The sequence below is a fragment of the Luteimonas aquatica genome (genome assembly GCF_022662575.1).
Classification (GTDB): Bacteria; Pseudomonadota; Gammaproteobacteria; order Xanthomonadales; family Xanthomonadaceae; genus Luteimonas; species Luteimonas aquatica.
The window spans coordinates 950218-995714 of the sequence record NZ_JALBFU010000001.1 but is presented as its reverse complement, the minus strand read 5'-3'; the positions used below and the strand labels follow the sequence as shown (position 1 = coordinate 995714).

At 71.3% G+C, this 45497-nt stretch carries 44 protein-coding genes (1 of these 44 running past the window's edge); 37 read left to right on the top strand and 7 right to left on the bottom strand.

The annotated features are described in order from the left end of the window. The 3 genes from MD221_RS04590 to MD221_RS04580 all read right to left on the bottom strand — a co-directional run. Positions 1-657, bottom strand: a 657-nt coding sequence (locus MD221_RS04590; protein WP_242108147.1) for a TgpA N-terminal domain-containing protein, incomplete at its 3' end; no start/stop codon positions are given. Beyond that, positions 641-1663, bottom strand: a complete 1023-nt coding sequence (locus MD221_RS04585; RefSeq protein ID WP_242108146.1) for a DUF58 domain-containing protein — start codon at positions 1661-1663, stop codon at positions 641-643. The genes MD221_RS04585 and MD221_RS04590, both read right to left, overlap by 17 nt. A gap of 31 nt (positions 1664-1694) precedes the next feature. Next, the gene (locus tag MD221_RS04580) at positions 1695-2648 is read right to left on the bottom strand and encodes an AAA family ATPase (RefSeq protein WP_425602200.1); all 954 of its coding nucleotides are present in this window, start codon (positions 2646-2648) and stop codon (positions 1695-1697) included. 66 nt (positions 2649-2714) lie between these two features. Here MD221_RS04580 and MD221_RS04575 point away from each other — a divergent pair, with 66 nt between their 5' ends. Then, positions 2715-4616 (top strand): glycosyltransferase family 39 protein, encoded by a 1902-nt coding sequence (locus tag MD221_RS04575; RefSeq protein WP_425602199.1) that lies wholly within the window; start codon positions 2715-2717, stop codon positions 4614-4616. A 52-nt stretch (positions 4617-4668) separates the two neighbouring features. Here MD221_RS04575 and MD221_RS04570 read toward each other — a convergent pair whose 3' ends face one another. Continuing rightward, the gene (locus MD221_RS04570; RefSeq protein WP_242108142.1) at positions 4669-5241 is read right to left on the bottom strand and encodes a Maf family protein; all 573 of its coding nucleotides are present in this window, start codon (positions 5239-5241) and stop codon (positions 4669-4671) included. A gap of 35 nt (positions 5242-5276) precedes the next feature. Further along, positions 5277-5636, bottom strand: a complete 360-nt coding sequence (locus MD221_RS04565) for an LPXTG cell wall anchor domain-containing protein (protein WP_242108140.1) — start codon at positions 5634-5636, stop codon at positions 5277-5279. A 135-nt stretch (positions 5637-5771) separates the two neighbouring features. Between MD221_RS04565 and MD221_RS04560 the strand changes: the two genes are divergently transcribed. From MD221_RS04560 to MD221_RS04480, 17 genes are all read left to right on the top strand, one after another. Continuing rightward, complete coding sequence (locus MD221_RS04560; RefSeq protein ID WP_242108137.1) at positions 5772-6293, top strand: YceD family protein; 522 nt, start codon at positions 5772-5774, stop codon at positions 6291-6293. A gap of 62 nt (positions 6294-6355) precedes the next feature. After that, a complete protein-coding gene (gene rpmF, locus MD221_RS04555; protein ID WP_242108135.1) occupies positions 6356-6550 on the top strand; it encodes a 50S ribosomal protein L32 in 195 nt (64 codons plus the stop codon). Between the two features lie 171 nt (positions 6551-6721). Continuing rightward, complete coding sequence (locus MD221_RS04550) at positions 6722-7717, top strand: beta-ketoacyl-ACP synthase III (RefSeq protein ID WP_242108133.1); 996 nt, start codon at positions 6722-6724, stop codon at positions 7715-7717. A 53-nt stretch (positions 7718-7770) separates the two neighbouring features. After that, on the top strand, positions 7771-8490 hold the full coding sequence (locus MD221_RS04545; RefSeq protein ID WP_242108131.1) for a BUD32 family EKC/KEOPS complex subunit: 720 nt from the start codon (positions 7771-7773) through the stop codon (positions 8488-8490). A gap of 143 nt (positions 8491-8633) precedes the next feature. After that, positions 8634-9581 (top strand): ACP S-malonyltransferase, encoded by a 948-nt coding sequence (fabD, locus tag MD221_RS04540; protein ID WP_242108130.1) that lies wholly within the window; start codon positions 8634-8636, stop codon positions 9579-9581. Further along, positions 9578-10342, top strand: coding sequence for a 3-oxoacyl-ACP reductase FabG (gene fabG / locus MD221_RS04535; protein ID WP_242108128.1), 765 nt, complete (start codon positions 9578-9580; stop codon positions 10340-10342). The genes fabD and fabG overlap by 4 nt, the downstream gene beginning before the upstream one ends. A 251-nt stretch (positions 10343-10593) precedes the next feature. Then, positions 10594-10833: an acyl carrier protein gene (gene acpP / locus MD221_RS04530; RefSeq protein ID WP_242108127.1), complete on the top strand. Its 240-nt coding sequence runs from the start codon at positions 10594-10596 to the stop codon at positions 10831-10833. A 229-nt stretch (positions 10834-11062) separates the two neighbouring features. Next, positions 11063-12298: a beta-ketoacyl-ACP synthase II gene (gene fabF, locus MD221_RS04525; RefSeq protein WP_242108126.1), complete on the top strand. Its 1236-nt coding sequence runs from the start codon at positions 11063-11065 to the stop codon at positions 12296-12298. A 44-nt stretch (positions 12299-12342) separates the two neighbouring features. After that, a complete protein-coding gene (locus MD221_RS04520) occupies positions 12343-13752 on the top strand; it encodes an aminodeoxychorismate synthase component I (protein ID WP_242108125.1) in 1410 nt (469 codons plus the stop codon). After that, positions 13749-14798, top strand: a complete 1050-nt coding sequence (gene mltG, locus MD221_RS04515; RefSeq protein ID WP_242108124.1) for an endolytic transglycosylase MltG — start codon at positions 13749-13751, stop codon at positions 14796-14798. The genes MD221_RS04520 and mltG overlap by 4 nt, the downstream gene beginning before the upstream one ends. Continuing rightward, positions 14795-15466, top strand: a complete 672-nt coding sequence (gene tmk, locus MD221_RS04510; RefSeq protein WP_242108123.1) for a dTMP kinase — start codon at positions 14795-14797, stop codon at positions 15464-15466. Before mltG ends, tmk begins: the two co-directional genes overlap by 4 nt. A gap of 5 nt (positions 15467-15471) precedes the next feature. Next, a complete protein-coding gene (locus MD221_RS04505) occupies positions 15472-16398 on the top strand; it encodes a DNA polymerase III subunit delta' (protein ID WP_242108588.1) in 927 nt (308 codons plus the stop codon). 63 nt (positions 16399-16461) lie between these two features. Beyond that, complete coding sequence (locus MD221_RS04500) at positions 16462-16821, top strand: PilZ domain-containing protein (protein WP_242108122.1); 360 nt, start codon at positions 16462-16464, stop codon at positions 16819-16821. A gap of 230 nt (positions 16822-17051) precedes the next feature. Further along, positions 17052-18077 carry a glucokinase gene (locus tag MD221_RS04495; RefSeq protein ID WP_242108121.1) on the top strand — a complete coding sequence of 342 codons (1026 nt, stop codon included), beginning with the start codon at positions 17052-17054 and terminating at the stop codon, positions 18075-18077. Positions 18078-18138: 61 nt separating this feature from the next. Beyond that, positions 18139-19164 carry a glycosylasparaginase gene (locus MD221_RS04490; protein WP_242108120.1) on the top strand — a complete coding sequence of 342 codons (1026 nt, stop codon included), beginning with the start codon at positions 18139-18141 and terminating at the stop codon, positions 19162-19164. Then, complete coding sequence (locus MD221_RS04485) at positions 19161-19898, top strand: copper homeostasis protein CutC (RefSeq protein WP_242108119.1); 738 nt, start codon at positions 19161-19163, stop codon at positions 19896-19898. Before MD221_RS04490 ends, MD221_RS04485 begins: the two co-directional genes overlap by 4 nt. A 299-nt stretch (positions 19899-20197) precedes the next feature. Further along, a complete protein-coding gene (locus MD221_RS04480; RefSeq protein ID WP_242108118.1) occupies positions 20198-23212 on the top strand; it encodes a TonB-dependent receptor plug domain-containing protein in 3015 nt (1004 codons plus the stop codon). A gap of 82 nt (positions 23213-23294) precedes the next feature. Here the strand turns inward: MD221_RS04480 and MD221_RS04475 are convergent, their stop codons facing one another. Continuing rightward, positions 23295-25379: a 3-hydroxyacyl-CoA dehydrogenase NAD-binding domain-containing protein gene (locus MD221_RS04475; protein ID WP_242108117.1), complete on the bottom strand. Its 2085-nt coding sequence runs from the start codon at positions 25377-25379 to the stop codon at positions 23295-23297. Positions 25380-25703: 324 nt separating this feature from the next. Here MD221_RS04475 and rpoE point away from each other — a divergent pair, with 324 nt between their 5' ends. The 10 genes from rpoE to recO all read left to right on the top strand — a co-directional run bounded on the left by rpoE (position 25704) and on the right by recO (position 35974). Then, on the top strand, positions 25704-26345 hold the full coding sequence (gene rpoE / locus MD221_RS04470; protein WP_242108116.1) for an RNA polymerase sigma factor RpoE: 642 nt from the start codon (positions 25704-25706) through the stop codon (positions 26343-26345). Positions 26346-26398: 53 nt separating this feature from the next. Next, positions 26399-27358, top strand: a complete 960-nt coding sequence (locus MD221_RS04465; protein ID WP_242108115.1) for a sigma-E factor negative regulatory protein — start codon at positions 26399-26401, stop codon at positions 27356-27358. A 79-nt stretch (positions 27359-27437) separates the two neighbouring features. Then, complete coding sequence (locus MD221_RS04460; RefSeq protein WP_339328409.1) at positions 27438-28988, top strand: DegQ family serine endoprotease; 1551 nt, start codon at positions 27438-27440, stop codon at positions 28986-28988. Positions 28989-29149: 161 nt separating this feature from the next. Further along, positions 29150-30946: a translation elongation factor 4 gene (gene lepA / locus MD221_RS04455; RefSeq protein ID WP_242108587.1), complete on the top strand. Its 1797-nt coding sequence runs from the start codon at positions 29150-29152 to the stop codon at positions 30944-30946. 121 nt (positions 30947-31067) lie between these two features. Continuing rightward, positions 31068-31877, top strand: coding sequence for a signal peptidase I (lepB, locus tag MD221_RS04450; protein ID WP_242108114.1), 810 nt, complete (start codon positions 31068-31070; stop codon positions 31875-31877). Positions 31878-31920: 43 nt separating this feature from the next. Continuing rightward, a complete protein-coding gene (locus tag MD221_RS04445; protein WP_242108112.1) occupies positions 31921-32298 on the top strand; it encodes a DUF4845 domain-containing protein in 378 nt (125 codons plus the stop codon). Next, positions 32288-32962, top strand: a complete 675-nt coding sequence (rnc, locus tag MD221_RS04440) for a ribonuclease III (protein WP_242108110.1) — start codon at positions 32288-32290, stop codon at positions 32960-32962. Before MD221_RS04445 ends, rnc begins: the two co-directional genes overlap by 11 nt. A gap of 158 nt (positions 32963-33120) precedes the next feature. Then, complete coding sequence (era, locus tag MD221_RS04435) at positions 33121-34044, top strand: GTPase Era (protein ID WP_242108108.1); 924 nt, start codon at positions 33121-33123, stop codon at positions 34042-34044. Continuing rightward, positions 34044-35204, top strand: a complete 1161-nt coding sequence (locus tag MD221_RS04430) for a hypothetical protein (protein WP_242108106.1) — start codon at positions 34044-34046, stop codon at positions 35202-35204. The genes era and MD221_RS04430 overlap by 1 nt, the downstream gene beginning before the upstream one ends. A gap of 11 nt (positions 35205-35215) precedes the next feature. Beyond that, the gene (recO, locus tag MD221_RS04425; RefSeq protein WP_242108104.1) at positions 35216-35974 is read left to right on the top strand and encodes a DNA repair protein RecO; all 759 of its coding nucleotides are present in this window, start codon (positions 35216-35218) and stop codon (positions 35972-35974) included. Here the strand turns inward: recO and MD221_RS04420 are convergent. Next, positions 35950-36636 (bottom strand): response regulator, encoded by a 687-nt coding sequence (locus tag MD221_RS04420; protein ID WP_242108102.1) that lies wholly within the window; start codon positions 36634-36636, stop codon positions 35950-35952. The two genes, recO and MD221_RS04420, sit on opposite strands and share 25 nt — an antisense overlap. A 48-nt stretch (positions 36637-36684) precedes the next feature. Between MD221_RS04420 and MD221_RS04415 the strand changes: the two genes are divergently transcribed. The 9 genes from MD221_RS04415 to MD221_RS04375 all read left to right on the top strand — a co-directional run. Continuing rightward, positions 36685-38733, top strand: coding sequence for a translocation/assembly module TamB domain-containing protein (locus tag MD221_RS04415; RefSeq protein WP_242108100.1), 2049 nt, complete (start codon positions 36685-36687; stop codon positions 38731-38733). 99 nt (positions 38734-38832) lie between these two features. Then, on the top strand, positions 38833-39462 hold the full coding sequence (locus tag MD221_RS04410) for a DUF1318 domain-containing protein (RefSeq protein WP_242108586.1): 630 nt from the start codon (positions 38833-38835) through the stop codon (positions 39460-39462). Between the two features lie 150 nt (positions 39463-39612). Further along, entirely contained in the window at positions 39613-40980 is a 1368-nt protein-coding gene (gene rlmD, locus MD221_RS04405) for a 23S rRNA (uracil(1939)-C(5))-methyltransferase RlmD (protein ID WP_242108098.1), read from the top strand. A gap of 2 nt (positions 40981-40982) precedes the next feature. Then, complete coding sequence (locus MD221_RS04400) at positions 40983-41489, top strand: CYTH domain-containing protein (protein WP_242108097.1); 507 nt, start codon at positions 40983-40985, stop codon at positions 41487-41489. 85 nt (positions 41490-41574) lie between these two features. Next, entirely contained in the window at positions 41575-42594 is a 1020-nt protein-coding gene (nagZ, locus tag MD221_RS04395) for a beta-N-acetylhexosaminidase (RefSeq protein ID WP_242108096.1), read from the top strand. Then, positions 42591-43157, top strand: coding sequence for a hypoxanthine-guanine phosphoribosyltransferase (locus tag MD221_RS04390; RefSeq protein WP_242108095.1), 567 nt, complete (start codon positions 42591-42593; stop codon positions 43155-43157). The genes nagZ and MD221_RS04390 overlap by 4 nt, the downstream gene beginning before the upstream one ends. Positions 43158-43162: 5 nt before the next feature. Further along, positions 43163-43924 (top strand): S-methyl-5'-thioinosine phosphorylase, encoded by a 762-nt coding sequence (locus tag MD221_RS04385; RefSeq protein WP_242108094.1) that lies wholly within the window; start codon positions 43163-43165, stop codon positions 43922-43924. 100 nt (positions 43925-44024) lie between these two features. After that, positions 44025-44231 carry a cold-shock protein gene (locus tag MD221_RS04380; protein WP_242108093.1) on the top strand — a complete coding sequence of 69 codons (207 nt, stop codon included), beginning with the start codon at positions 44025-44027 and terminating at the stop codon, positions 44229-44231. Positions 44232-44367: 136 nt separating this feature from the next. Beyond that, a protein-coding gene (locus MD221_RS04375) for an FAD-dependent oxidoreductase (protein ID WP_425602217.1) crosses the window boundary here: on the top strand, positions 44368-45497 show its 5' portion. The gene runs 94 nt beyond the window's last position; the window shows 1130 of its 1224 coding nt (coding positions 1-1130); its start codon is at positions 44368-44370; its stop codon lies off the right edge, out of view.

The window sequence follows — 45497 nt, the reverse complement described above, 5'->3', positions numbered from 1 at the left end:
CGCCCCCCCCCCCACGCCCCACAGCGGCGCGCTGACGCGCGGGAACAGCCAGAACGCCGCCAGCGCCAGCGGCAGCCCGATCGCGATCAGGCGCAGCACCGTGCCCAGGCGCCGCGCCTGCGCCAGCGGACGCTCGTTGCCGGGCACGGATTCGCCCGACTCCAGATCGGCGAGCTGCAGCAGCGCCGCCAGCGCCAGCAGCGCGCCGAGCAGCGCCAGCAGCAGCGACAGCGGTCCCTGGTCGAGCAGGAAAGTGGCGAAGGGCGCGAACAGCGCGAAGCCGACCAGGCTGCGCGTGTCGCGCAGGCCGTGCAGTTCGGCGGGCTTGATCGCGAGCATGGCCGCGAGCAGCGCGCAGCCGGTGTCGCGGCCGAAGGAGAAGCGCATCGCCATCAGCACGTAGCCCACCAGGGCGAGGGCCAGCAATGCGCGCAGCCAGGCCGGCAGCACGTGCCGCCGCGACATCGCCACCGTCGCGCAGGCCAGGGCGATGGCGGCGATGGGCAGGGCGAGGCCTTGCAGCTGCAGCAGCAGCGGCAGCAGGCAGGCGGCGGTGGCGACCAGCGTCCACAGCCGGCTGCGCGCATCGAGCGCCGGGTGCCCGCGCTCGCGCGCGGCGACGGCGATCCGCGGCGGGGATTCAGCGCGCGCCGACATCGTCGCGGGCCTCCGGATGTTGCGCGTGCGGCATCAGCGCCAGCGCGCGCAGGCAGGCGTGGCGATGGTCGGGGCCGCGCGCCGGCCCCAGTGCGGGCTGCGCGGGCAGCAGCAGGCGGTAGCGGCGCCCCTCGCGCTCGGCCTCGTCGACCCAGCGCGCCAGCCGGCGGATGCGGTCCTCGTAGGCCAGCGCGGACAAGGCGCGCCAGTCCAGTTCGATGTCCGCGCTCTGCGGCTGTTCGTACTCGCGCACCAGCAGCGCGTCGCGTCGCGCCGAGGGCTTCCAGGCGATGGCGCGACGCGCGTCGCCGCGCCGGTAGGCGCGCAGGTGATGCATGTCCTCGCCCGCCGGGTGCAGGCGCGCGCGCGCGTTCTCGCCGCGCCCTTGCGGCAGCGGCGGCCCGTGCGCTTCGGGAGCGGGATAGACCAGCAGCGGCGTGTCGGGCCAGACATAGGTCCAGGCGCGCGCCAGCCCCAGCGGGCGCCGGGTGGACACGCGCAGGCGGCCGAGCTCGAGCCAGCCGCGCCGCGCGGTGGCGATGCTCAGCACCGTCTCGCCCGCGCCGTCGGAGAGCGAGAGCGGCGCGTCGTCGCCGGCGCGGTCCACGCGCAGGCCGCGGCGCACGCGCCCGCGCGCGGCCTGCGCGTGCACGCGCAGCGCCAGCGGCATGCCCGCGGGCACCGGCTGCGCGTCGACGGCGACGATGCGCAGCCCGCTCAGCTGCAGGTGCGCCGCGAACAGGCTGGTGTTGGCCGCGCCGGCGAGCAGCAGCCCGAGCAGCAGCGCCGGGTTGTTGTTGTAGTTGAGCGCGCCGATGCCCATCGCCAGCAGCAGCGCGGCGAAGAACCAGCCGAAGCCGGTCGGCAGGATGTAGATGCGGTGGCGGTCGAAGGCCACCGGCAGGCGCTCCGGCCGCCGCGGCCGCGTGAGGCTCAGCAGGCGGCTCGCGAGCGGGGAAAGCCCGAGCCTGGAAGCGATCGCGCGCCGGCTTCCGCCCTTGCTCATGAACTGGTCCCCTTGCGCCCGCGTCCGCCGTTCAATCCACCGGCACGCTGTGCAGGATCGCCTTCGCCAGCGCGCGGTCCTCGCCGGCATCGGCGTCGGCGACCAGGCGGTGCGCGGCGACCGGCGCGAACAGCGCCTGCACGTCGTCCGGCAGCACGTGGTTGCGCCCGAGCAGCAGCGCGTAGGCGCGCGCGGCGCGCAACAGCGCGATGCCGGCGCGCGGCGACAGGCCCACGCGCACGCCGGGGTGATGGCGGCTGCGCGCGAGCAGGGCCTGCACGTAGCGCACCAGCGCCTCGCTGGCATGCACCTGCGCGACCGCCGCGCGCAGCTGCAGGACGTCGTCGGCGCCGAGCATCGGCTGCGTCTGCGCGATCAGGTCGCGACGGTCGCCGCCGGCCAGCAGCGCGCGTTCGGCGTCCTCGTCGGGATAGCCGAGGTTGAGCCGCAGCAGGAAGCGGTCGAGCTGGGAGTCGGGCAGCGGATAGGTGCCGGCCAGGTCGACCGGGTTCTGCGTGGCGATCACCAGGAAGGGTTCGGGCAGCGCGTGGGTGAGGCCGTCGACGGTGACCTGGTGCTCGGCCATCGCCTCGAGCAGCGCGCTCTGCGTGCGCGGCGGCGCGCGGTTGATCTCGTCGGCCAGCAGCACCTGGGCGAACACCGGGCCTGAATGGAACTCGAAGCGCCGCGTCTGGGCATCGAACACCGAGACCCCGATGATGTCGGAAGGAAGCAGGTCGGAGGTGAACTGCACGCGCTGGAAGGCCAGCCCGAGCGTGGCCGCCAGCGCGTGCGCGAGCGTGGTCTTGCCCAGCCCGGGCAGGTCCTCGATCAGCATGTGCCCGTCCGAGAGCAGGGCGACGAAGGCCAGCCGCACCTCGTGCGGCTTGCCGAGCACCAGCGCATTGACCTGCGCTTGCGCGCGCTTCACGGATTCCCGCAGGTCGTCGGTTAGCATGGCGAGGGACGCGGGGGATGCGGACATGCGCGGGTCGCTGTTGCTGAGGGCCGTTCGAGTGTAGCGAGGTTGTGGAGCCAAATGCGGGACCGGATGCGGCGCGGAATCGACATGCGAGTGGTCTTCATCACACTCTGGGCAGCGGTGTCGCTGCTCAAGGTGTCGATGGCCGCGCGCCTGCCGCTGTTCGTGGACGAGGCGTTCTACTGGCAGGAGAGCCGGCACCTGGCCTGGGCCTATTCCGACCTGCCGGGCATGACCGCCTGGCTGATCCGCCTGGGCGAGCTGGTGTTCGGCAAGAGCCTGCTGGCGCTGCGCCTGCCGTTCCTGATGATCGCCGCGTGCGTGCCGTGGCTCGTCGTGCGCATCGCCGCGCACGTGTACGAACGCCGCGACGGCACGCCCGTCGACCGCGTGCGCGCCGACCGCTGGCCCTGGCTGGCGGGCATCGCCGCGCTGCTGCTGCCGCTGGCCGGGACGCTCGGCCTGCTGGCGCTGCCGGATGCGCCGATGGCGCTGGCCACCCTGCTGTGCCTGGACGCGGGCATGCGCCTGCTGCGCGGGGTCAGCTACGAGACCGCGCTGCAGCTGGCGCTCGGACTGGCCATCGGCGCGCTCAGCCACTACCGCTTCATCGCCGTGATCGGCGTGGGCTTCGTGGCGCTGCTGGCGCTGCCGCGCGGGCGCGAGGCACTGCTCGATCCGCGCGTGTGGATCGCCATCGCCTTCGGCGCGGCCGCGTGGACGCCGCTGATGGCCTGGAACTTCGACAACGCCGAGGCCGGGCTGCGCTTCCAGCTGGTCGATCGCCACCCCTGGGCGTTCCACGCCGACGGCCTGTCCTTCCTGGTCGTGCAGGGCCTGTTGGTGACGCCGCCGCTGTTCGTGGCGCTGATGTGGGCGGCCTGGCGGGAGCGGCGCAGCGCATCGGAGCCGGCGCGCTACCTGGCCTGGTCGGGCGGGCTGGTGGTGCTCGGCTTTTTCGCGCTCGGCTTCTTCGCCGACACGCAGCGGGTGAGCTTCCACTGGCCGCTGCCGGGCTACCTGGCGCTGCTGCCGCTGCTGCCGCAGGCGCTGTCGGCCTGGGCGCCATGGCTGCGGCGCCTGGTCTGGAGCGTGGTCGCCTTCGGGCTGGCGGCCGCGCTGGGCTACTACGCCCTGGTGTCCTCGCCCTCGGTGCGCGAGGACAGCGCGGCGCTGAAGTGGTATCCCTCCAATTTCGCCGGCTGGGACAGCCTCGCCGCGCTGGTGCGCAACGAGCACGCGCGCATGCCGCCGGGCACGCGCATCGTCGTCGACAACTTCAAGCTCGGCGCCGAGCTAGGCTTCGCGCTCGACAACCCGCGCATCCGCGTGCTCGATCATCCGCTCAATCGCGAACACGGCCGCGCGCCGCAGCTGCAGCTGTGGGGATTGCAAAGCGCCGGGCGCGAGGACTGGGGCGATGCGCCGGTGCTGCTGGTGGTGGGCGCGGGGGACGTGGAGTACCGCAACCTGCTGCAGCGCTATCACTGGCTGTGCGCCCGGGTCGGACCGCTGCCGCGGCCGAAGGTGTTCAACGTCGACCACGGCCGCCAGCGCTACCTGCTGTTCGCCTTCGATGGCCGCGGCAAGGACGGCAAGGCCGACGCGAACGAGGCGCCCGCGCCATGCACGACGCCGGCGATGGCCTGGATCGATGCGCCGGCGATCGACGCCCGCGTCGCCGATCGCTTCGAAGTCTCGGGATGGGCGTTCAAGGACGGCGTCGGGCTGGCGCGCGTGGACGTGCTGATGGACGGACGCGTGGTCGCCAAGGCCGAGTACGGCCTGCCGAGCCCCGGCACCGCGGCGTACTGGCGGATCTCCACCGACCCGCTGCATCCCAACGTCGGCTACCGGGCGCGCGTGGACGTCGGCGACGCGACGCCGGGACGGCACTGGCTGGGCCTGCGGCTGTACGGGCGCGACGGCAGCGTCGAGGACTGGAGCGAACAGCCGGTGACCGTCGAATAGCGGTCCCGCCGGCGGCCGGACGGCCGCGACCCGCCACTTCGTGCGCGGCGCGCTAGGGCAGGCGGTAGCCGGCCTCGCGCAGCAGGCGCGCGGTCTCGATCAGCGGCAGGCCGATCAGGGCGGTGGGGTCGCGCGATTCGATGGCGGCGAAGAGCGCGATGCCCAGGCCTTCGGACTTGAAGCTGCCGGCGCAGTCCAGGGGGCGCTCGGCGTCGACGTAGCGCGCGATCTCCCCGGGCGCGAGCTCGCGGAAATGCACCAGGGTGGTATCCCGCGCGGCGAGCACCGGGCCGTCGTGGCGGGCGATGGCCACCGCGGTGTGGAAGGCGACGGTGCGCCCGGACATGGCTTCGAGCTGGGCGATGGCGCGCTCGCGGTCGCCGGGCTTGCCGAGCGGGTCGCCGTCGAGCTCGGCCGTCTGGTCGGAGCCGATCACCCAGGCGTCGAGGGCCTGCGCGGCCACGGCGGCGGCTTTCGTCTCCGCCAGGCGCACGACCATTTCCATCGGGGGCTCGCCGGGCAGGGGCGTCTCGTCCGCCTCCGGCCGCGCCGTCTCGAACGGCAACTGCAGGCGCGCCAGCAGCGCCTGGCGATAGGGCGAGGTGGAGGCGAGGATCAGGCGCATGGGCGGCGTCGCGGCGGCGGGGCGGGGCCCGCAGCCTACTGCAGGGACAGGCGGGCGCGCTCGATCCGCAGCAGTTGCCCCTCGATGCGCTGGCGGGCGAGGTCGATCGAGTCCCGCACCGAGCCCAGCTGCGCCAGCGAGGCCCGCGTGCCGTGCTGCTGCAGCCACAGCCGGTGGCGCAGCATGTCCCGCATCGCCTGGCGCACCGGCTCGCCGTCGCTGCCGGCCGCCTCGATCTCGGCCCGGGCGGCGCGCAGCCGGGCCTCGAGCCCGTCGGCGGCGTCCAGCAGCCGGCCCAGCGCCTGCCGGCGCGCGCCGTCGCGGCGTCGCCGCCACAGGACGGCCGCGAGGGCCGCCAGGGCCAGGCCGGCGAGCAGGGCGAGGATCTCGGTCAAGGCAGGGAGGGGCGGCGGGCGGAGGGGCAGTCTGGGGCCGGCACGGGCGGCGGGCAAATTCCCCGCCGCGACAAGGGTTTGCGGCCTCGGCCGGGTTTGACAGCGGGCAGGGCTGTCTTTAACATTCCAAGGCTTATGTCCGCAGAAGTGCCCGAGGTGCTCGACGCTTGGCGCATGGTCGCGGCCAGGCGCGGTTTCGAGGGCCGCATCCCGCTGTCCTCGTTGTCGCGTTTGCGCGAAGTCCTGTTCGACGACGCGGGCGAGGCGACGTTCGCGCTCGATTTCGACCGCGACGCGCTGCAGGTCCCGTACGTGGAGTTGCGAATCGAAGCCGCGTTGCCGCTGCAGTGCCAGCGCACGCTGGAGCGGTTCCTGCTTCCCGTGCAGGTGGTGCAGCGGCTGGGCCTGCTGCGTGCCGACCAGGGCGACGAGGTGGAGGAAGCCGCGTTGCCCCCCGGCTACGAGGCCCTGCTGGTCGCCGAGGACGGCATGCTGCGCCCGCTCGAACTGGTCGAGGACGAATTGATCCTCGCCGTCCCGCTGGTGCCGGTGAAGCCGGGCTCGGAGACGGTCGAGCGCGACTGGCCCGTGCAGGCGGACGAAGAGGTGCGTGCCAATCCGTTCTCGGCCTTGGCGGCGCTGAAGAAAGAGCATTGAGACACCTGGCAACCCGACGCATTGCGTCATCCCCGATTTGATTTGAAAGCTGGAGCAATCCCATGGCTGTGCAGAAATCCCGCGTGACCCCCTCCCGCCGTGGCCAGCGCCGTTCGCACGACGCGCTGACCGCCAAGCAGCTGTCGACCGACCCGACCTCGGGCGAGACCCACCTGCGCCACCACGTGACCGCCGACGGCTATTACCGCGGCAAGCAGGTCATCCAGCCGAAGACCAAGGTCGTCGAAGAAGACTGAGTCCGGCATGTCCCGCGCGCCCCGGGCGCGCGGGCGGCACGATCCGCATATTTCGAAAGGCGCTGTTCGAAAGGCCCTGCGCCGCCCCGTTTCCTGCCGCTCGCGCGGCGGAGCGGTCCGGTCGGCGCGAAGCGGCTTTCGGGGCATCCCGGCGACGGGAGCGGCCTTGCGATGAACGAATCCCTCACCAGCCGCCGTCTCTACGCGCGCATCGCCGGCACCGGCAGCTACCTGCCGGAGCGGGTGCTGCGCAACGAAGACCTGGCGAAGATGGTCGATACCAGCGACGAGTGGATCCTCGCGCGGACCGGCATCAGCGAACGCCACATCGCCGCCGAAGGCGAAACCACCAGCGACCTGGCCCGCCACGCCGCGCTGCGCGCGATGCAGGCGGCAGGCGTGAGGGCGGACGAGCTCGACCTGATCGTGGTCGGCACCACGACGCCCGACCTGATCTTTCCCTCCACCGCCTGCCTGCTCCAGGACCGCATCGGCGCCTGGGGCATTCCCGCCTTCGACGTCAACGCCGCCTGTTCCGGTTTCGTCTACGCCCTGGCGATCGCCGACAAGTTCATCCGTTCCGGCGCCGCGCGCACGGCGCTGGTGGTGGGCGCGGAAACGCTCAGCCGCATGGTCGACTGGCGCGAGCGCAGCTCCTGCGTGCTGTTCGGCGACGGCGCCGGCGCGGTGGTGCTCCGCGCGGACGAGGACACCGGCATCCTCAGCACGCATCTGCACGCCGACGGCAGCAAGAAAGACCTGCTGCGCAATCCGGTCGGCGTGTCGGCCGGTTTCCGCGAGCACGAGAGGAACGCCGGATCGCGCATCAGCATGGCCGGCAACGACGTGTTCAAGTACGCGGTGAAGGCGCTGGACGCGGTGGTCGACGAGACGCTGGAGGCCAATGCGCTGGGCCGCGGCGACATCGACTGGCTGATTCCGCACCAGGCCAACCTGCGCATCATCGCCGCGACCGCCAAGCGCCTGGAACTGCCGATGGAGCGCGTCGTGGTCACCGTCGACAGGCACGGCAATACCTCGTCCGCCTCGGTGCCGCTGGCGCTGGACGAGGGCGTGCGCCGCGGTGGAATCCGGCGCGGCCAGTTGCTGCTGCTGGAAGCCTTCGGCGGCGGCTTCACCTGGGGCTCGGCGCTGTTGCGCTATTGAGCCGATGTCCGGCCCCGCCCGCGCGGGAAGCCGGGACGAGACGTATTTCCGACATGCCCGTTCGTGCCACCGTCATCGAAGGCCGCCGCGTCTGGATCAAGTCGTATCCCGACGGCGGCGGCCGCCGCTTCAGCCTCGCGCTGCTCGACGGCATCGCGCGCAGGCTCGGGCTCGGCGCGCTGCGCCCGCCCCCGCATCGCGGCGGCGGCCAGGCCAAGCGCATCGAGGCGCGGCGCCTGCGCGAGCTGCAGGCGCAGGGCGTGCCGGTGCCGGCGCTGCTGGACGAGGACGCCGCCACGCTGCGCCTGGGCGATCTCGGCCCTTCGCTGGCGAGCAGGCTGCGCGAGGCCGGCGGCGATCCCGCGCGCCAGGACGCGCTGGTGCGTGCGGCCATCGCCGCGATCGGCGCGGCGCATCGGCGCGGCGCGTACTTCGGGCAGCCGGTGCCGCGCAACATCGCCGTGGCCGACGACGGTCGCGTGGGCTTCCTCGACTTCGAGGAGGATCCGCTGGAGGTGATGACGCTGGAGCAGGCGCAGGCCCGCGACTGGGTGCTTTTTACCTTCGGCATCGCGCCTTACTACGACGAGCGTCCGGACACCCTGGTCGCCCTGCTCGACGGCGCCTTCCGCGACGAGCCGGCCGACGTGGGCGCGCATGCGCACGTCGTGGGCGAGCGCCTGGGCTGGCTGGTGCAGCCGTTGCGGCGCCTGGGGCGCTCGGCGCGGGCGTTGGCGCATTCGATCTTCGCCATCCGCATCGCCTCCATGTAACGCGTGCCGCGCTTCGCGCACGGCCGCTCGGCGCGCACGCCCGAACGCCCGGCAGGCATACGCCCCGGTACAGACAGCGGCGTCGGTTCGCACGTATCATCGCAGCCCTCTCGTCCGCCGCCGGACGCACCAGGAACCGCCGCTTGACCGCCTCCACGCTCGCCTTCGTGTTCCCCGGCCAGGGATCGCAGTCGCTCGCGATGCTGGCCGAACTGTCGGAGCTGCACCCGGCGATCCGCGACAGCTTCGCGGAGGCTTCCGACGGCGCCGGCGTCGATCTCTGGACGCTGTCGCAGGGCGGTCCCGAGGAGCAGCTCAACCGCACCGAATACACGCAGCCGGCGCTGCTGGCCGCCGGCGTCGCCGTGTGGCGCGCCTGGCAGGCGCAGGGCGGCGCGCAACCGTCGCTGCTGGCCGGCCACAGCCTCGGCGAGTACACCGCGCTGGTCGTCGCCGATGCGATCTCGCTGCGCGATGCCGCGCACCTGGTGCGCATCCGCGGACAACTGATGCAGGACGCCGCGCCCGCCGGGACCGGCGCGATGGCGGCGGTGCTCGGCGCCGAGGACGCGGTGGTGCGGGAGGTGTGCGCCGAGGCTTCCGGCAGCGAGGTCGTGGTGCCCGCCAACTACAACTCGCCCGGCCAGATCGTGATCGGCGGCCACGCCGCGGCGGTCGACCGCGCGCTCGAGCTGCTCGCGTCCAGGGGCGTGCGCAAGGCGGTCAAGCTTGCCGTGAGCGTGCCTTCGCACACGCCGCTGATGCGCGAGGCCGCCAACCGCCTGTCCGAGACCATGGGCGGCCTGCAATGGCGCGAGCCGCGCCTGCCGGTGGTGCAGAACGTCGACGGCGAGGTGCACGAGGGCGTGCAGTCGATCCGCGACGCGCTGGTGCGCCAGCTCTACCTGCCGGTGCGCTGGACCGACTGCGTGCAGGCGCTGGCCGCCCGCGGCGCGACGCGCGTGGCCGAGTGCGGCCCGGGCAAGGTGCTGACCGGCCTGATCAAGCGCATCGACAAGGGCCTCGATGCGCGTCCGCTCGGCACGCCGGGCGAATTCGAGGCCGCCCTCGAGGAGTGGGCGCAGGCATGAGTGGACAGACAACCGCAGTGCAGGGCGCCCTGACGGGCGACATCGCCCTGGTCACCGGCGCCAGCCGCGGCATCGGCGCGGCGATCGCCGACGAGCTCGCGGCGCAGGGCGCCACCGTCATCGGCACCGCGACCAGCGAAAGCGGCGCCCAGGCGATCGGTGCGCGCCTGCAGGCCTCGGGCGGGCAGGGACGCGTGCTCGACGTCACCGAGGCCGACGCCGTCGACGCCCTGATCGAGGCCGTCGCCAAGGAGATCGGGCCGATCTCGATTCTGGTCAACAACGCCGGCATCACCCGCGACAACCTGCTGATGCGGATGAAGGACGAGGACTGGCAGGCGATCATCGACACCAACCTGACCAGCGTCTACCGCACGTCCAAGGCGGTGATGCGCGGCATGATGAAGGCGCGCAAGGGCCGCATCGTCAACATCGCCTCGGTGGTCGGTGTGACCGGCAACGCCGGGCAGGCCAACTACGCCGCGGCCAAGGCCGGCATCATCGCGTTCTCCAAATCGCTGGCGAAGGAGATCGGTTCGCGCGGCGTCACCGTGAACGTGGTCGCCCCGGGGTTCATCGCCACCGACATGACCAAGGACCTTCCCGAATCGGCGAAGGACGCCTTGCTCGGCCAGATCGCGCTGGGACGCCTGGGCGAACCGGCGGACATCGCGCGCGCGGTGGCGTTCCTCGCCGGCCCCGGCGGGGCGTACATCACCGGCGAGACCTTGCACGTCAACGGCGGCATGTACATGCCGTGATGCGCGGGCGCCGGGCATGTCGCAGGAAGCCTCGCTAAGTTGCCGTTTTTAAAAGCATTGCGGATGGACGCAGATTGAATCTTAACGATGTGGTTGCCGTCCTTGGCGTCGCGTCTTAGGCTTCGGAGCGTCCAGCCCGGCCACCCATGGCCGGGCGTTCGCCCGGGCAGCGCGGCGGTGCCGCGCTAGGCGCGCCCGGGCTCACCCCCTTACACTAGTCCCTGAAACAGCCCCTCCGGAGCCAACAGCCAATGAGCAGCATCGAAGAACGCGTCAAGAAAATCGTCGTCGAACAACTGGGCGTCAAGGAAGAAGAGGTCACCAGCAGCGCCTCCTTCGTCGACGATCTCGGCGCCGACTCGCTGGATACCGTCGAACTGGTGATGGCGCTCGAAGAAGAGTTCGAGTGCGAGATCCCCGACGAGGAAGCCGAGAAGATCACTTCGGTGCAGCAGGCGATCGACTACATCAAGGCGCACGTCAAGAGCTGAGACCGGTCCTGACGCGGTCCGGCCGCCGCCGCGCCGATGGCGCGGCCCGAAGGCCGGTCCCGCCACGCAAAGCATCTCCATGCGTCGATTCGTGGAACATGCCAACGTGAACAGCCGTACTGCGTCGTAACGACACAAACCCGGGGCCGCGCATGCGGCCTCGGGCATTTTGAACGCTCACCTGCCGCCGCAGGCGGCGAGCGCAGGCAACAGGCCCCAGGAGTCCGCAATGTCCAAACGTCGCGTCGTCATCACCGGCCTCGGCATCCTCTCGCCGCTCGGCAACGACCTCGCATCGAGCTGGGACGGCATCGTCAACAGCCGTTCCGGCATCGGCACGATCACGCACTTCGACGCCTCCGCCTTCCCGGTGCGCATCGCCGGCGAGGTCAAGGGCTTCGATCCTTCCGCGTACATTGCGCCGAAGGACATCAAGAAGATGGACCCGTTCGTGCACTACGGCGTCGCCGCCTCGCTGATGGCGATCAAGGACGCCGGCCTGGACATCGCCGCCGATCCCGAGCGCATCGGCGTGGCCATCGGCGCCGGCATCGGCGGCCTGAACGGCATCGAGGAAACCACCATCAAGTACCACGAGGGCGGCCCGCGCAAGATCTCGCCGTTCTACGTGCCCAGCACCATCATCAACATGATCGCCGGCCAGGTGTCGATCATGACCGGCGCCAAGGGGCCGAACATCGCCGCGGTGACCGCCTGCACCACCGCCACGCACAACATCGGCCTGGCGATGCGCATGATCCAGTACGGCGAGGCCGACGCGATGATCGCCGGCGGCGCCGAGTTCGCGACCACGCCGACCTCGCTGGGCGGCTTCTGCGCGATGAAGGCGCTGTCCACGCGCAACGACGAACCGACCAGGGCCTCGCGCCCCTGGGACGCGGGCCGCGACGGCTTCGTGATGGGCGACGGCGCCGGCATCCTGGTCATCGAGGACTACGAGCGCGCCAAGGCGCGCGGCGCGCGCATCTACGCCGAGCTGATCGGCTTCGGCATGAGCGGCGACGCCTACCACATGACCGCGCCGAGCGAGAGCGGCGAGGGCGGGGCGCGCTGCATGCGCAACGCGGTCAAGGACGCCGGCATCGATCCCGCCCAGATCGGCTACATCAACGCCCATGGCACCTCGACGCCGCAGGGCGACCTGGCCGAGACCATGGGCATCAAGGCCGTGCTCGGCGACGCCGCCGGCAAGGTGATGGTCAGCTCCACCAAGTCGATGACCGGCCACCTGCTGGGCGCGGCCGGCGGCGTGGAGGCGGTGTTCTCGGCGATGGCGCTGCATACCGGCGTGATCCCGCCGACCATCAATCTGGAGAACCCGTCGGAAGGCTGCGATCTCGACTACGTGCCCAACACGGCGCGCGAGGCCAAGGTCGACGTCGCCATGTCGAACTCGTTCGGCTTCGGCGGCACCAACGGCACGCTGATATTCAAGCGCGTCTGATCGCCGTTCCCCGTCTCCCCGCGGAGGCGGGGAGGCGCGGCCCCATGCTGACCACCCGGCCCCTCCCGGCGGAGACCGACCTGCCGGCGCTGCATCGCGTCGATCCGCGGCGCTATCCGCTGCTGCTGCAGTCGGTCGCCGACGGCACCGCGCACGCGCGCTGGGACATGCTGCTGGCGGCCGACGGCCGGTCGCTGCGCGCCGCCGGCGGCCGCGTGCGCGACGGCGAGGGCCGCGATCTGGGCGAAGACTTCCTGGCGACGCTCGATGCCGCCTGGAAGCAGGAGCGGCAACCGCGCGAGGCGCACGAGGACGCGCGGCGGCACTTGCCGTTCCGCGGCGGCTGGGCGCTGTTCCTCGGCTACGAACTCGCCGCGCAGGTCGAACCGGTCCTGCGCCTGCCCGACGCGCCCGGCGCGCTGCCGGGCGCGCTGGCGCTGCGTTGCCCGGCCGCGGTGCTGCGCGATCGCGTCACCGGCGAGTGCATCGCCGTGGCGGAGACCGAGGCGGCCGGCATGCTCGATGCGATCGAGGCCGACCTGCCGCTGGCCGCGGCGCTGCCGGCGCTGCCGGCGTGGCAGCGGCCGGCGCGCATCGCCGAGGACGATCCCGAGGCCTTCGTGCGCGGCGTGGAGCGCATCCTCGACTACCTGGCCGCCGGCGACATCTTCCAGGTCAATCTCTCGCGCGGCTGGCGCGCGCGCTTCGACGGCGCGCTCGATCCCGCGCGCCTGTACGCCCGCCTGTGCCGGGCCAACCCGGCGCCGTTCGCGGGCCTGTTCGCGGGCGAGGGCTGGGCGGTGGTGAGCGCCTCGCCGGAAAGGCTGGTCTCGGTGCGCGGCGACAGGGTCGAGACGCGGCCGATCGCCGGTACCCGTCCGCGCTTCCCGGGCGACGACGACGGCGCGCGCATCCGCGAGCTGGTCGGCCATCCCAAGGAGCGCGCCGAGCACGTCATGCTGGTGGACCTGGAGCGCAACGACCTCGGCCGCGTGTGCGCCGCGGGCAGCGTCGAGGTGGACGAGCTGATGCGCGTGGAAAGCTACGCCCACGTGCACCACATCGTCAGCAACGTGCGCGGGCGCCTGCGCCGGGACGCGACGCCCGGCGCGGTGATCCGCGCGGTGTTTCCCGGCGGCACCATCACCGGCTGCCCCAAGGTGCGCTGCATGCAGATCATCGCCGAGCTCGAGGGCGTCGGGCGCGGCGCCTACACCGGCGCGATGGGCTGGCTCAACCGCGACGGCGACCTCGATCTGAACATCCTCATCCGCAGCGCCGAGGTCGAGGGCGCGGAGCTGCGCTTCCGCACCGGCGCCGGCATCGTCGCCGACTCCGAGCCGCGGCGCGAACTCGACGAGACCCGGGCCAAGGCGCGCGGCATGCTGAAGGCGCTGGACGCCGGTTCCACGGTATCCTCGGCGGCCATGACCGACGGAAATTCCCAGCCATGAGCCGTCTAAAGAAAGGCATCGGCGCCTTGTTCGTGGCGTCGGCGCTGCTGGCCGGCGCGTTCGCGTACTGGGCCTACGACCGCTACACGGCGTTCGCCGGCACGCCGCTGGGCGGCATCGAGGCCGGCGAGAGCCTGGTGGTGGAGCGCGGCGATTCGCTGCCGCGCGTGCTCTCGCGCCTGCGCGCGCTGGGCGTGGGCGCCGGCATGGACGTGGAGTGGCAGCTGCTGGCGCGCCAGCTCAAGGCCGCCGGCCGGATCCAGGTCGGCGAGTACGCGCTGGAACCCGGCGTCACCACGCCGCGCACGCTGCTCGAGCACATGCGCGACGGCAAGGTGCTCAGCTACCGCTTCACCCTGGTGGAAGGCTGGAACATGCGCGAGCTGCGCGCGGCGCTGGCGAAGGCGCGGCCGCTGCGGCAGACCATCGCCGAATTCGACGATGCCGCGCTGATGCAGGCGCTGGGCCGGCCGGGGCTGCATCCGGAAGGACGCTTCCTGCCGGAAACCTACGTCTACACCCGCCAGGACAGCGACCTGGACGTGCTCAGGCGCGCCAACGCCGACCTGGAGAAGGCGCTCGATGCCGCCTGGAAGGCACGCGCGCCCGACCTGCCGATCACGAGCAAGGAGGAGGCGCTGGTCCTGGCCTCCATCGTCGAGAAGGAAACCGGCATCGCCAGCGAGCGGCCGCAGATCGCCGGCGTGTTCGCGCGCCGGCTCAAGCTCGGCATGCGCCTGCAGACCGATCCCACCGTGATCTACGGCATGGGCAGCGCCTACGCCGGCAACATCCGCAAGACCGACCTGCTCGCCGACACGCCGTACAACACCTACACCCGCGACGGCCTGCCGCCCACGCCGATCGCGATGGCCGGCAAGGACGCGCTGGCGGCCGCGACCCGGCCCGCCGCGGGCGATGCGCTGTTCTTCGTCGCCGTGGGCGACGGCAGCGGCCGGCACGTGTTCACGCGCACGCTGGGCGAGCACGAGGCCGCGGTGCGCGCCTACATCCAGCGCTACCGCGCGCAGTACGGGCCGAAATGACCGGGCCGGGCTTCCCGCTCGAAACGCATTCGCGCTTCATCACGCTCGAAGGAGGCGAAGGCGCGGGCAAGACCACGGTGCTCGAGGCGTTGTGCGAGGCGCTGCGCGCGCAGGGTCTGGAGGTGGTGCGCACGCGCGAGCCGGGCGGCACGCCGCTGGCGGAGATGATCCGCAGCCTGCTGCTCGACCCCGCGCACGAACCGCCGGCGCCGGAGACCGAACTGCTGCTGGTGTTCGCCGCGCGCGCCCAGCACGTGCGCGAGACCATTGCGCCGGCGCTGGCGCGCGGCGCCTGGGTGATCAGCGACCGCTTCACCGACTCCAGCTATGCCTACCAGGGCGGCGGGCGCGGCCTCGATGCGGCGTTCATCGGCGAGCTCGAGCGGCGCGCCGTCGGCCTGCGTCCCGGGCTCACGCTGCTGCTCGACATCGACGTCGGACAGGGGCGCGAACGCGCGCGCGGACGCGACCAGGCGCCCGGCGGCGGCGGTCCGGACCGCATCGAGCGCGAGCGCGACGAATTCTTCCAGCGCGTGCGCGCCGCGTACCGCGCGCGCGCGGCCGCCGAGCCGGCGCGCTTCCGCGTCATCGACGCCTCGCAGCCGGCGCAGGCCGTCGCCGACGCAGCCGTCACGCAGCTGCGCGCCTGGCAGGAGCGCGAGGCGTGAGCGCGATGGCGGACGCAACGGTGTTCGCGCCCTGGCAGCAGCGCGCCTACGAGCAGGCCGAGGCGGCGCTCGACGGCGGACGCATGGGCCATGCGCTGCTGATCTGCGGGCCGGCGCGTTTGGGCAAGCGCGCGCTGGCCGAGCGGCTGGCGCGGCACGCGCTCGGCGCCGAGCGCGACGCGCGCGCGGCGCAGCTGCTCGCCGCGGGCACGCATCCGGACTACCACTGCGTCGGCCTGGAGTACAACAAGGAAGGCACGCGGCTGCGCACCGAGATCGTGATCGAGCAGATCCGCGCGCTTTCCGGCAAGTTGGCGCTGACCCCGCAATACGGCGGCGCGCAGGTCGCCATCGTCGATCCGGCCGACGCGATCAACCACGCCGCCTGCAACGCCCTGCTCAAGACGCTGGAGGAGCCGCAGCCCGGCCGCTACCTGTGGCTGATCGCCGCCGAGCCGGCGCGGCTGCCGGCGACGATCCGCAGCCGCTGCCAGCGCCTGGAACTGCGCCTGCCGCCGCGCGCCGAAGCGCTGGCCTGGCTGCAGGCGCAGGGGCATGCCGACAGGCAGGCCGCCGAGGCGCTGGAAGCCGCGCGCGGCCATCCCGGGCTGGCCGACGTCTGGCTGCGCGACGGCGGCATCGCGCTGCGGCGCGACGTGGCCGGGGATCTGGCCAGGCTGGCCAAGGGCGAGCTGGGCGCGCTGGAAGCCGCGCAGCGCTGGACCGCCGACGAAGATGCGGCGCTACGCCTGCGCCATGCCGCCGACCTGGCGCTCGCCGAGGCCGGCGGCTTGACCGACCCTGCGCGAATCCGGAAGCTGGCCGCCTGGTTCGATGCGGCCAACCGCACCCGCGACCTGCTGCGGACCACGGTCCGCGCCGATCTCGCGGTCGCGGAGCTGCTGCTGGGTTGGGGGAAAAACCGCGCCTAAGCCGATGCCGCGCCGGAGCGTCGGCTACGTCGCGGCATGCAACACGATCGGGGGAGATGCGTCATGAACACCACGGCCACGCCTTCGCGCCAAGGCATCCTGTCGCTGGCCTTGAAGGACAAGGCGGCGCTGTACGGCGCCTACATGCCGTACCTGAAGAACGGCGGCATCTTCGTGCCGACGACCAAGCGCTATTTCCTCGGCGACGAGGTCTTCCTGCTGATCACGCTGCCCGAATCGGGCGACCGCCTGCCGGTGGCGGGCAAGGTGGTCTGGGTGACGCCGGCCGGCGCGCAGGGCAACCGCACCGCCGGCGTGGGCGTGCAGTTCGCCGACACCGGCGAGGGCGAAACCGTGCGCGCGAAGATCGAGACCCTGCTGGCGGGCATGCTGAACGCGGACAAGCGCACCCACACCATGTGATCGTCGCGGGCAGGGGCGGGACAACCCGCACCCGCATCGGGACCGGAGCCGGACTCGCGTGGACACCGCGGGTCCGGGTGCGGTCAATACGGCAGCGTCCGCTTGGCCTGGCCGCGTCCGCGGTCCTCGCGTCGGCCGCGGCGCCGATGCGCGGGTTGCCATGCGCGCAAGCGAATTGATTAGACTTGCGCCGCGGCACGCCGATCAGGGACGTGCCGATCTGGAGCGCCATGGCCCATCGCGCCACCGTCATCGCAGCAACCCGCTCGCCGGAAGCCAGGCCGTTCGTGGCGGCCGATGTCGGCGGCACCCATGCCCGCATCGCGCTCATGCGCGCCGGCGAGGCCGGGCAGGCGGCGGCGATGCTCGACTTCCGCCAATACGCCTGCGCCGATTTCCCCGACCTGTCGGACATCGTGGTGCACTTCCTGCGCGAATGCGGCGCGGACGGCGCCGATCGCGCGGTGATCGCCATCGCCGGCATCCTGCGCGGCGACGAGCTGGTCAACACCAACCTGCCGTGGCCGGTCTCGCTCTCGCGCATGCGCGGCGCACTGTCGCTGCGCGATCTGCGCCTGGTCAACGACTTCGAGGCGATGGCCTACGCCACCCCGTACATCGATCCGGCCGAATCCGTGCTGCTGGCCGGCCCGCAGTCGCCGCGCGAAGCCGGCGCGACGCTGGTGATCGGTCCGGGCACCGGCCTCGGCGCGGCCTTGTGGACGCCCTCGGACGGCACGGCGCCGCCGCAGGTGCTCGCCACCGAAGCCGGCCATGCCGCGTTGGCGCCGGGCAACGTCCGCGAGCTCGCGCTGCTCGGCCGTTTCCTGCAGCGCTGGCCGCATGTCGACAACGAGCGCGCGCTTTCCGGCCCGGGCCTGCTGAACCTCTATCGCGGCCTGTGCGAGCTCGACGGCGCGCGCGCGGCGCTGGACAGTCCGGCCGCGGTCGCGCAGGCGGCGCAGCAGGGCGGGGACGCGCAGGCGCTGGAGGCGCTGCACATCTTCTGCGCCATGCTCGGCAGCCTGGTCGGCGACCTGGTGCTGACCTTCGGCGCGCGCGCCGTGTACCTGGCCGGCGGCATGCCGGCGCACATCAAGCCGTTCCTGCTGCATAGCCGATTCGCCGAACGCTACCTCAACAAGGGCGTGCTGCGCAGCGTGCTGGAGCAGGTGTCGGTGTCGGTGATCGACCATGGCCGCTACGGCCTGCTCGGCGCCGCCGCGTGGTACCTCGATCGCGCCGGATCGCGCTGACCGCCGTCCCGCCGGTCGCGCCGTCGACGGCGGGGATTTCCCCATCTTCCCGGACCACGCGATGACGACACGACGCGATTTCCTGCACACCTCCCTGTTCGCCGCCGGTGCGCTGGCCTTGCCGGGCGCCGCCGGGGCGGCCAAGCCCGCCAGGCCGGTCGCCCGCGTCGTCTCGACCTGGGACTTCGGCGTGGGCGCCAATGCCGCGGCGTGGAAAACGCTGGGCGCGGGCGGCTCCGCGCTCGATGCCGTCGAGGCCGGCGCGCGCTGGGCCGAGGCCGACCTGTGCAATCCCACGGTCGGGCACTGCGGCTATCCCGACCGCGACGGCGTGCTCACCCTCGACGCCAGCATCATGGACGGCGACGGCCGCTGCGGCGCGGTGGCGGCGCTGGAGGACATCGCGCATCCGGTCTCGGTGGCGCGCGCGGTGATGGAGAAGACCCCGCACGTGATGCTGGTGGGGCAGGGCGCACAGCAGTTCGCGGTGGCGCAGGGGTTCGAGAAGCGCCCGCTGCTGACCGACGCGGCGCGCAAGGCCTGGCGCGAGTGGCTGAAGACCTCCGAATACAAGCCGGTGATCAACGCCGAGCGCGTGCTGCCGGGCGAGGCGGCGGCGAAGCCCGGCGACCGGCGCAACCACGACACGCTCGGCATCCTCGCCATCGACGGCGCGGGCAGGCTGGCCGGCGCCTGCACCACCAGTGGCATGGCCTGGAAGCTGCGTGGGCGCGTGGGCGACAGCCCGATCGTCGGCGCCGGCCTGTACGTCGACAACGAGGTCGGCGCGGCCACCGCGTCCGGCGTGGGCGAGGAGATGATCCGCAACGCGGCCAGTTTCCTGGTGGTCGAGCTGATGCGCCAGGGCCGCTCGCCCGCCGATGCCTGCCGCGAGGCGATCGAGCGCGTGGTGCGCAAGCGGCCGGAGGCGAGCAAGCGCCTGCAGGTGTGCTTCCTCGCCTTGAACAAGCAGGGCGAGGTCGGCGCGTTCGCGCTGCACCGCGGCTTCGTCTACGCGGTCTGCGATGCCGGCAAGCAGGACGCGCTGCGCGACGCGCGCTCGGTCTACGCGACCGAGCAGACATGAGCGCGCCGTCCCCGCGGCTGGAGATCGCCGCCAATTCGCTCGGTTCCGCGCTGGCGGCGCAGGCCGGCGGCGCCGACCGCATCGAGCTGTGCGAAAACCTGGCCGAAGGCGGATGCACGCCGTCCTACGGCATGCTGGCCGTGGTGCGCGAGCGCCTGCGGATTCCGGTCTACGTGCTGATCCGGCCGCGCGGCGGCGACTTCCTCTACGACCAGGGCGAGCGCGAAGTGATGCTGCGCGACATCGAGGCGTGCGTGCGCCTGGGCTGCGACGGCGTGGTGCTGGGCGCACTGGACGCCGACGGCGCGGTGGACACGGCCCTGTGCCGGACCCTGATCGACGCCGCGCGTCCCCTGGATGTCACTTTCCATCGCGCGTTCGATGCCGCGCGCGACCGCGCGCGCGCGCTCGAGGACATCGTCGCGCTGGGCTGCGGGCGCATCCTCACCTCCGGCGGCGCCGCCGACGCCCTGCAGGGCGCGGACGCGATCGCGGCGTCGCGGCGGCAGGCGCAGGGACGCCTTTCGCTGATGGCCGGGGCGGGGGTGACCGCGGCCAGCCTGCCCGAACTGCTGCGGACGACCGGCGTGCACGAGGTGCATGCCTCCGCGCGCGTGCCGCGCACCTCGGCGATGCGCTACCGCAACGACGCGCTGCCGGGGCTTTCCCCCGACTGGATGCAGACCGAGGCCGACAGCGTGCGGCATCTGGCGGCGGCGTTGCGCGCGGCGTAAGGCGCATTACGTTTAGTTTTCCGCGCCCGGCGGTCAGGGGCGGCGGGCGGCGCTGGACGGCACGGCCGGGGTTTCGGGGCTTCTGCGCGCACCACACGGCGGCGCATGGCGCGCTGCTGCGCTGCGTCATGTCAAAAGGGCGTGAATATGGTTATTTAGATCGATCCAGCTCAGGGGGTGGATCGGTCAAGGGGGATCGATCCGGCTGTTGGTTCGGGAGTTTAGATCGTGACAAAACGGCCGCGCGGAGGGATCGCGTGCGGTTCATCGCCCATGTTTTCCATTCGAGAGCCCAGAAAATGATCCAGGCCAGATTTCGCCGCAAAGCACTCGTCAGCGCGCTCGCATTGACGCTGTCCGCGCCGCTTGTCGTGCACGCGCAGCAGACGCAGACAGATCCGGGAAGCGCGTCCGCCGAAGGGGAGCAGGCGCCCGCCGAGGGCAGCAAGCGCAAGACGACCGAGCTCGAGCAGGTGACGGTCACCGGCTCGCGCATCCGCCGCAGCGAAGTGGAGGGGCCGGCGCCGGTGACGGTGATCACCGGCGAACAGATGAAGAAGGAGGGCTTCGCCACCGTCTACGACGCGCTGCAGACGCTCACCGAGGCGATCGGCAACGTGCAGAACGACTACGACTGGGGCCAGAGCAGCGTCAACGCCTCGCCGCTCAACCTGCGCAACCTGGGCCCGGGCCGCAGCCTGCTGCTGATCAACGGCCACCGCGTGGCCGACTACCCGATGCCCTACCAGGGCAAGAGCAACTTCGCCAACTACAACAACATCCCCACCGGCATCGTCGACCGCATCGAGGTGCTGTCCGGCAGCGCTTCGGCGATCTACGGCTCCGACGCCATGGCCGGCGTGGTCAACGTGATCCTGAAGGAGAACATCGACGGCCACACCGCGCGGGTGAAGTACGGCGAGACCAAGCGCGGCGGCCGCGACACCTTCGACGCCTCGCTGTCCGGCGGCTTCACCGGCGAGCAGTGGAGCCTGGTCTACAACCTGCAGCATTTCGACCGCGGTCCGCTGCTGGCCAAGGACCGCCCGTTCATGGACGAGGAGTCCGACAAGAACTACGCCGTGTGGGGGCCGGGCGAGCGCCACTACGGGTTGCCGACGCTCACGCCCTATCCGGGCCTGTACCTGCAGGACCGCGACCAGTGGGTCAACGTGCCGGGCGGCACCAATACCTACCGGCGCATGGCGCCGCCGCAAGGCGCCTGCGACCAGTACGGCGGCCTGTTCTTCCGCGCCGATCTCCTCGGCTACGACCGCAAGAGCGGCGCCGCGACCAACGCCGGCAGCTATTGCGCGCAGCGCGTGTTCCAGAACTGGGCGCTGCGCACCGGCAGCGAGGACAACTCGGGTTATCTGTACGGCACCTTCGATTTCAGCGAGAGCCTGCAGGGTTGGGCCACGCTCGGCCTGTGGAAATCGACCGGCGAATTCAACAGCTTCCTCGACGGCTTCGACAGCGGCGTCTACTGGGACCCCACCGTCAACAACGGCGCCGGCGGCAGCCGCCGCTTCCTCAAGATCCAGTCGCCGCAGGAAATGGGCGGCGAGGACAATATCCTCACCAAGTCGGATGAAACCGCCATCGATTTCAGCGTCGGCCTGCGCGGGACCATGTTCGACGGCCGTTTCGACTGGGAAGCGATGGTTGGGCGCGCCACCTACAAGGTGCGGGAAACCTTCCCGACCCTCAACCAGGGCGACATGTTCGACTTCTACATGGGGCAGCAGCTGGGCACCCGCACAGGCGTGGTCGATCCCCAGAACGGCAACGTGCGCGACCTGCCGATCTATTCGCCCGACTACAACAAGCTTTGGAATCCGGTGCCTTCCGGCGACGTGGCCGGCTTCAGCGACCGTGGCTACAAGAAGGCGCGGTCGTGGTTGAATCAGGCGCAGTTCGTCGTCTCCGGCAACCTGTTCGACGGCTGGGCCGGCCCGATCGGCTTCGCCGGCGTGCTGGAGGCGGCCAAGCAGGGCTACAAGCTCAACCCCGACCCCAAGATCGTCAACCCGGACGAGGACGGCTGGTACACGCCCTTCGGCAACATCGAACTCGGCGGCGGCGAGCGCAAGCATTACGCCGCGGGCGTCGAGTTCAAAGTGCCGTTGATGGAGAAGCTGCTGCTCAGCGCCGCGGGCCGCTACGACAAGTACGATGCCGTCGCCAGCGATGCGGCGACTACCTACCAGCTCGGCCTGGAATGGCGCCCGGTCAACAGCCTGCTGCTGCGCGGCACGTACGGCACCAGCTTCCGGGCGCCCGACATGCACTTCGTCTATGCCTCGGCGAGTTCGGGGGTTTCGGACTTCACCGACTACCTGGCCTGCGCCGATGGAGGCTGGCCCAATCGCCAGTGTCCGCGAGACAGCTTCAAGGTCGAGGATGCCACGGTCGCGCGTACCGGCACCCCCGACTTGAAGTACGAAGAAGGCAAATCCTATTCCTACGGTTTCGTCTGGGACGCGTTCAAGGGATTTTCGCTGTCGGCGGACTACTGGTACGTCAGCATCGATAACCTGATCGACGATATTTCCGCGGACCAGCTGCTGAAGGATGAAGCCTACTGTCTGCGCAACGGATTCGATCCGGAAGGGCTGGTCCGCCCGGTGGCGCCTTCGGCCGCCTGGTGCGCCGAGGTGGTCAGCCGCGTCCAGCGCACGCCCGGGGTCCCGAGCAGCACGGCGGGCTCGGTCACGATCAACACCAATCCGATCAACCGCGCGGAGACCGTGGTCGACGGCGTCGACCTGAGCGCGCGGTACCAGCTGCCAGATACGCGCACCGGCAATTGGAATTTCAACCTCAATTACACCAACATGCTGACCTACAAGTCGCGCGGCTTCCCGACCGACAAGCTCGAGGACACGCGCAAGACGCAGAATCCGCGCACCAAGGTCACCTTGAGCGCCAACTGGACCTATGACAAGTGGAACGCCACGCTGATGATGTACCAGAAGTCCGGTGGCCGGGACAATCGTTGGGGAGGCTGCCTGCCGCTCTCCGACGGATACGCCGATCATGAGCGCATCGACGACAAGACCTGCAAGGACACGGATCCCACCAGCCCCACGTTCGGGGAAACCTCCAAGCGCGTCTACAACCGCCGTTCGCCGCGCCGCTACTTCAACGGCAGCGTCGGCTACCAGATCACCGACGCGTTCAAGATGAACCTGTACGTGAGCAACATCTTCGACAAGATCTACGGCGACAAGTGGTGCGGCGATTTCGCCTACTGCATCGACGATCCGATCGGCCGCGAGGTGTCGGTGGAGGCGATCTACAAGTTCGATTGACAAGTTCGATTGATCGGCGCCTTCGCCAGGCGCGGGGCCCGGCTTCGGCCGGGCCTTCGCGTTTCGGGAAGGCGCGATCCCGTCAGCGCAGCGCCGGCGAATCCCAGCCCGGCCGCGGCTTGAAGCGATCGCCGTATTTCGCCTGCAGGGCCTGCAGGCGCGCCAGCATGGCGTCGGCGCCGGTGCTGCGGATGTACTGCATCGGGCCGCCGCGGAACGGCGCGAAGCCGCTGCCGAAGATCATGCCGGCGTCGATCAGGTCGGCGTCGGCGACCACGCCCTCGTGCAGCACGGCCACGCCCTCGTTGAGCAGGGGCAGGATGAGGCGATCCTCCAGGTCCTCCGGGACCCGGTAATCCTTCGGCACCTCGGGCTTCTTCGGCCTGCCGTTCTCCCAGGCGTAGATGCCCTGGCCGTCCTTCTTGCCGCGCTTGCCCGGCTCCGGGGCGGTGGCCAGCGCCGGCGGCGCCTGCAGGCCGAGGAAGGGGGCAAGTTCCTGCAGCACGCTGTAGGCGACGTCGTGGCCGACCACGTCGAGCAGTTCCACCGGGCCGAGCGGCATGCCGAACTTGACCGCGGTCCTGTCGATCGCCGCGCCCGGGATGCCTTCCGAGTACGCGGTGGCCGCTTCCAGCAGGTACGGGAACAGCAGGCGGTTGAGCAGGAAGCCGGGCGTGCCGGCCACCGGCAGCGGCAGCTTGCCGATGGCGTTGCAGAAGGCCGCCAGGCGCTGCTGGGTCTGCGGCGCCATGCCGTCGTGGTGGATGATTTCCACAAGCGGCATCAGCGGCACCGGATTGACGAAGTGCAGGCCGGCGAACTGCGCCGGCCGGCGGATGTGCTCGCGCAGCTCGGTCAGCGGGATCGCCGAGGTGTTGGTGGTGAGCAGCGCGTCGGGCTTCAGCCGCGGCTCGACCGCGGCGTACAGGTCGCGCTTGGCCTCGGACTGCTCGATGATTGCCTCGACCACGAGGTCGGCTTCCGGGATGCCGTCGCCGTTGAGGTCGGAGGCCAGGCGCGCGGCCACCTCGGGACGCTTGGTCTCGTCCTTCACCTTCTTGGCGAACAGCTCCTGCGCGCGCGCCATCGCCTTGTCGATGTAGGGCTGCTCGCGGTCCTGCAGCGTGACCTGGAAGCCCTTGTAGGCCGACCAGGCGGCGATGTCGCCGCCCATCACGCCGGCGCCGATCACGTGCACGCGGGCGATGCCGCCCGGCAGCGGCTTGCCGCTGCCGGTCTCCGGCGAGTCCTTCCCCCCGAGCGCCTTCATGCGTTCCTGCAGGAAATAGACGCGCACCAGGTTGCGCGCAGTCGGAGTGCCGGCCAGCTTGACCACCGACTTGCGCTCGGCCGCCAGCAGCGACTGCATGCCCCCGCCGCTGCGGCGCCAGGTCTCGATCAGCGTGAAGGGGGCGGGGTAGTGGTCCTTGCGCGCCTTGCGGGCGACCTGCTTGGCCATGGTCGGCGCGAGCAGCTGGCGCGCCGGCCAGGTGTTGGTGATCCAGGCCAGGAAGCGCTGCTTGAACGGGCGCTGCGCGCCCTTGTGGACCAGCTCGACCGCCGCCTCGAGCAATTGCGCCGGGTCGGCCACCTTGTCCACCAGGCCCACCGCTTTCGCGGCCTGCGCCGAGAAGCTGCGGCCGGTGAGCATCAGGTCGAACGCGGCCGGGGCTCCGATCAGCCGCGGCAGCCGCACGCTGCCGCCCCAGCCGGGATAGATGCCGAGCTTCACTTCCGGCAGCCCGATGCGGGTGGAGGCGTCGTTGCTGGCCACGCGATAGCGGCAGGCCAGGGCGATCTCGGTGCCGCCGCCCATGCAGAAGCCGTGGATCGCGGCCACCGTGGGGCAGCGCAGCTCGGCCAGGCGCTGGAAGGCCAGCTGGCCGCGGCGGATGGAATCGCCGATCACGCCCTTGGCGTCGAGTTCCTGGAATTCGTGGATGTCGGCGCCGGCGATGAAGCCCTTGGCCTTGCCCGAGCGCAGGATCAGGCCCTTGGGCGGATCGATCGACAGCCGCTCGAGCAGCGCATCCAGCTCGAGGACGACGTCCTGCGAGAAGGTGTTCACCGACTCGTCGGCGCGGTCCAAGGTCAGCACGACGATGCCGTCGTCGCGCTGCTCGGCTTGCCAATGGCTGAAGCGCAGTCCGTCGAGCCCTGCAATCATGGGTGCCATCCGTTAAGTTACGAGGAAGGGACTGTAAACGTTATCGCAAAGGCGGCTGAACGACGTCCGGCGGCCGCTGCGGCTAGCGGGGACAGGAGTCCTTATCATCCCGTCGAGGTTCGAGCGACGTCAAATGAGCGTTTGAAAGCGGTTGTAACCGTTTCCCGATCGCTCCGGCGCGCCATCCGGCGCATATGGCTTGCGGCATGGGCGCCGCGGCCCCAGATGAAGCGAAGCTGCCTGCAACCGTAATTGGAACTTTCCCCCGTGTCGAAGGTCATATTGCCCAGCCAGCAGGTTGGGCTCTTGAGGAGCACCGGCCCAATGGCCGAAGTCGTGGATACACAACAAGGTCGGCAGGAGCCCAACCAGGAGCTGGACCAGGAACTGGTCAAGCGGGTGCAGCGCGGCGACAGCGCGGCGTTCGATCTGCTGGTGCGCAAGTACCAGCATCGCATCGCGGCGCTGATCGGGCGCTACATCTCCGATTGGAGCGAATGCCAGGACGTGGCCCAGGAAACCTTCATCCGCGCCTACCGCGCGATCGGGAATTTCCGCGGCGACGCCCAGTTCTACACCTGGCTGCACCGTATCGCCGTGAACACCGCAAAGAACCATCTCGTCGCGCACAACCGCCGTCCTCCCACCGAGGACATCGACATCGGCGACGCCGAGCAGTTCGATTCCGGCGTGCGCCTGCGCGACACCGATACCCCGGAGCGGGAACTGGCGCGCCAGCAGATGGAACAAACCGTGATGCGCGCGGTCGAAGCATTGCCGGAGGAACTGCGGCTGGCCATCACCCTGCGCGAAGTGGAAGGCTTGAGCTACGAAGAGATCGCACAACGCATGGACTGCCCGATTGGCACGGTGCGCTCGCGCATCTTCCGGGCGCGCGAGGCGATCGACGTCGAGCTCAAGCCGCTGATGGACAGCGCCGGCACGCGCCAGCGCGCGGTCCGCTGACCTCCATTCCAGACCCATCGATTGAACGACGTCAGGCAAGACACCCAAGCGATATGACCCAAGTGCAAACCGACAAGTACGAACAGCATTTCAGGCAGCAGCTCTCGGCCATGCTCGATGGCGAGACCGCGCCCGACGAGGCCAGGTTCATGCTGCGCCGCCTCGAGCACGACGGCGAACTGGCCGCGTGCTGGGAGCGCTGGCAACTGTGCGGAGACATCCTGCGCGGACGCCATGACGCGCTGCTGCCGGCCGGGTTCTCGCAGCGCGTGGCGCAGGCCATCGCCGAGCAGGCGATGCCGGAGGCGGCCGCCGCGCAGGCGAGCGGCGGCAGCGGCCGTCCGCGCTGGGGCCGCTGGGGCGGCGGCGCCGCCCTGGCCGCATCGGTGGCGGTGGCGGCGCTGTTCGTGGCGCGCCAGCCGGTCTCCGATGTCTCCGATCCGGTGCAGGCGACGATCCCGGCCGTCGGCTCGCAACTGGCCGGCACCACGCTGTCTCCGCAACCGGCGGCGCCGCTGCGCACGCAGACGCCGTCGATGCCCGCGCCCCAGGCGCCCGATACCGCGACGATGGCGGCCGCCGCCATCGCCGCGGCGGACGTGCCGCGGCGCGCGCTCGAGCGCCGCGCCCGTCCCCAGCGCGCCGCGACCGGCGCCGACGCACGCACCGCGACCGAGCGGCTGGTCGCGGCCTCCACCGCCGCGCCCGCAGCGGCCGCGCCGGCGCCGGTGCTCGATCCGGCCTCGATCCCCGCCAGCCAGTTCGCCGCCGCCGCGCCGCAGGGCGAGGCCGCGGCGTCCCTGGCCGGCGGCCCCTTCGCCGCGCAGCCGATGGCGCCGTCGCGGCCCTGGCCGCGCACGATCCTCGGCGGCTATGCCGGCCAGGGCGCGCTCAATGCCAGCTACGGCAGCGGCGGCGGCAATCCTTTCCTGCCGCGGTTCGATCCGGCGGCGGACCTGCAGCGGACCCCTGCGCCGGCCGAGCGCCACGACGCCTTGAGCGGTCCGCGCTGAACTCCGTGCCCCGGGCCGCACGGCCCGGACGCGCGTCTCCATCCCCTTTCCCGAACCATTTGTCGAGGACGCCTCCCCGATGAGAGCCCCGCTGCAATCCGCCCTCCTGATCGCCCTGACCGCCACCGCCACCACCGCGGTGGTCCTGCCGGTGGCGACCGCGCAGCAGACGTCGCCGTCGACCGCGCCGGCCCCGGCCGTGGTCGGTCTGCCCGACTTCACCCAACTGGTGGCCCAGGTGGGGCCCGGCGTGGTCAATATCGTTGCCGAGGTCGGCGGCAAGCCCGCGCCGCGGCGCGCGCGCGGGCAGCGGCCGCAGATGCCCAACGAGGAGGACATCCCGGAGATCTTCCGCCGCTTCTTCGGCCCGGGCATGCCGTTCCCGGGCATGCCGCAGGATCCGGACAACGGCCCGCGCGGCCGCTCGATGGGCTCGGGCTTCATTATCTCCGCCGACGGCTACGTGCTCACCAACCACCACGTGGTCGACGGCGCCGACACGGTCACGGTCAAGCTGACCGACCGCCGCGAGTTCAAGGCCAAGGTGGTCGGCAGTGACGAGCAGTCCGACATCGCCCTGCTGAAGATCGAGGCCAGCGGCCTGCCGGCGCTGCGCATCGGCGATTCCAACAAGCTCAAGCCGGGGCAATGGGCGGTGGCGATCGGTTCGCCGTTCGGCCTCGACCATTCGGTCACCGCCGGCATCATCAGCGCGGTCGGCCGCAGCAATCCGTACGCGCAGCAGCAGTACGTGCCCTTCATCCAGACCGACGTGGCGATCAACCAGGGCAACTCCGGCGGTCCGCTGCTCAACACCAGCGGCGAGGTGATCGGCATCAACTCGCAGATCTTCTCCAATTCCGGCGGCTACATGGGCGTGAGCTTCGCCATTCCCAGCAACCTGGCGATGAGCACGGTGAAGCAGCTCAAGGCCACCGGCAAGGTCAGCCGCGGCATGATCGGCGTTGCCCTGCAGCCGCTCACCGCCGAAAGCGCCAAGGGTTTCGGGCTGCCCGATACGCGCGGCGCGCTGATCAGCAACGTCACGCCCGGCGGCCCCGGCGACAAGGCCGGCCTGCAGCCCGGCGACGTGATCCGCGCGGTGGACGACACCCCGATCAACCAGTACAGCGACCTGCCGCCGATCATCGGCGCCATGACGCCGGGCACGAGCGTCAAGCTGGACATCCTGCGCGAGGGACGCCCGCGCCAGGTGTCCCTGACCCTCACCCAGCTCGACGAGAGCGTCCTGCCCGGCAGCCGCGGCAGGCAGGGACCCGACCAGGGCGGCGCGCCGGGCGGTCCGTCGGCGAAGTCGTCCAATGCGCTGGGCCTGATCGGCCAGGACCTGGGCGCCGACCAGCGCCGCCAGGCCGGCCTGCAGGCCGGCGAGGGCGTGGGCATCGCCCGCATCGAGGGCATCGCCGCGCGCGAGGCGGGCCTGCAGCCGGGTGACATCGTGCTGCGGGTCGGCAGCACGCCGGTCGGCAGCGCCGCCGCGCTCGACCGGGCCCTGTCCGGCGTCAAGGCCGGGCAGACGGTGATGCTGCTGGTGCGCCGCGACGGCAGTTCGGTCTTCGTGGCGGTGACCCCGCGCGCCGGCGGCGACGCAGGCGACGACGAGCAGTAGGCGCCGGCGCGCCTCGGGCCTGGTGGAGCGGGCCCGAGCCGCCGGCGGCATCGCGGCAGGTCCCGGGACCTCGACCGGCCATCTGCGGCCGGTCGTGCGATAATGCGCCGTTTTATTGCCCCGGCCGCATGACGGCCCACCGCCGCCATATGTCCGACCCGATGCGGAACATCCGCAACTTCTCCATCATTGCCCACGTCGACCACGGCAAGTCGACCCTGGCCGACCGCATCATCCAGTTGTGCGGCGGGCTGGAGGCGCGCGAGATGGAAGCCCAGGTGCTCGACAGCAATCCGATCGAGCGCGAGCGCGGCATCACCATCAAGGCGCAGTCGGTCTCACTGCCGTACAAGGCGCGCGACGGGCAGGTCTACCAGCTCAATTTCATCGATACCCCCGGCCACGTCGACTTCAGCTACGAGGTCAGCCGCTCGCTGGCCGCCTGCGAGGGCGCGCTGCTGGTGGTCGACGCCGCCCAGGGCGTGGAGGCGCAGTCGGTGGCCAACTGCTACACCGCGGTGGAGCAGGGCCTGGAGGTGGTGCCGATCCTCAACAAGATCGACCTGCCCACCGCCGACATCGACCGCGCCAAGTCCGAGATCGAGGCGGTGATCGGCATCGACGCCACCGACGCGGTGGCCATCAGCGCCAAGACCGGCCTGAACGTGGAGGAGGTGCTGGAGGCGATCGTGCATCGCATCCCGCCGCCGCGGCCCAATAGCGACACCGATCGCCTGCAGGCGCTGATCATCGATTCCTGGTTCGACAACTACCTGGGCGTGGTCTCGCTGGTGCGGGTGATGCAGGGCGAGATCGTGCCGGGCACCAAGATCCAGGTGATGTCGAGCGGGCGCACCCACCAGGTCGACCAGGTCGGCGTGTTCACGCCCAAGCGCAAGGTGCTGCCCAGGCTGGGCGCCGGCGAGGTGGGCTGGATCAACGCCAGCATCAAGGACGTGCACGGCGCGCCGGTGGGCGACACCCTCACCCTGGCCTCGCTGCCGGCGCCCACGCCGCTGCCGGGCTTCCAGGAGATGCAGCCGCGCGTGTTCGCCGGCCTGTTCCCGGTCGACGCCGAGGACTACCCGGCGCTGCGCGAGGCGCTGGAGAAGCTGCGCCTGAACGACGCGGCGCTGCGCTTCGAGCCGGAAAGCTCGGAGGCGATGGGCTTCGGCTTCCGCTGCGGCTTCCTCGGCATGCTGCACATGGAGATCGTGCAGGAGCGCCTGGAGCGCGAGTACGACCTCAACCTGATCACCACCGCGCCCACCGTGGTCTACGAGGTGCTCAAGACCGACGGCAGCGTGGTGCCGCTGGACAACCCGGCCAAGCTGCCGCCGGTGAACCAGATCGAGGAGGTGCGCGAGCCGATCATCCGCGCCAACATCCTCACGCCGCCGGACTACGTCGGCAACGTGATCACGCTGTGCGAGGAGAAGCGCGGCGCGCAGATCGGCATCACCTACCTCGGCAGCCAGGTGCAGATCAGCTACGAGCTGCCGATGGCCGAGGTGGTGCTGGACTTCTTCGACAAGCTCAAGTCGGTCTCGCGCGGCTACGCCTCGCTCGACTACCACTTCGTGCGCTTCGACGCCGGCCCGTTCGTGCGCGTGGACACGCTGATCAACGGCGACAAGGTCGACGCGCTCTCGATCATCTGCCACCGCAGCCATGCCGACCGGCGCGGCCGCGAGCTGACCGAGAAGATGCGCGAGCTGATCCCGCGGCAGATGTTCGACGTCGCCATCCAGGCGGCGGTCGGCGCGCAGATCATCGCCCGCAGCACGGTCAAGGCGATGCGCAAGAACGTGCTCGCCAAGTGCTACGGCGGCGACGTCAGCCGCAAGAAGAAGCTGCTGGAGAAGCAGAAGGAAGGCAAGAAGCGCATGAAGCAGGTGGGCCGCGTGGAAATCCCGCAGGAGGCCTTCCTGGCGGTGCTGCAGGTGGACAGCAAGTGACGAAACCGGGCCGGGAGGCGGGAACTTGCAAGCCCGTTCCCTGTCATTCCGGCTTGCGGCGGAAGCGACCGCCGGACGGGGCGCGTCCCCGGGCCCAGACTCCCAGCTTTAAGGAAAACACATGAGATTGTTCGAGATCGGATTGGTGGTGGCGACGCTGGCGTCCGGGTTCATCTGGCTGCTGGACGCGCTGTTCTTCGCCGCCAGGCGCAAGCGCAACGCCGGCCTGCTCGACGACGGCAAGGACCCGGTCGTGGTCGACTACGCCAAGGCGTTCTTCCCGGTGCTGGCGATCGTGCTGATCCTGCGCAGCTTCGTGGCCGAGCCGTTCCGCATTCCGTCCAACTCGATGATGCCGACCCTGCTCACCGGCGACTTCATCCTGGTCAACAAGTTCTCCTACGGCCTGCGCCTGCCGATCAGCAACACCAAGATCTTCGCGGTCGGGGAGCCCAAGCGCGGCGACGTGATCGTGTTCAAGCCGCCGCAGAGCCCGGACCAGGACTGGATCAAGCGCATCATCGGCCTGCCCGGCGACACGGTGGCCTACCGCGGCAACCAGGTCTACGTGAACGGCAAGCCGTTCGAGTACCAGTACGTCGGCGAGTACGTCGGCAAGGGCAGCGGCGCCGAGATGACCGGCGCCAGCCAGCTGACCGAGAAGCTGCCCGGCCGCCCGCACGCGATCCTGGAGCTGGACAAGGCCGCCTTCGACCAGGGCGAGGGCGAGTGGACCGTGCCCCCGGGCCATTATTTCGTGATGGGCGACAACCGCGACCGCAGCGACGACGCCCGGTTCTGGCCCAGCCATTTCCTGCCCGAGCAGAACATCCGCGGCAAGGCCTTCATGATCTGGATGAACTGCGACAGCATCGGCAGTCTGTGCAAAAACAACTTCGACACCTCGCGGATCGGCAGCGGTATCCAGTAACGTAGGCGCCGGGGAAAGCCACCGTCATCAGGGGAGAAAGGCCATGAAACGCACGCAACGCGGGATGTCCTTGCTGGGCTTCGTCATCACCCTCGGGGTGGTGGGGTTCTTCGCCTACGTGGGCATGCAACTGTTCCCGATGTACTACGAGTACTACTCGGTGAAGCAGGCGCTCAAGGGCCTGCAGAAGGAGCCGGGCATCGCCGAGCAGGACGTGGGCAGCATCAAGACCCTGTTCTTCAAGCGGCTGGACATCAGCTACTCCGAGAGCGTTAAGTCGAAGGACGTCAGCTTCGAGCGCGCCGACACCGGCGGCTGGAAGATGATCGTCGACTACGAGGTGCGCAAGCCGCTGCTGGGCAACATCGACATCGTCGGCAAGTTCCACGCCGACGCGAAACTCGGCGGCAATGGCAATTGACGGCGTTCGCCGCTACGCCGGACACGCTTTCACCGATCCCGGTCTGCTGACGCAGGCGCTGACCCACCGCAGCGCCGGGGCGCCGCACAACGAGCGCCTGGAATTCCTCGGCGACGCGATCGTCGGGCTGATCGTCGCCGAGGCGCTCTACCGCCGCTGGCCCAAGGCCGACGAGGGCGCGCTCACGCGCGCGCGCGCCGAGCTGGTGCGCGAATCCTCGCTGGCGGCCATCGCCCGCGGCATGGAGATCGGCGCGGACCTGATCCTGGGACCGGGCGAGATGAAGTCCGGCGGCCACCGCCGCGATTCGATCCTCTCCGACGCGCTGGAGGCGCTGGTCGGCGCGATCTATCTCGATGCCGGATTCGAGGCCTGCCGCCGCGTGGTGCTGCCCTGGTTCGAGGAGGCGGTCAACCAGACGCCGGCGGGCAAGGTCGACAAGGACGCCAAGACCCGGCTGCAGGAATGGCTGCAGGCGCGCCAGCGTCCGCTGCCGGCCTACGAGCTGGTGGCCGAGTCGGGCGACGACCACGCCAAGTCTTTCCGGGTCTCGTGCACGATCGCCGAGCCGCCGCTGTCGGCCGTGGGCGAGGGCGGTTCGCGCCGCGCCGCCGAGCAGGCCGCCGCGGAGGCGGTGCTGGCCCAGCTCGAAGCCGCGGCGTAACCGGCTACGCGGCGCTGCAGCGCCCCGCCGGCGCGCCGGGACGGGAATCGATCCGAAGCCTTGCCCGGCCCGGCCTCCATGGCCGGGCGTTCACGCGCGCGGCGGACGCCCGAAGGCACCCGCTGAGCATGCGTTCGCTCACCCGGTAGAATCCGCGCATGTCTTCCTCCCCGCACCGCGCCGGACAGGTGGCCGTGATCGGCCGCCCCAACGTCGGCAAGTCCACCCTGGTCAACGCCCTGGTCGGCGCCAAGGTCAGCATCGTCTCCAACCGGCCGCAGACCACGCGGCACCGGCTGCTCGGCATCGCCACTTTCTCTGGACAGAATGGTCCGGAGGGCCAGCTGTTGCTGGTCGATACGCCCGGCCTGCATCGCGAGCACGGCAAGCTCGCCGGCTCGGCGATGAACCGCATGTTGAACCGCGCCGCGCGCGGCGCCCTGGAGGGCGTGGACGCGGCGGTGCTGGTGGTGGTGGCCGGGCGCTGGGACGAGGAGGACACGCTCGCCTTCGAGGCCCTGCGCGCGGCCAAGGTGCCGGCGGTGCTGGTGGTGAACCAGATCGACCGGCTGCGCGAGAAGGCGGCCCTGCTGCCGTACCTGCAGCAGGTCACCGAAGGCCGCGAGTTCGCCGGCGTGCATCCGATCTCCGCGCTCAAGCGCAACGGCCTGGAGGCGCTCACCGCCACCCTGCTGTCGCTGATGCCCGAGCAGCCGGCGCTGTACGCCGAGGACGAGATCACCGACAAGAGCCAGCGCTTCCTCGCCGGCGAGATGGTGCGCGAGCAGCTGATGCGCCAGCTCGGCGCGGAACTGCCGTACGCCACCACGGTGGAGATCGAGTCCTTCGCCGTCGACGGCGCCATGCTGCGCATCGGCGCGGTGATCTGGGTCGAGCGCGACGGACAGAAGGCCATCGTCATCGGCAAGGGCGGGGCGCGCCTGCGCGAGATCGGCAGCAAGGCGCGGCAGCAGATGGAGCGGCTGTTCGACGCCAAGGTCTTCCTGCAGACCTGGGTGCGGGTGCGCGAGGGCTGGTCGGACGACGAGGCCGCGCTGCGCTCGCTGGGCTACGGCGACTGATGCCTTCGGCTGCCCGCGCGGCGTTCCTCGCGCTGTGGGCGGCGGTGCCATGGCTCGCGGCGTTCTCCCCGGCGACGCACGCCAACATGGGCAAGCCCTGGTCGGACGGCGATCCGGCCGCCGAGCCGGTCGGCTTCGGGCGCACACGGGTCGATGAGGAGCGCCTGTGGCTCGACTTCACCGGGCTGGACGCGGACAGCGAGGGCAAGGTCGCGATCCAGGCGCTCTACACGCTGCGGCATGACGGACCCGATGCCGTATTGCGGCCGCTGTTCGTCACCGGCGCGCAGGAGGTCGGCGATTTCCGCGCCTACCTCGACGAGCGGCCGCTGCCGGTGCGGCTGAGGCGGGTCGCGGTCGAGACCCTGCCCGCCAGTTGGAGAACCCAGATCGACGGGCAGCCGAGCAGCCCCCTGCAGGGCACGCCGCCCTACGACGTGATCGGGAACGCGGACGGCAAGGTGGCCGTCGCCGAAATCGAGTTGCCGATCGCGCGCGGCACGAGCGCGGTGCGCATCGTCTACCAGGCGCGGCCGATGGTGCGCCTGCACGGCGAGGGGCCGACCCTGGCCTACCAGTTCGAGTACGCGCTGGCCCCCGCGCGCACCTGGGCGGCGTTCGGCCGGCTGATCGCGGAGGTGAAGGTGCCGCATGGCTGGACGGCGCGACTGTCCCCGCCGATGGCGCGGATCGACGCCGACGCGTCGGACGGGGATTCCTCGCGCGGCGAGGTCTATCGGCTGGAATCCGCCGGCCTGCCCGCCGACGCCCTCGCCGTCATCGCGCAGGCGCGGCCGGGAATCCCCTATCGCGTGGCGATGTGGGGATCGTGGCTGGTGTTCCTGGCGGCGATCTGGGCGGGCTGGAAAGCGAGCCGCCTGTGGGCGCGGGCGAGTCTGAGGCGCGTCGGCGCAGGCAAGTCCTCGCGCATCGGCGTCCATGCCGCCTGCGCCGGCCTGGCCTGGGGCCTGGGGCTGGCCTACGCCGGTTTCGTCGCGCACCAGATGCCGCCGATGCTGCTTCCGGAGGGGCAGCGCGCCGTCGTGCGCATGGATCTCGCGCCTTTCCTGATCGCCGTGCTGTCGATCGCCTGCGTTCCGCTGGGGGCATGGCGCGTGTGGCGCGCGTACCGGCGCGGATCGCGCGCGCCGGCGTCCTAGCCTCGGCGGCCATGCGCTACGTCGCCCAGCCCGCCTATGTGCTGCATGTGCGCCCCTGGCGCGAGACCAGCCTGTTGCTGGAAGTGCTCAGCGCCGACTACGGCCGGCTGGGACTGGTGGCGCGCGGCGTGCAGGGGCCGAAGCGGCACGTGCTGCGCGCCGCGCTGCAGCCGCTGCAACACATCCGCTTCGAGGCGATGCAGCGCGGCGAACTGGCATTGCTGACCCAGGCCGAGGCCATCGACGTCGCGCCGCAGCTGCTCGACGACGCCATGCTGGCCGGGTTCTACATCAACGAACTGCTGTTGCGCCTGGCGCCGCGCCAGGATCCGCACACCGAGCTGTACGCGATCTACGGCCAGACCCGCGAGCGCCTGCGCGCGCGCGCGCCGCTGGCCTGGACCCTGCGCCGCTTCGAGCGCGATCTGCTGGAAGCGCTGGGTTTCGGTTTCGACCTGGGCCATGAGGGCGACGGCGCGCCGATCGACCCGGCCGCGCGCTACCACCTCGATCCGGAGCACGGTCCGCGGCGCCTGCTGAGCGAACGGTCCGCGGACGATCGCGCGCGCGCGGCCACCGGCCGCGCCCTGCTGGCGCTGGCCGCCGACGCCGAGGCGCCGCCGCAGGCGGAGGAACTGGCCGGCCTGCGCCGCGCGATGCGCAGGGTGATCGCGCACCATCTGGGCGGGCGCGGCCTGAAGTCCTGGGAGCTGGTGGGCGAGCTCGGCCGCCTGACCGCCGGTCCTCAGCGCGACGACAGTGTGTCCTGAGCCGCGGCGAGGAACTCGGCCAGCGCCTCGGGAGAATCCGGCGCGGCGTGCAGCGCCGCGACCGCCGCGTCCATGCGCATCGCGCCGACGAAGCCGCAACTGGCGCGCAGCCGGTGCAGGGTCGCGCGCATGGCATCGGCATCGCCGGCGCGCGCGGCGGCGGCGACGGCATCGCGCGCGCCCGGCAGTTCCTCGAGGAACAGGCCGCGCAGGGCATCGACGTGCGCGTGCTGTCCGTTGAGCGCGGTCAGGGCCCTGGCGTCGTCCCAGAGCGGCGCCTGCTCTTGCCGCGCGCCGCCGCCTTCCGTGCGTGCGGTCGCCCGGCGGATCGCCGCGCGCAGCGCGGAGGCGGTGAGCGGCTTCACCAGCACGTCGAGGAAGCCGGCCTCGCGCAGGCGCGCGAGGGTGTCCTGCTCGCAGGCGGCGGTATGCGCCAGCGCGGGTGCGTCCCGCCGGCCCGGCTCGCGCAGCAGCGACGCGCCCGGGCCGTCGGGCAGGTTGGCGTCGACGAGCCAGAGGTCGTAGCGGCCGGCACGGATGCGCTCGCGCGCGGCGGCCAGCGTATCGACCGCGTCGACGCGCGCGGGCAGGGCTTCGGCGGCGGCGGCCAGGAACGCCCGGCTCACCGGGTCGTCCTCGACGAGAAGGATATGCGGCGTCATGGAGCCCGTGATGATGCTGTCCGTGTCCTGGTCTGTATGCTGTCGGCCATGCCGCGGGCGATCCTACACCGGTTGCTGTCGACGCTGTGTGCCCTCGCGCTGTGCCTGCCGATGGCCAGCGCCGGGGCGCGCGTGCTGTCGGCGAAGATCGCGCGGGTCAGCACCCCGGTGGCCACTTTGCAGGGCGTGGAGGTGCGCCTGGACTGGCCGGCGCGGGCGGCCGGCGGCGAGCTGCAATTGCGCGCGTCGCGCGTGGAAGCCCCCGACCTCGGCTACCGCTTCCGCGACCTGCGCTGGCGCTGCCCGCTGTCGCGCGATGCGCAAGGCGGATGGCGTTGCGACGGGGTGCTGCAGGCCCCCGGCGCCGCGCCGATGCGGCTGTCGCTGTCGCTGGCCACGGCCAGTACCGACGCGGCGCTCTCGCGCGGCCCGGCGCGCTTCGCCCTGCACCGCAGCGCCGCCACGCCCGACGACACCGAGCTGGTCCTGACCCGCGTGCCGCTGGCCTGGGCGCAGGCGCTGGCTTCGCAGGCGTGGGCGGCGGGCCAGTTCAAGCGCGGCACGCTGGACGGTCGCTTGACCGTACGCGTTCCCGCGAAAGGGCCCTTGCGCGTCGACGGCCGACTGGCGCTGGCCGACGGCGCGCTGGAGACGCCCGATGCCAGCATCGCCGCGGACAAGCTCGACGGCGTCTTCCGCATCGATTACCGCAAGCCCGGCAAGGCCACGCTGCTCAGCGTCGACGGCGAACTGCGCGGCGGCGAGCTGCTGTTCGGCAGCACCTACATCGCACTGGCCGACGCCGCCGGGCGGCAGCCGCCTGCGCGCCTGCGCATCGACGCGCTGCAGCGGCCGGGGGAGGGTTGGCGGCTGCCCGCGTTCGAGTGGCATGACGGCGGCGTGCTGCAGGCCAGCGGGTCGGCGGCGTTGACGCGCGAGGCGACGCTCGACCGGCTCGACCTCGACCTGCGCAGCGACGATCTGGCGCCGCTCGGTGAGCGCTACCTGTCCGGCACGCTGGGCGTGGCCGGCCTCGCCGGCCTGCGGATGCGCGGCGCGCTGGAGGCGAAGCTGGCGATCGCCGGCGGATCGCTGTCGCGGGTCGATGCGCGCCTGCACGAGGTGTCGCTGGAGGAGGCGAACAAGCGCTTCGCCTTCGAGGGGCTGGATGGCGACCTGCGCTATTCCGACGGCGCCGCGGTGGACAGCGCGTTGCGCTGGCGCTCGGCCGCGCTCGACCGGGTCGCGCTCGGTGCGGCGACCTTGCCCTGGCGCAGCGCCGGGGGCGAACTGCGCGCGCGCGAAACGGTGGCCATCCCGGTCCTGGACGGCAGCATGCGCATCGACGGCCTCACCCTGCGCCCGCCGGCGGCCGGGCACGGGATGCAGCTCCAGTTCGGGCTCGAACTCGACGGGCTCGACATCGGCAAGCTGTCGACCTCGCTCGGCGGCCCGGCGTTCCGCGGCACGCTCAGCGGCCGCATTCCGCTCGCCCGCTATGCCGAGGAGCGCATCGATTTCGACGGCGGGCTGTCGATGCAGGCCTTCGGCGGCACGATCGCCGTGTCCGCGCTGTCGATGGAACGCCCCTTCGGCGTCGCGCCGACGCTTTCGGCCGATCTCGGCCTGCAGGGCCTGGACCTGCTGTCGATCACGGAGGTGTTCGATTTCGGCAGCATCAGCGGCCGCCTCGAGGGGCGCGTGGACAATCTGCGCCTGGTCGACTGGACGCCGACCGCCTTCGACGCCGAACTGCACACCGTGGCCCGGCGCGGCGTGCGCCAGCGCCTGAGCCAGCGCGCCGTGCAGAACATCTCCAGCGTGGGCGACGCCTCCATCGTCACCAGCCTGCAGGGCCGGCTGATCGGGCTGTTCGACGACTTCGGCTATCGGCGCATCGGCCTGTCCTGCCGGCTGGAGAACGAAATCTGCCTGATGGGCGGCCTGCATTCAGCGGGCGCCGGATTTACTATCGTGGAAGGCGCCGGCATCCCGCGGCTGAACGTGGTCGGATTCAATCGCAGGGTCGATTGGCCGACCCTGGTCGAGCGGGTCGCGGCGGTCGGCAAGGGCGAGGTGAAACCGGTGTTCGAGTAGCGTGTTTCCGGGTGGCGCCGATCCCCGCGCGACAGCCGGTATCCTGTACGGACTTTCCAATCTGCGGTCGGGAGAATGCTCATGCGTCGTTTGCTAGGAATGCCGGTCGTGGCGGCAATGGCCCTGACCGCCTGCGTCACCATCAACGTCTATTTCCCCGCGGCAGAGGCCAAGGAGGCGGCGAAGGAATTCGTCGACAAGGTGATCGGCACCGACGCCGCGCCGTCGCAGCCCGCGCCGGCCACCAAGCCCGATGGCGGCAACGGCGGCATGGCGAGCATGGACATCCCGGCGCGTCCGGGCGCGGACTCTCCGAAACTGCGCTTCGATCCATTGATGCTGATCGGCATCGCGCCGGCCTACGCCCAGGACCAGCCCAACATCAATATCAAGACGCCGGCGATCCAGGCGATCCAGTCGCGCATGGCCGGCCGCTTCGACGCCAGCCTGCGCAAGCAGTTCGACGCCGGCGCGCTCGGCTTCGCCAACAACGGCGAGGTGACCGTGCGCGACGCCTCGAAGATCGCCCTGTCCGACCGCGTCGGCGTCAACCAGGCCGTGGCCGACCAGAACCGCGACGCCAAGGCCGTGTACCGCGAGATCGCGGTGGCCAACAACCATCCGGAATGGGAGGCGCAGATCCGCGGCGTGTTCTCCCGGCAGTGGGCGGAGAGCGCCAAGGGCGGCTGGTGGTACCAGGACGCCGGCGGCGCCTGGAAGCAGAAATGATCGCGCGCGGGGCCGGGCGCGGATGACGCCCGGCCCCGCATCCGCATCGAAAGCCACGCTGCCTCTTCCAAGGCCGCGATCTCGCGACGATCGGCGGCCGCGGCATATCTGCGACAATACGCGGCCATTTCGCCCGCAGCCTGCCGCCACGTGGCCCGACTCGACCAGACGCCTTTCGCCGCCGACATCCTCGACCTGAGCCACGACGGCCGCGGCGTTGCCCGCCGCGAGGACGGCAAGACGCCCATCGAAGGCGGAAAAGTCACCTTCGTCGCCGGCGCCTTGCCCGGCGAGCGGGTGATGGCGCGGCAGACCGCACGGTCGCGCCATTTCGACGAGGCGGCCACCCTGGAGGTGCTGCAGGCCTCGCCCGACCGCGTCGAGCCGCGCTGCCCGCATTTCGGCACCTGCGGCGGCTGCGTGCTGCAGCACCTGGAGGAGTCGAAGCAGATCCTGGCCAAGGAGCGCGTGCTGCGGGAGAACTTCGAGCGCATCGGCCACGTCGCGCCGGACACGGTGCTGCCGCCGCTGACCGCCGCCAGCTGGGGCTACCGGCGCAAGGGCCGGTTCTCGGTGCGGCGCGTGGAGAAGAAGGACAAGACGCTGGTGGGTTTCCGCGAGCGCGACCCGCGCTTCGTCGCCGAGCTGTCCGTGTGCCACACCGTGATCCCGCACATCGGCGATCGCATCGACGCGCTGGCGGCGCTGGTCGACGGCCTGGAGGCGCGGCGCGACATTCCGCAGATCGAATTCATCGCAGGCGACGCCACGCCCGAGTACGGCGGGGTCGCGCTGGTGTTCCGGCATCTGCAGCCGCTCTCGCAGGCCGACCGCGACAGGCTGGTCGCCTTCGCCCAGGCGCAGGGACTGGCCGTCTTCCTGCAGCCGGGCGGCATCGACTCGGTGCATCCGCTGTGGCCGCTCCACGCCGACGGGAGCGGGGCGCCGCTGTCGTTCCGGCTGCCCGAGTGGGACGTCGAGCTCAAGTTCCGCCCGCTCGATTTCATCCAGGTCAACGCCGGCCTCAACGAGAAGATGATCGCGCACGCGCTGGCCCTGCTGGACGTCGGCCCCGAGGACCGCGTGCTCGACCTGTTCTGCGGGCTGGGCAACTTCACCCTGCCGCTGGCGCGCCTCGTGCGCGAGGCGGTCGGCGTGGAGGGCGAGGCGGGGCTGGTGGCGCGGGCGCGCGAGAACGCCGCGCACAACGGCCTGGCCAATGCGCACTTCCACGCCGCCGACCTCACCCAGGACCAGCGCGGAACGCCGTGGATGCGGCAAGGCTTCGACAAGCTGCTGCTGGACCCGCCGCGCTCGGGCGCGATCGACGTGCTGCGCCAGTTGCCGCTGAAGCAGTTCCGGCGGATCGTGTACGTCAGCTGCCATCCCGGGTCGCTGGCCCGCGACGCCGGCTACCTGGTCAACGAGCAGGGGTGGACGCTGCGCGCGGCGGGCGTGATGGACATGTTCCCGCACACCGCGCACGTGGAATCGATCGCCATGTTCGAGCGGAGATAGGCATGGGCATCGAGATCGAGCGCAAGTTCCTGGTAGTGGGCGAGGGCTGGCGCGCGCAGGCGCACCGCACCGAGGCCATGGCGCAGGGCTATCTCAACGACCAGGCGGCAATGGACAGCGGCGCGCAGCGCGCCTCGATGCGCGTGCGCATCGCCGGCGAGGCCGCGTTCCTGAACATCAAGTCGCGCGAGCTCGGCCACACCCGCCAGGAGTTCGACTATCCGATCCCGCCGCAGGACGCGCGCGCGCTGCTGGCGCTGTGCGTCGGCGGCCTGATCGACAAGCGCCGCCACTACGTGAACCACGCCGGCCACCTGTGGGAAGTGGACGAGTTCCTGGGCGAGAACGCGGGACTGGTAGTGGCCGAGATCGAGCTGGACAGCGCCGAGGAGGCCTTCGAGCGGCCGGACTGGGCCGGACGTGAGGTCACCGAGGCCGCGCGCTATTACAATCTGGCTCTGGCCACGCGTCCTTACTCGCAATGGAGCGACGAGGAGCGGGCGGGTTAGCGCTTTCGTCCCGCCGGGCCGGACGGCGCGGCACGCCGGCGTCTGATCCCGTTGCCAGGTTGTCGGATTTCTCAGGAGTCACCGCATGTTGCTGATTGGCGTCGCCGGCACCGAACTCACCGCGCAGGAGCGCGACTGGCTGCAGCACCCGGCCTGCGCCGGCGTGGTGCTGTTCAAGCGCAATTTCGCCTCGAAGACGCAGGTGACCGAGCTGTCGGCCGCGATCCGCGCGGCGGCGCCGCGCCCGCAGCTGGTCTGCGTGGACCAGGAAGGCGGGCGCGTGCAGCGCTTCCGCGAAGGCTTCAGCGCGCTGCCGCCGCTGGAGGACATCGGCCGGCTGTACGCCGCCGATCCGGTTGCCGCGCTCGAGCTGGCGCAGGAGCACGCCTGGGTGATGGCCAGCGAGGTGCGCGCCAGCGGCGTCGACCTGAGCTTCGCGCCCGTGGCGGACCTTGGCCGCGGCAACCTGGCGATCGGCAACCGCGCCTTCTCCGGCGATCCCGAGGTGGTGGCCGAGTTCACGCGTGCCTACATCCGCGGCATGCACACGGCCGAGATGGCCGCCACGCTCAAGCATTTCCCCGGGCACGGCAGCGTGCGCGAGGACACGCACTTCGACCGGGCGCTCGACCGGCGCACGCTGGAGGAGATCCGCGTCAGCGACCTGGTGCCGTTCGCCGCCGGGATCGACGCCGGCGCCGACGCGGTGATGCTGGCGCACGTGGTCTATCCGCAGGTCGCGCCGGAACCGGCCGGCCATTCGCGCGTCTGGATCGAGGACATCCTGCGCGGGCAGATGGGATTCCGCGGCGTGGTGTTCTCCGACGACATCGGCATGGCCGCCGCCGGCTCGGCGGGCGGCGTGACGGCGCGGATCGGCGCGCACCTGGACGCCGGCTGCGACGTGGTGCTGGTCTGTCATCCCGAACTGGTCGAGGAAGCATTGGCGGCGGTCGCCGGAAGGAAGCTCAACACCATGGCATTGACGGGTTTGATCGGCCGCGGCTTCCGCGGCTGGGACGGGTTGCTGGCCGATGCGCGCTACGGGCAGGCGCAGCGCGCGCTCCTGGGCGATAGCGATGCGGGCCGGGGAGGCGTGGCATGAGCCGGCCGTCCCTGGCGCAGGCGCTGCAGGGCGCCGACCTGATCCACGACGGCGCGGCGCTGGCGACCGCGATCGCGGGCATGGCCGATGCGGTGAGCGCCGACTACCGCGCGGGCGAGGATGCCGAGCCGCCGCTGTTCGTCACCATCATGCACGGCGGCATGCCGTTCGCGGCGATGCTGGCGCTGGCGCTGGGCGAGCGCGGACTGGATCTGGAGTTCGACTACCTGCACGCCACCCGCTATCGCGGCAGCACGTCGGGCTCGGGCCTGGCCTGGCTGCATCGCCCGGCAACGCCGATGCGCGGCCGCCGCGTGCTGCTGGTGGACGACATCCTCGACGAGGGCCACACGCTCTTCGCGGTGCGGCGCTGGTGCGAGGACCAGGGCGCGGCCGAGGTGCGCGTGGCGGTGCTCGCGGTGAAGGAGCATGACCGCTGCGTGGAAGGCATCGAGGCGGACTACGTCGGCGTCGGCGTGCCCGATCGCTACGTGTTCGGCTTCGGCATGGACTACCACGAGCAGGGGCGCAACCTGCCCGGCATCTACGCGCTGGCCGAGTGACCGCCATGAGCACCGACATCGCCCTGGCCGTCATCGGCGGCACCGGTCTCTACAGGCTTGCCGAGCTCCAGGACGTGCAGACGCACGAGCCGGCGACGCGCTTCGGCGCGCCGTCCGGTCCGGTGCGCGTAGGCACGCTGGCGGGCCGGCGCGTGGCGTTCCTGGCGCGGCACGGCGAAGGCCATTCGGTGCCGCCGCACAAGGTGAACTATCGCGCCAACCTCGCCGCGCTGCAGGCGCTGGGGGCCGGGCGCGTGCTCGCGCTCAACACCGTGGGCGGCGTCACCGAGCGGTTCGGTCCGCGCGTGCTGGCCTGTCCCGACCAGCTCATCGATTACACCTGGGGCCGCGTCTCCACGATCTGCGAGGAGGAGGGCAGCGAGGTGCTGCACGTCGACTTCGGCGATCCCTACACGCCGTCGCTGCGCCAGGCGGTGATCGCGGCCGCGCGCGCGGCGAACGTGGCGCTGGTCGAGGGCGGCTGCTACGGCGCCACGCAGGGGCCGCGCCTGGAGACCAAGGCCGAGATCGCGCGCCTGCGCCGCGACGGCTGCGATCTGGTGGGCATGACCGGGATGCCGGAGGCGGGCCTGGCGCGCGAGCTGGGGCTCGACTACGCCTGTCTGGCGATCGTGGCCAACTGGGCGGCGGGAGCCGGACCGGACGTTGACGAGATCATCACGCTCGATGATGTACTGGCGAACGTCGCCGCTGCCTCCGACGGGGTGCCGGCGCTGATCGGGGCGCTGCTGTCCGCGGACGGATGATTGCCAGCCGCGGATTTGCTTTGCATACTCGCGGCCGTGCGCGTTCAGGGGGCAAGTCGGACGCGCACGCACGGTCATACCAGACGAGGTAGGGAGAGTCATGCAATACGGCACAGTGAAATGGTTCAACGACGCCAAGGGGTTCGGATTCATCGCGCCCGAAGACGGCAGCGCGGATGTTTTCGTGCATTTCTCGGCAATCAATTCCAAGGGGTTCCGCAGCCTGCAGGAAGGGCAGCGGGTGAGCTACGAAGTGACGCAGGGGCCGAAGGGCGCCCAGGCGGCGGGCGTCGCGCCGGTCGTCTGAGCTTGGAGGCGTTGCGATCCTTGAGGCCCCGCTTCGGCGGGGCCTTTTCTTTCGTCGGGGCTTGTTTCGCGGCGGCTTCTTTAGCGGCGTCTTGTTTCGCGGCGAAAGCCGGCACGGCGCGGTCCGCATGAAGCCGATGCATGTCGCCATCGCCGGCTACGGCACGGCCGGACAGGCGGCGGCCGTGCTGCTCGCGCGCGACGGCCATCGCGTGGAGGTGTTCGAGCAGACGCCGCAGCCCGGACCCGCCGGCGCCGGCCTGCTGCTGCAGCCGACCGGATTGCAGGTGCTGTGGCGGATGGGCCTGCTGCCGCAGGCGCTGGCCCACGGCGCGCCCGTGCGCAGGCTGTACGGCGAGACGCCGTGCGGGCGCGCGGTGATGGACATGCGCTACGCGGGGCTGGATGCGCGGCTGTTCGGGCTGGGCATGCAGCGCGGGGCCTTGTTCGCCCTGCTCGACCGCGCCTGGGGAGAGGCCGGCGTCCTGCATCGCGGCACGCGCATCGAGGCCGCCGACGAGGACGGCGGCAGGATTCGCGATGCCGAGGGCCGCTGGCACGGCCCTTTCGATCTGGTGATCGCCGCCGACGGCGCGGCCTCGCGGCTGCGCCGGCAGGTGGATCCGGGGGCGCTCGAGCGGCCATACCCCTGGGGCGCGTTGTGGTGCCTGCTCGCGCGCGGCGACTGGCCGTGGGGCGACGAGCTGCGCCAGCGCTACGTCGCCGCCCGCAAGATGATCGGCATGCTGCCGGTGGGGACGCGGCCGGATGACGCCACGCCGCGGCTGAGCTTCTTCTGGAGCCTGCCCGTGGGCGGCTACGAGCAGTGGCGCGCGAACGGACTGGCGCGCTGGCGCGAGGAGGTGGCGGCGATCTGGCCGCAGGCCGAGGCCAGGCTCGCCGAGGTGCAGGATGCGGCGCAGCTCGCGCGCGCCGGCTATCGCGACGCCGTGGTCCGGCGCTGGCATCGCGGCCGCCTGGTGCTGCTCGGCGACGCCGCGCATGCGATGAGCCCGCAGCTGGGGCAGGGCGTGAACATGGCGCTGATGGACGCGCTGGCGCTGCGCGATGCCTTGCGCGAGGAAGCGGACGCGGCAAGGGCGCTGGCGCGCTACGCCGCGCAGCGCCGCCGCCATGTCGCCGTCTACCAGTTCTGGAGCCGCTGGCTGACGCCGCTGTTCCAGTCCGAGCGCGACATGGTCGCCAGGGCGCGCGATCTCGCCTTCCTGCCGCTGGGCCGGATGCCGGGCGGGCGTGGGCACATGCT

Bases quoted from the DNA above. Each gene is read 5' to 3' on its own strand.
- MD221_RS04430 (WP_242108106.1), top strand. From the start codon at position 34,044: ATGCCTTCGGCTGCCCGCGCGGCGTTCCTCGCGCTGTGGGCGGCGGTG.
- rpoE (WP_242108116.1), top strand. From the start codon at position 25,704: ATGGCCGAAGTCGTGGATACACAACAAGGTCGGCAGGAGCCCAACCAG.
- MD221_RS04420 (WP_242108102.1), bottom strand. From the start codon at position 36,636: ATGACGCCGCATATCCTTCTCGTCGAGGACGACCCGGTGAGCCGGGCG.
- MD221_RS04475 (WP_242108117.1), bottom strand. From the start codon at position 25,379: ATGATTGCAGGGCTCGACGGACTGCGCTTCAGCCATTGGCAAGCCGAG.
- lepB (WP_242108114.1), top strand. From the start codon at position 31,068: ATGAGATTGTTCGAGATCGGATTGGTGGTGGCGACGCTGGCGTCCGGG.
- mltG (WP_242108124.1), top strand. From the start codon at position 13,749: ATGAGCCGTCTAAAGAAAGGCATCGGCGCCTTGTTCGTGGCGTCGGCG.
- MD221_RS04545 (WP_242108131.1), top strand. From the start codon at position 7,771: ATGCCCGTTCGTGCCACCGTCATCGAAGGCCGCCGCGTCTGGATCAAG.
- MD221_RS04520 (WP_242108125.1), top strand. From the start codon at position 12,343: ATGCTGACCACCCGGCCCCTCCCGGCGGAGACCGACCTGCCGGCGCTG.
- MD221_RS04460 (WP_339328409.1), top strand. From the start codon at position 27,438: ATGAGAGCCCCGCTGCAATCCGCCCTCCTGATCGCCCTGACCGCCACC.
- MD221_RS04480 (WP_242108118.1), top strand. From the start codon at position 20,198: ATGATCCAGGCCAGATTTCGCCGCAAAGCACTCGTCAGCGCGCTCGCA.
- nagZ (WP_242108096.1), top strand. From the start codon at position 41,575: ATGTTGCTGATTGGCGTCGCCGGCACCGAACTCACCGCGCAGGAGCGC.
- MD221_RS04500 (WP_242108122.1), top strand. From the start codon at position 16,462: ATGAACACCACGGCCACGCCTTCGCGCCAAGGCATCCTGTCGCTGGCC.
- MD221_RS04485 (WP_242108119.1), top strand. From the start codon at position 19,161: ATGAGCGCGCCGTCCCCGCGGCTGGAGATCGCCGCCAATTCGCTCGGT.
- acpP (WP_242108127.1), top strand. From the start codon at position 10,594: ATGAGCAGCATCGAAGAACGCGTCAAGAAAATCGTCGTCGAACAACTG.
- MD221_RS04560 (WP_242108137.1), top strand. From the start codon at position 5,772: ATGTCCGCAGAAGTGCCCGAGGTGCTCGACGCTTGGCGCATGGTCGCG.
- MD221_RS04570 (WP_242108142.1), bottom strand. From the start codon at position 5,241: ATGCGCCTGATCCTCGCCTCCACCTCGCCCTATCGCCAGGCGCTGCTG.
- rnc (WP_242108110.1), top strand. From the start codon at position 32,288: ATGGCAATTGACGGCGTTCGCCGCTACGCCGGACACGCTTTCACCGAT.
- MD221_RS04505 (WP_242108588.1), top strand. From the start codon at position 15,472: ATGGCGGACGCAACGGTGTTCGCGCCCTGGCAGCAGCGCGCCTACGAG.
- fabG (WP_242108128.1), top strand. From the start codon at position 9,578: ATGAGTGGACAGACAACCGCAGTGCAGGGCGCCCTGACGGGCGACATC.
- MD221_RS04490 (WP_242108120.1), top strand. From the start codon at position 18,139: ATGACGACACGACGCGATTTCCTGCACACCTCCCTGTTCGCCGCCGGT.
- MD221_RS04465 (WP_242108115.1), top strand. From the start codon at position 26,399: ATGACCCAAGTGCAAACCGACAAGTACGAACAGCATTTCAGGCAGCAG.
- MD221_RS04415 (WP_242108100.1), top strand. From the start codon at position 36,685: ATGCCGCGGGCGATCCTACACCGGTTGCTGTCGACGCTGTGTGCCCTC.
- era (WP_242108108.1), top strand. From the start codon at position 33,121: ATGTCTTCCTCCCCGCACCGCGCCGGACAGGTGGCCGTGATCGGCCGC.
- MD221_RS04400 (WP_242108097.1), top strand. From the start codon at position 40,983: ATGGGCATCGAGATCGAGCGCAAGTTCCTGGTAGTGGGCGAGGGCTGG.
- recO (WP_242108104.1), top strand. From the start codon at position 35,216: ATGCGCTACGTCGCCCAGCCCGCCTATGTGCTGCATGTGCGCCCCTGG.
- MD221_RS04575 (WP_425602199.1), top strand. From the start codon at position 2,715: ATGCGGCGCGGAATCGACATGCGAGTGGTCTTCATCACACTCTGGGCA.
- MD221_RS04385 (WP_242108094.1), top strand. From the start codon at position 43,163: ATGAGCACCGACATCGCCCTGGCCGTCATCGGCGGCACCGGTCTCTAC.
- MD221_RS04380 (WP_242108093.1), top strand. From the start codon at position 44,025: ATGCAATACGGCACAGTGAAATGGTTCAACGACGCCAAGGGGTTCGGA.
- MD221_RS04390 (WP_242108095.1), top strand. From the start codon at position 42,591: ATGAGCCGGCCGTCCCTGGCGCAGGCGCTGCAGGGCGCCGACCTGATC.
- tmk (WP_242108123.1), top strand. From the start codon at position 14,795: ATGACCGGGCCGGGCTTCCCGCTCGAAACGCATTCGCGCTTCATCACG.
- fabF (WP_242108126.1), top strand. From the start codon at position 11,063: ATGTCCAAACGTCGCGTCGTCATCACCGGCCTCGGCATCCTCTCGCCG.
- MD221_RS04585 (WP_242108146.1), bottom strand. From the start codon at position 1,663: ATGAGCAAGGGCGGAAGCCGGCGCGCGATCGCTTCCAGGCTCGGGCTT.
- MD221_RS04410 (WP_242108586.1), top strand. From the start codon at position 38,833: ATGCCGGTCGTGGCGGCAATGGCCCTGACCGCCTGCGTCACCATCAAC.
- lepA (WP_242108587.1), top strand. From the start codon at position 29,150: ATGCGGAACATCCGCAACTTCTCCATCATTGCCCACGTCGACCACGGC.
- MD221_RS04445 (WP_242108112.1), top strand. From the start codon at position 31,921: ATGAAACGCACGCAACGCGGGATGTCCTTGCTGGGCTTCGTCATCACC.
- MD221_RS04580 (WP_425602200.1), bottom strand. From the start codon at position 2,648: ATGTCCGCATCCCCCGCGTCCCTCGCCATGCTAACCGACGACCTGCGG.
- rpmF (WP_242108135.1), top strand. From the start codon at position 6,356: ATGGCTGTGCAGAAATCCCGCGTGACCCCCTCCCGCCGTGGCCAGCGC.
- MD221_RS04495 (WP_242108121.1), top strand. From the start codon at position 17,052: ATGGCCCATCGCGCCACCGTCATCGCAGCAACCCGCTCGCCGGAAGCC.
- MD221_RS04550 (WP_242108133.1), top strand. From the start codon at position 6,722: ATGAACGAATCCCTCACCAGCCGCCGTCTCTACGCGCGCATCGCCGGC.